The organism is Hymenobacter aranciens (assembly GCF_030580865.1).
Taxonomy (GTDB): Bacteria; Bacteroidota; Bacteroidia; order Cytophagales; family Hymenobacteraceae; genus Hymenobacter; species Hymenobacter aranciens.
In genome coordinates, this window is sequence record NZ_JAUQSY010000027.1 from 1 (window position 1) to 42,027 (window position 42,027).

Below are 42,027 nucleotides of genomic sequence, written 5' to 3' on the forward strand. Positions count from 1 at the left end.
GTGTCGAAGCTGCGGCTGAGGGTGTTGCTGGCGGTGTTGCCGTTGCTGGCCCCGTCCACCACCTGGTTGGCGGGCAGCGTCACGCTCACGGTGCTGGCGGGGTTGCCGCTGCCGCTGGCCGTGAGGGTAAAGCTATAGCTGGCGCCGCTGCCCGTCAGGGCGCTGGCCGTGCCGCCGCTCACGCTCAGGTCAGTCAGGGCGAAGCCCGTCACGGGCTCCGCAAACAGCACCGTCACGGTAAAGGCGGCCGTGCCGGAGTTGGCGGGCGCGGTGGTGCTCAGCGTCACGGTGGGCGCCTGGGTGTCGAAGCTGCGGCTGAGGGTGTTGCTGGCGGTGTTGCCGTTGCTGGCCCCGTCCACCACCTGGTTGGCGGGCAGGCTCACGCTCACGGTGCTGGCGGGGGTGCCGCTGCCGCTGGCCGTGAGGGTGAAGCTGTAGCTGGCGCCGCTGCCCGCCAGGGCGCTGGCCGTGCCGCCGCTCACGCTCAGGTCGCTCAGCGAGAAGCCCGTCACGGCCTGCGAGAACGTGGCTGTGACGGTGAAGGCCGCCACGTTGCTGCTGCTGCCGGCCGGGCCGCTCAGCGTCACGGTGGGGCCCTGGTTGTCGAAGGTGCGGCTCAGGGTAGCGCTGGCGGTGTTGTCGTTGCCGGCCTCGTCCTGGGCGGCGCCGGCGTTCACCTGCACGCTCACCGCGCCGTTGGCGGCGGGCGTGATGCTGAAGGTGTAGGTGGTGCCGCTGCCGCTCAGGCTGCCGGCCGTGCCGTTGGTCACGGTCACGTCGGCCAGCGAGAAGTTCACCACTACTTCCGAGAAGGTCACCGTCACCGGAATCGGGGCCGCGTTGGTGGGGTTGGGGGCGGTGCTGCTCAGGGTAGCCGTGGGCACCTGGGTGTCGTAGCGCACCACCACCGAGTTGCTGGCCACGTTGTTGTTGCCGGCCGCATCCGTCACCCGGTTGCCGGCCAGGCTCACGGTCACGGTGCTGGGCAGGTTGCCGCTGCCGCTGGGCGCGATGGTGAAGGTGTAGCTGGCGCCGCTGCCCGTCAGGTTGCCGGCCGTGCCGCCGCTCACCGTCAGGTCGTTGAGCGCGAAGCCCGTCACGGCCTCCGGGAAGGTGAGCGTGAAGGCAAAGGGCGTGCTGTTGGTGGCGCTGCCGGCCGTGGTGGCCAGCGTGGGCACGGGCCCCTGGTTGTCGTAGATGCGGCTGATGGTGTTGCTCACGGCGTTGGCGTTGCCGGCCGCGTCGGTCACGGCGCTGGCCTCCAGCTGCACCGTCACCGGGCCGTTGGCCGTGGGCGTGATGCTGAAGCTGTACACGTTGCCGCTCACCGAGAGGCTGCCGGCCGTGCCGTTGGTCACCGTCAGGTCGCTCAGGGCAAAGCCCGTCACGGCCTCCGAAAAGGTCACGTTGTAGGGAATGGGCGCGGTGCGCGTGGGGCTGGGGGCGCCGCTGCCCACCGTGCCCACGGGGGCAGTGCGGTCCACGGTGAGCGGGGTGCCGCTGGTGTAGGGCGCGTTGCTCACGGTGGGCGCAATGCCCGCGCCGTTGCTCAGGTCGAGGCGCAGGGTGCCGTCGCCGCTGCCGGTGTTCACGGTCACGGTGCGGCTGCTGCCGCTGCCAGTCACGCCGGCAATGGTGGCGCCGCTGATGCCGCTGGGCGTGAGTGAGAAGCTGCCGGCCGTGACGCCCGTCACGCTGCCCGAGAACGTGACCGTGAACGTAGCGGTGCCGTCGTTGGTGGGCGTGGCCGTGGGGGTGATGCCCGTTACCGTCACGGGCGGGGCGTAGGTGACGCTGTAGCTGTTGCTGGCGGCGCTGTTGTTGGCGGCCAAATCCTGGGCCGCACCCGCCGCCGCGCTCACCGTCACGATGCCCGCGCTGCTGGGCGTCACGTCGAAGGTGTAGGTGGTGCCGCTGCCGCTCAGGTTGCTGGCCGTGCCGCGGGTCAGCGTCAGGTCGCTGAGCTGGAAGCCCAACACGGCCTCCGAGAAGGTGGCCGTCAGGCTCAGGGGCGAGGTGCTAGTGGTGCCGCCGGGCCCGCTGATAACCAGCGTGGGTGCCTGGGTGTCGAAGGTGCGGCTGACGGACGTGGCGGCCACGTTATTGTTGCCGGCCGCGTCCACCACCTTGTTAGCGCCCAGCGCCACCGTGATGGTGACGGGCGGGTTGCCGCTGGCCGTGGGCGTCACGCTAAAGCTGTAAAGGCTGCCGTTGCCGCTTAGGTTGCTGGCCGTGCCGCCGGTCACGGTGAGGTCGCTGAGCGCAAAGCCGGTCACGGTTTCCCCAAAGTTCACCGTGAACGGGATGGGCGAGGTGCGGGTGCTGCCCGTGGCAAAGCTACCCAGCGTGGGCACGGGCGCCTGGGTGTCGATGGTGAAGGCGTAAGTGGCCGGGCTCTGGTCGCTGAGGCCAGTGCTGGTGTTGCGGGCGGCCACGCTCAGGGTGTAGGTGCCGTCGGGGATGGGGCCGAAGGTGGGGGTGGCGCCGTTGTTGGTGTAGGTGGCGTTGGGGGCGCCGCTGGTGGCGTACTCCACCGGGCTTTGGTCGGAGCTGAACTGGAAGCTCACCGTGCTGTTGTTGCCGATGGCCGGCGGACCGCTCACGATGGTGGTGTTGGGGGCCGGCTGCACCACCGTAAACGTGCCGCTGCTGGTGGCGGTGCCGTCGGCGTTCTGCACCGAGATGGTGCCGGTGGTGGCGCCGCTGGGCACGGGCACGGTCAACTGGCTGTTGCTGCTCACGCTCACGCCCGAAGCCGTCGTGCCGTTAAACTTCACCGTCACAGCCCCGGCGTTCTGAAACTGGCTGCCGTTGATGGTGACGCTGGTGCCCACCGTCCCACTCGTGGGAGAGAAGCTCGTGATGCTGGGCGTCTCCACTACGTTGTTGATGCTGACGGTGAAGGCCTTTTCATACCACAGCCCGCCCGAGTCCGTCGTGCGCACCCGCACGGCGTAGCTGTTCTTCACCTCGTAGTTGGGCGAGGTGGTCAGGCTCAGGTTGCCGCCGCTGATGCTGAAGCTGGCGTTGTCGGTGCTGCCGGTGCCCGTTACCAGCGTGTAGGTGAAGGTGCCGCCCTGCGCGTCGGTGGTCGTGAGCACGCCCACTACCCCCGCCATGTTCTCGTTGATATTCCCCGGGCTCAGGAGCAGGTTGGTGGGCGCGGTGTTGGCCGTCCCCACCGTGAAGACGCCGCTGCTGGTAATCGCGCCGCCGGGCGAGGTCACGCCGATGGAGCCCGTGCTGCTGCCGCTGCCCACCGTGAAGGTGAAGCTGGTCGTCGTGGGCATGCCGATGAGGGTGCCCGGCGTGCCGTACACCTGGGCCGCCGTCACGGCACCCAGGTTGGTGCCCGTCACCGTGACGGCAGTGCCCACCGGCCCGCTCGTGGGCGTGAAGCCCGTGATGGTGGGCGCGGGCGGCGTACCGCTCTGCTCGTAGCGGTAGATGGTGCCGTCGGCCCGGCCCACCAGCAAATCCAGCAGCCCGTCGCCGTCGATGTCCGTCACGCAGGGCTTGGCGTTGGTGCCCGCCGAGATGCTGTTGAAGCTGCTGGAGAGCTGGCTGACGGTGTAGCTGCCGGTCGCGTTCTGCTCGTAGCGGTAGATGCTGCCGGTATTCACGCCCATCAGGATGTCGAGCAGCCCGTCGCCGTCCAGGTCCACGCAGAAGGGCGCGGCGTTGCCACTTAGCTGCAGGTAGTTGAAGTTGGTATCGATGCGGTAGAGGTTGTCGGTGTTGACGAAGCTCTGCGCCGAGTGGCTGATGATGCCGTCGCCCTTGCCCGTCAGCAGCTCCAGGTAGCCGTCGCCGTCGAGGTCGGTCATGCCGGGGACGACGTTGCTGGTGGTCGAGATGCCCGACAGGTTGTCGGTCACCAGGTCGAAGGTGCCCGCGCCCACGCTCGTCTGCTCGTACTCGCTCACCGTGCCGTCGCCGCGGCCCAGCACCAGGTTGAAGCGCCCGTTGCCCTCAAAGTCCACGATGGCCACCGCGGCCTGGGTGCCCACGTCGATGATGGCGTTGCCGCTGGTGCGCAGGCTGCCCAGCGCCGTAAAGGCCGTGCCGTTGACGCTCGTTTGCTCGTAGCGGCTGATGGTGCCGTCGCCCAGGCCCACCAGCAAATCCAGCAGCCCGTCGCCGTCGATATCGGCCACGGCGGGGGCGGCGTTGGTGCCGCCGCTCACCCCGGCAAAGCTGCTGCTCACCTGCCCGTACGTCACGCTGCTGCTGCGTGTCACCGTAAACTTGGCGCTCGAAAACGAGTACCCGGCGCTGGTCGTCACGTTGATGAGCTGCGTGGAGGCCGCCCGGGGCACCACCGCCGTAATCTGGCTGGCCGAGTTCACCGTGAACACCGCCGACAGCTCGCCAAAGCGCACGCTGGTAGCGCCCGTGAAGCCACTGCCGGTAATAACCACGTTGCTGCCCGCCGCCCCACTCGTGGGCGAGAAGCTGCTGATGCCGGGCTGCGCCAGCGCCGGCAGGGCCGTCAGCAGCAGGAGCAGCAGGCCCAGCCAGCGGCGGCCGGGTAATAAGAAGAGGAGTACGGAGCGTTGCATATGGGACAGAAGTTGAGTCTGCCCGCAAAGGTCGAGGGGGAGGGAAGCGTCTTCCGCACCGGTCTTGTACCCTAAACAGGGTACAAGACCGGGCGGCGCTTACTCCACCGTGAGGCGCTGCACCTGGGCGCCACTCCTGACGATATACACCCCGGCCGCCAGCCCGCTGGACAATGCCAACTGCGCGGTGCCGCCGGCATCGGCGGTAGCGTGGGCCACGGCGCGGCCCAGGGCGTCGAGCACTTCCACCGACGCGCCGGCGCGGAGCCCGGCCACGGCCACGCTGGTGCGGGCGGGGTTGGGGTAGAGCACGAGGCCGGCTTTGCTGTCAATGATGACGGCCCGCACGGGCGAGTAGCTGGCCGTACCGTCGCGGTCCACGTGCCGCAGGCGGTAGTAGGTGGGCTGGGAAGTGGAAGGAATGGTGGAGTCCAGGAAAGTGTAGGCCGTGGGGCTGGCTTTGCTGCCCTGGGCTTTCACGTCGCCAATTTGCTCAAACTGCCTGCCGTCGCGGCTGCGCTCGATGTCGAAGCGGGCGCTGTTCTTTTCGCTGGCCGTGCGCCAGCGCAGGCGGGCAGCGCGGCCTTCGGCCTGGGCCGTGAAAGCCAGCAGCTCCACGGGCAGCGGTGTGCTGCTGCCCGTCAGGTAGAACTCCGAGAAGTGGTCGGCCACCGTGAGCTCGCTCACAAACCAGCTCACGCCGCCCGCGGGCGTGCTGGCCGTGGCGGGCAGCACGCGGAAGTCGCCAGCGGCGAAGTCGTTGTTGCCGAGCTGGCAGTCCTCGTTAGCGCCGCTGTACTGGGTGGTCTTGAGGGCGGCTTGCAGGCGGGCCAGCTCGGCAGTGAGGCCGAAAAGACGCAGGCCAATGCTCTGGCCGGGGAAGGCGTTGCCGCCGCTGGCCGCGAGGTGGAAGTTGCGGTCGAGGTATTTGCGGCCGCGGCCATCCTGGCGCACGGCGCCGGCCGGGCCGGTGGCCTGGAAGCTGACCGTGACGCTGCCCAGGGCGGCGCGGGTGTCGTGCAGGCGGTGGTGCCGTCGTACAACTTGAGCACCTCGAAGGCCGGGGCGCTGCTGGTGCTGCCCGCGCACAGCGTCACGCTCATGGGGCTGCTGCCGCTGGCCGCGCCGGCCGGCACCACAGCCGTGATAGATGTGGCGGAGTTCACCACCACGCTGCTGGCTGCCACTCCACCAAAGCTGACCGTGGCCCCGCTGGCGAAGCCCGTGCCGGTGAGCACCACGGCCATGCCCGGCAGCTCGGCTGCAGGATTAGAAAGAAATAGCGGGCTGCGGCCCATCGGGGCCTAATCGGCCTGCGTCACGGTGTAGTTCACCGTGACGCCGGAAATACTCAGCGTGCTGCTACTTGCGCCGAAGGTGGCCCGCAGGCTATACAGGAACGTGGCATTGTCGATGGCCACAGCCGCCGACGGCGTAATCGTAACCGGCGTCTGGAGGGTGTAAGCGCCCGCCGAGGTAAAGGTGGCCAGCTTGGTGACCGCGCCCCGGCTACCCATCCGGTTGGCCACCAGCTCCAGGGTAATGTAGCTGGCGGCGTTGGCCGTCGATTGGTTGTAGTACAGCAGCAGGCTGGTGACCACGGCGCCCTGCGGCAGGTGCAGGGCCGCGCGCACAGTGCCGGCCTGGTCCACGTACATCTGCTCAAACGTGCCCCCGGGCGCGTTCAGTATCTTGTTGGTGGGCACCGAAACCCCCACCTGCGCCGTCTGGAAGTCGGACGGACCGTAGGAGGCGGTGTAGGCCTTGGCGGCGGCGTAGGTGTAGGCGCGGGCGGCGGGCAGCTGGGCGTTGCCGGCCGCATCCACGCTCAGGCCGGTGGTGCCGCCGTTGCCCACCAAGGCGTTGGTGCCCAGGTCGAGGGCCTGGGTGGCGGTGTGGTTGCCGAGGTTGTCGCCGCTGGCGGTGGGCAGCGTCACGCTGCCGCCGTTGGTCAGGGCCAGGGTGCTGCCGCTGAGGCTGAGCTGCTGGGCATCGGTATCGACGGGCAGGGCCTGGGTAGCCAGCGTGCCGGCGGCATCGGCCGTGACTACGCGGGTGCCGGTGCCGGCCAGGCCGGGGGCCTGCACCTGCCCGGTGCTGCTCACCGAGAAGGTGGGCGTGAAGCTGCCCGTGGGGATGCCGCCCTCGGTGCTGGTGCCGCCCATACGCCCCACCACAAACTTGTCATTGGCGTCGGGCACGTCGCCCACCACCACGCGCAGCTCGCTCTGGTCGGCGGCCGGGTTCAGGCGGTAGATGCCCACCGGGTCGGAAGTCACGCCCGGCCCCACCCACTCGATGGCCTGGCCCGCGCCCGCGCCGGAGCCGTCGTCGCCCAGGCGCAGGTTGCCGCGCACGTCGAGCGCCTGGGTGGGCGTGGTGGTGCCGATGCCCACCCGGCCGGTCACGCTGGCGCTGCCCGCCGTGAGCAGGCCGCCCACGGTGCCGGTGCCGGCCACGTTGAAGTCGGCACTGGCCTGCGGCGTGGCCTGGTTCTGCACGAAGCCATTGGCGGGGGCCGACACGGCGGCCGTGGTTTGCACGGTGTTGTCGGGAAAGCGGAAGCCGCCCGCGCTGCTGTACACCGTGCCTACCACCTGGAGCTTCTCGGCCGGGGCGCTGGTGCCGATGCCCACGCTGGCATTGTTGCCCAGCACCACGGTGTTGCTCTCGGTCAGGCTGACGTCGGCGCCCACGGCGGTGGCGTTGGTCAGGCTGTCTGCCCCGGCCAGGAAGCTGGGGCCGCTGTTGGCGCCCAGCGCCGTGAGGCGGCTGCCGGCCCGGTTGAAGAGGCCGCTACCGTAGCCCACGAACAGGTTGTGGTCGCCGGTAACGGACTGGGCGCCGGCGTTGAAGCCCAGGTACTGGTTGTTGAAGCCGGTGGTGTTGGCAAAGCCGCTGCGCACGCCGTCGAAGTGGTTGGCGAAGCCCGTGGTGTTGGAGTAGCCGCTGTGGTAGCCCAGAAAGTGGTTGCCCTCGCCCGTGGTATTGGCGTAGCCGCTCTGGTAGCCCATGAATAGGTTGCCGGTGCCGCTGGTGTTGCTGTAGCCGCTTTGGTAGCCGCCAAACACGTTGGCCGAGCCCGTGGTGGTGGCCTGCCCGCTCTGGTAGCCGCTGAAGCTGTTGAACAAGCCTTCGCCGGCGGCCGAGTCGGGCAGCAGGCTGCGGCCGGCCTGGTAGCCCAGCAGCAGGTGGTGGCCGGGGCCGCGCTGGCCCAGGTTCAGGCCGCCGTCGGCCCGCACGCCCACGCCCAACCCGCTGATGCTGGTCCCGGTGCCGGTGAGGGCGTTGCCCTGCAGGTTCAGGGCCTGGGTGGCCAGGTGGTTGCCGAGGTTGTCGCCGGCGCCCAGCAGCTGCCAGTCGGGCGCCGCAGGCGTGCCCGCATTATAGTAGAAGCCGGCCGGCGCGTCGGTCTGAAACACGAGCAGGCCGGTGGCCGGGCTGGCAATGCCCAGGCGCTGGCTGGCCGTGAGGCGGGGCAGCAGGGCGCCCTTGGCGCTGCTCACGATGTCGAGCGCCGCCGAGGCGTCGGGCGCGGTAGTGCCGATGCCTACGCCGGGCGTCTGGACCTGGGCGAGAGTGGCCAACGGGGCGGCCAGCAGTAAGAGCAGAGCCAGCAGGTAGCGGCTGAAGGTGGAGAAGTGAGCCATAGCGAGGGAAGGCGGTACCATCCGAAACAGATTGTGAATGAACATGAAAAAGGTCGGGGCCAGCGGCAGCCCGGTTTGTCGCATGTTGATGCGACACGACCGGGTAGAGCGTCCGCCGATGCAACAACGCCCCCGACTTCAGGGCCGGAGGCGTTGCGCTTGCAGAGGAAAAGGACGGATTACTTCCGGGCCTGCTCGCCGCCGGCCTCCAGCGCCCGCAGCCGGGCCTCGAAGGTTTCCAGGGTGGCGGTGGCCTGGGCCGCTTTCGCTTCGGCCGTGGCGGCGCGGGCTTTCAGCTCGGCCAGCTGGCGGGCCAGCTCCTGGGTGGCGCTCACGTTGAGCATGCTCAGGGCCTCGTAGTCCACGGCGCGCACGTCGGCGTGCTCCAGGCCGTACACGAACACCGCGCCGCCGGCCAGGGCCTGGGCCCGGCGCACCACCAGCGCCCGGCTGCCGGCGGCAGCTGGGCGCGCCACGGCGGCCTGCACCTGCTTGGTTTCGCCGATGAGCTTGAGGCGCTGGCCGGCGCGGGCGCCGCCCTCGGGCAGGCCGGCGGGCAGCGTGAGCACCAGCAGCGAGTCGCCGGGCAGGGCCTGCACGGCCGTGGCCGTGGCGTACACGTCGGGCAGGAAGCCGGTTTGCTTGGTCACGGCCTGGGGCAGCACTTCCTCCACTTCCTGGGCAATGACTTTCTTAAAGGCGCGGTCGCCGAAGGCTGCCCGGTCGCGCATGGTGTAGTCGGTCACGCGCAGGCGGTTGAGCAGGGCCAGGTCGGTGGCGTTGTCGCTGCGGCCCACCACGGTTTTGAGGCGGCGGTCAGAGTTGGCGTAGAACTCGGCCGCCATGATGGGGCCGCTGGCCCGGATGCTCACGTCGTTGTTGCTGTTGCCAGTCGCGCCGTTCGGCGGGTTGGAGTTGCGGTAGTAAAAGAAGCTGTTGACGCCCACGTCGCCGGTGCCCTGCACGTCGAGGATAGCGCCGGGCGCGGTGGTGCCGATGCCCATCTTGCCGTTGCCGTCGAAGCGCGCCCACTCGGTCACGTTGTTGTTCACGTCCGACTTGCCGAAGAAGATGCCGCCCGGCCCCAGCCCCTGCTGGTTAATCAGCCAGGTTTCGCCCAGGCCGCCCACGCGGTTCCACTGCAGGTGCGCGCCCTGGGTGTTGATGTAGCCGTTGCCCCGGGCCACAATGGCCCCGTCCACGTCGAGCTTCTGGGTGGGTGAGTTGGTGCCGATGCCCACCTGGCCACTGGTGTTCCAGAACAAGGCGGTGCGGTTGCCGCCGTCTTTGGTGGCCAGCATGCCCCCGTTATAACCGTAGAGCACGGGCCCGTCGAAGCCGGTGATGGGCGTGAAGACCTTGCCGGTGCCGTTGCTGCCGTACCAGCCCAGGCCGGCATTCGCATCGCGCAGCAGCAGGTCGTAGTTGGTGTTGATGCCCACGATGCCGTTCACTTCCAGCTTGTAGCCGGGCGAACTGGTACCGATGCCCACGTTGCCGTTGTTGAGCAGCGCAAACTGGCTGGTGCTGGTGCTGCTGGCGCTTAGGAATAGGTTGCCGGCGGTGGTGTACAGTCCCACGTCGTTGCCGCCGCTGTACCCGCGCTTCAGGCCGTGGTTGGCGTTGCCGAAGTACAGGGCCCCCACGCCCCCGCCAAGGCTCCCCACCGTGATGGCGGCCGAGTTGTCGGCCGTGCGCACGTCGAGGGTGGTGGCCGGACTGGTGCCGATGCCCAGCTTGCCGCTGCCGTCGAAGCGGGCCCACTCGGTCACGACGTTGGCCGTGGTGGCCGCGCCGAAGTAGATGCCGCCTAAGCCGCCGCCCTGCTGGTTGATAAGCCACGTCTCGCCGCCGCCGCCGCTGCGGTTCCACTGCAGGTAGGCGCCCTGCTGGCTGATGGCATTAGTGCTGCGGGCCAGGATGCCGCCTTGTACATCGAGCGCCTGGCTGGCGGTGCCGACGCCGATGCCCAGCCGGCCGCCAATGATGCCCGTGCCGCCAATGTTGAAGCTGGCCCCGGCCTGGGTGCCCGTGCCGTTGAGAATAAAGCCCGTGCCGCCGGGGGCCGTGGTCAGAAAGGAGCCATCGGGGAATATGAGGCGGCTACCGCTGTCCCGGAGGCGGATGTTGCCGCCCCCCACGTCCAGCTTCTCGCCGGGGGTGAGGGTGCCCACGCCCACGTTCTGGGCGTGGGCCGCAAGCGGAACAGAACCAAGCAGCGCCAGCAGCAGGCGGAAAGACGTAACAGATTTCATATTTAAGCAGGGGAAATGAGAGGACAATCAGAAAGAAGCGCGGCAGGGCTTACTCCACCACGCAGCGGGTGACGAAGCGCCCGGCCGGGCCGGTGTAGCGCAGCAGGTAGGTGCCGGTGGGCAGGCCCGCCAGCGGCACCGGGCCGCTGGCCCGGCCATCGAGGGCCGCCGTGCGCAGCACCTGGCCCAGCACGTTGAGCACCTCCAACTGGCCGGCCCCGGCCGGGCCGCTGTAGAGGTAGGTGGCATCCTGCCCCCCGGCCAGCCGCGTGGGGTACACCCCGAAGCCGGGGGCCGCCGCCGCAAAGGCCACCGGGCGCACCGGCGAGTAGGCGAAGTCGCCGTTCAGGTCGGTCTGGCGCAGGCGGTAGTAGAGCAGCGTGGCCCCGCCGGGCAGTTGGTCGTCGAGCAGCGTGTAGTCGTGGCGGGTGGTGCTGGTGCCCGCCCCGGCCACCGTGCCGATGGCGGCAAACGTGCGCCCGTCGGGGCTGCGCTCCACCACGAAGCCGGCGTTGTTCAGCTCCTGGGCCGTGGCCCAGCGCAGGCGGGCAGCGGCGGGGCCCTCGGCCTGGGCCGTAAAGTCGAGCAGCGTCACCGGCAGCGGGTTGGCGGTATTGCTCACCGTGAAGCGGCCCAGGGTGCTGGCGCTGAACGTGAGGCTGCGGGCGTTAGCGTTGGTGGGCAGGCTGCGGGCCACCCAGGGCTGGCCGGCGGCCGTCTGCTGCCAAGCGCGGGCCTGACTGAAGTCGCTCAGGCCGTTGTCGTTGTCGGTCAGCCAGGCCAGGGTGAGCTGCACGGCGGCGCTGGGGGGCGTGTCGGCGCTCACGGTGTAGATGCGGTCGATGCCCTGGTTGGCGCTGGCACCCAGGCTCACGCCCCGGCTCACGTCGTTGGTCAGCAGCCCGGCCGTGCGGGTGATGGTGACGGCGCCCAGGCTGTTGGTGCCGGGGTCGAGCGTGGCGCCGTGGCCGAAGTTCACGGCCGCGCCGCTGCCCACCGGGCGCGTCACGGCCAGGCTGCCCTGCACGTAGCGGCCGCTGGCCTCGCCGCTCAGGGTGGCGGTGGCGGGCAGGCGCAGGGTGCTCAGGGTGGTGCCGTCGTGGGTGTTCACCAGGCCGTCGGTCAGGGTGAGGTTGTTGCTCACGGTCAGGTCGCCGCCCAGGCGCAGGGTGTTGGCCCCGGCCGTGGCCTTGCTCACCAGCACCTGGTAGAGGGTGGCCCCGCCGGGCGTCAGCAGCTGGTCGGCGGCCCCGCTGAAGGTGACGGCGCTGCTGCCGGGCCGCAGGGTGCCCGCGTTGAGCAGGTCGCCGCGGGCTTCGAGGGTGCCCGCGCCTAGGTCAAGGGTGCCGGCGGCGGGGTTGGTGAGGGCGCCGGCCACGCGCAGGGTGCCGGCGTTGGTGAGGGTGCCGTCCTGGTTGCCCAGCCCGCCGGTGCCCACCACCAGGATGGCCCCGGCCTGCACGGCCAGCTGCGCGCCGGCGTTGAGGAGGTCGGCCACCGGCGGCGGCCCGTCGTAGGCCACGCTGATGGTGTTGCTGGCCGGGCTGGGGTTGCCGGCCCCGTCCTGCACCGCGCCGGCGCGCACGCTCACGCGCACCACCGTGCGGTAGCTGGCGGGCGTCACGGTGAAGGTGTAGCTGCCGCCGCTGCCGCTCACCGAGCCGCTGGTCACGCTGCCGTTGCTCACGACGATGTCGCTGTCGGCGAAGCCCGTCACGCTTTCCCCGAAGCTGATGCTGAAGGGAATGGGCGACGCGCCGGTGGGGCTGCCCGCCGTGGTGCTGAGCGTGGCCGAGGGCGGCACGTTGTCCACGGAGAGGGTGCCGGGGCTGGTGGCCGGGCCGCCCGGCGTGTTCACCACGATGGAGCCCGAGGTGGCCCCGGCCGGCACCACGAAGGTGATGGTGGTGCCGCCGCCGCCCACCGTGTAGCCCGTGATGGGCGCGCCGTTCAGCGTGAGGCCGGTGGCCCCGCCCAGGCCGCTGCCCGTGAGGGTGATGGTGGTGCCGCTGCTGACCACCGCCGGCGAGTAGCTGGCGATGTTGATAAACGTGAAGCTGGTGCTGCTGGTGGCCGTGCCGCCCGCCGTGGTGATGGCAATGGGGCCGGAGCTGATGCCGGCCGGCACGGTAAAGGAAAGCGAGGTGCCGCCGGCGCCACCCGTGAAGCTCGTGACGGGCACGCCGTTCACCGTCACGCTGCTGGCCCTAATCAGACCGCTGCCGTTCACCGTTACCTGCGTGCCCACCGGGCCGCTGGCGGGCGTGAAGCCGCTGATGACCGGCGCGGGCACTACCTCGAAGCTGAGGCTGGTGGTGGCCGTGCCGCCGGGCGCCGTCACGCTAATCGGGCCGGTGGTGGCACCCGCCGGCACCGTGAAGGTGAGGCTGGTACCCGTGGTACCGGTGAGGGGGGCGGCCGTGCCGTTCAGCGTCACGGCCGTGACGCCACCCAGGTTGGTGCCGGTCACGGTCACGGTCATGCCCGCCGAGCCGGTGCCGGGCGTGAAGCCGCTGATGGTGGGCTTCGGCTGGTTCAGGCGCACGCTGGCCGAGTTGCCGCCGTTGGCCGTCACGAAGTCCAGGTCGCCGTCGTCATCCAGGTCGGCCAGCGCTATGCTTTGCGGATTGGCGCCCACGGCCGGGTCGGTGCCGGTGGTGAAGCCCGCGAGGCCGTTGTTATTGAGGCGCACGCTCACCGTGCCGCTGCCGTTGTTGTTGGCCGTGAGCAGGTCGAGGTAGCCGTCGCCGTTTACGTCGCCCAGCGCCAGGCCGACGGGGTTGCTGCCAATGCCCGTTACCCGGCTGTTGGAGCTGATGTAGCCGCCGCCGTTGTTGACGAGGATGCTCACCGTGCCGCCGCCGCTGTCGGCCGTCAGAATATCCAGGCTGCGGTTAAGGTCGATGTCGCCCAGCACAATGGCGACGGGGTTGACCCCCACGGTGTAGTCGTTGCTGCCGTTAAACGTGTCAAACAAGCCAAAGCCGTCGTTGAAGCGGATGTTCACGATGCCGTAGGTGCTGTTGGAGTTGTTGCCCGTCGCCAGGTCGAGGTCGCCGTCGCCGTCAAGGTCGCCCACGGCCACGCACTGCGGGTAGCTGCTCACGGTCACCTCGCTGCCGCCGCTGAAGTCGCCGGTGTTGCTGCCCGTGGCATCGCCCCCGTTCAGGCGCACGCTCACCGAGCTGGAGAAGTAATTCGCCGTCAGCAGGTCGAGGTCGCCGTCGCCGTCCACGTCGCCCAGCGCCACCCCGTGGGGGTTCGAGCCCACGGTCACGGTCCGGCTCAGGGCGTAGGGGCCGGCGCCGTTGTTGAGGCGCACGCTCACGATGTTGGAGGTGGTAGCCGCCGCCACCAGGTCCAGGTTGCCGTCGCCGTTGAGGTCGCCCAGGGCCAGCACCTGCGGCCCCGGGCCCACGCCCGTCAGGCTGTAGTTGCCGGGAAAGATGCCATAGCCGGCGCCAAAGCGCATATCGACCGTGCCGTCGGCTCGGGCCACCAGCAGGTCGAGGATGTCGTCGCGGTTGAGGTCGCCCACTACCACGCTCGTGGCACTGTTGCCCACGCCGAAGTCGGAGCCGCCGGCAAAGCGCCCGCCGCCCGCGCTGCTCACACCCGTGGTAAACTGCTGCACGTCACCCCGGAGCAGCTTGCTGCCGTTGGTGCCCGTGGCGGCCGTGGTGGTGGTCACCAGCAGCGTCTCGCCGGGCTGGAAGTCGCTGGCCGGGTCGAGCGTGAGGGTATTGCCGCTCACCGTGACCGTGGCCTGCTGGCCCTCGCGCAGCATGCCGCCGCGCTGCCGGCTGTGCACCACCAGGGCCCCGCGCGTGGCGGCCGTGTTCTCCAGGGCTTGGGAGAAGGTGCGGGTCACGTTGTCCGGGCGCGGCGCGGCCTTGGCGTTGCGGGCGGGGTTTTGAAAGCTGATGGTCATCTCCGGCACCACCGTGAAGGGCGTGCTGCTGGTGCCGATGCCGGCCGGCGCCGTCACGACGACGGGCCCGGTCGTGGCCCCGCCCGGCACCACAAAGGTGAGGCTGGTGCCGCCGCCGCCCACCGTGAAGCCGTATACCGGGGTGCCGTTCAGGGTCAGCTTGGTGGCCCCGGTCAGGCGCGTGCCGGTCGCCGTCACGCGGGTGCCCACCGGCGCGCTGGCCGGCACGAAGCCGCTGATGGTGGGCCCCGGCTGGTTCAGGCGCACGCGGGCCGTGCCCGCCCCCCCGTTGATGCTGGCCGTGATGATGTCCAGGCTGCCATCGTCGTTCATGTCGCCCGTGGCCACGTACCGCACGTCGGGCACCGGCGTTGCGGTGCCGGCGCTGAACCCGGCGCTGCCGTCGTTGAACCACACGTTCACCTGCTGGCCGCTCTGGGAGCCCACCAGGTCGAGGTCGCCATCGCCGTCCATGTCGCTCAGGGCCACGTTCTGCGCGCTCATGCGCACGATGAACGACGACGCAAACCCGCCGCTGCCGTTGTTCAGGCAGACGTACTGGTCGCTGTTGCCGCCGATGCCGGAGCTCACCAGGTCGAGGTCGCCGTCGCCATCCAGGTCGCCCAGCGCCAGGTTGCGGGGGGCTACCGTCACGTTGAGGCTGGCTTGCCGGGTAAACACGCCCGTGTTGCTGCCGGAGTTGTCGCCCCCGTTCAGGAGAATGCCCACCTGAATCCAGTTATCGTTGGCCGTCAGAATGTCGAGGTCGCCGTCGTTGTCCACGTCGCCCACCGTCACGTTGTAGGAGTTCACATCGGTACGGGCGTCCACCCGCACCTCGGCCCCGCCGCCGAACGTGCCATTGCCGTTGTTGAAGCGCACGCTCACAGTGTTGGCTCGCTGGGTGGCCGCCACCAGGTCGAGGTCGCCGTCGCCGTCGAAGTCGCCCAGGGCTACTTTCCGCGCCCCGGCGCCCACCCCCACTTCGGAGCCGCCGCCGAACCCACCACTGCCGTTGTTGAGGCGCACGCTCACGGTGTTGAGTATCGGGCTGGCCGTTACGAAGTCCAGGTCGCCGTCGCCGTCCACGTCGCCCAGGGCGATGCCCTGGGGGCTGTTGCCCACGCCGGGGTCCGAGCCGCCACTCAGGCCGCCGTTGCCATCGTTGAGGCGCACGCTCACCGTGCCGCCGTTGTTGGTATTGGTGTTGGTATTCACCGTGAGCAGGTCGAGGTCGCCGTCGCCGTCCACGTCGCCCACCGCCACACTGCCCGCGTAGTCGCCCACGCCCACGTCGGAGCCGCCGGCAAAGGAGCCGCCGCCCTCGCTGCTCACGGCCGTGGTAAACTGTTGCACCCGGGGCCGGGCCAGGGCGTAGCCCGCGCTGGCCGTCACCGCCGCCGTGGTGGTGGTCACCATCAGCGTCTCACCGGACTTGAAGTCAGTGGCCGGGTCGAGGGTGAGCGTGTAGGTATAGTTGTTCAGCGTGGTGGTGGCCTGCTGGCCATCGCGCAGCATCCCGCCCCGCTGCATGCTGTGCACCCGCACGGCCCCGCGGGTGGCGGCCGAGGGCTGCATCTGGTCCGAGAACCGCAATACCACGTTGGCCGGGCGCGGCACGTTCAGCGCGTTGCGGGCGGGCGTCAGGCTAGTGATGACCGGAGCCTGGGCCTGGGCCAGCCGGCCGGCCGGCAGCAGGGCCAGCAGCAGCAGCGCGGCCAGGTGGCGGCGAAGGAAACAGAAACAGGCTATAGCAGGGAAAAACATACAGTCGGAAATGGGCTCTGGGAGAGAATGACAAAGGTCGGGGCCGGGGGCAGCCCGATTTGTCGCATGTTTATGCGACACGCCTAAGCTGGCGGGCCGGCCCGCCGCCGGGGGGCTCCCGACGCTGCCGATACCCGGGTCCGGTGGGGCCGGCACAAGGCTGGCACGGCCAGCAGAGTAAGGAGGTAGTGGTGCCGCATAGCAGGAGAGATAATGAGCGAAAGCAGGTGGCGACTTCCCCCGTGCAGCGCCCCGGAGTCGAGGGCTGACCTCTGGCTCCGGGGCGCCGCCAGCCCCGGCAGCGCCGGAACCGTGGCCGAGGATATCGGACTGGCCGGGTGGTGGCCGCCCACCCAAAACCGTCGGCAAACCTCCGCCTTCCCCCGTCCGCTTTCCTAATCAGGCGCGTAGACAAAGTGTAGACAGCCCCGGCGGCGCGCAGGCCGTCAGGCAGTTAATTTCCCACAATGGTAGGGACAGCGCCCGGCCGGGCTAGCCGGCGGCGGGGGCATCGTCGGCCGGCGCGGGGCCGGTGGGGCGGCCGGCGGCCGCGTCGGCGGCCCCGATTTTCTTGTAGAGGCGGGTCTTGGCCCGGCGCACGCTGGCCGGGTCGATGTTGAGCAGGGCCGCGATTTCCTTGGTCGAAAGCTGGATGTGGAAGTAGCAGTACAGCCGCTGCTCGTGGCTGGTGAGGGCCGGATACTTGTTCTGCAACTCCTCGAAGAAGCGCGGGTGCACCTGCTCGAAGTGCAGCTTGAAGCGGCTCCAGTCCTCGTCGAGGTAGAGGTTGGATTGCAGCAGCGACTTGATGCCGGCCAGCTCCGGCGGGGCCTTGCTGCCAGCGGGGCGCTGCTGCCCCAGCTCCTGCAGCTGCTGGCGCAGCTCGGCCAGCAGGGCGTTTTTCTGCTGCACGTAGAGGCTGGTGGAGGCCAGCTCGCGCTGGTTGGCTTCGAGCTGCTGCTGCAGCTCGTGGTTGGCGGCCTGCTGCAGCTCGTGCTCGGCGCTGAGCTGGCGGGCGTGCTGCTCGCGGGCCTGGGCCTGCTGCTGCAGCCGCCCCAGCGCCGCCTGAATGTGGGCGTTCTGGAGCACGATTTCGCGGTGGCGCAGCTGCTGGGTCTGGATGTCGAGGGCCAGAGCGGCGGCCGCCCGCTCGGTGCTCAGCAGCGCCCGCTGCAGGTACTGCAGCTGGATGTTCAGGGCCCAGGAGAAGCTCAGGGCGTGGGCTACCAGGGCCAGGTGGGGCAGCAGGTTGCCGTCGTTGTCGACGGAAACGGCCACGTGGTAGCCGGCCACCAGCCCCACGCCCAGCAGCGGCAGCACGTTGGCCAGCAGGTAGGGCCGGGCCAGCGGCAGCCGGCGCCGGTCGGCCACGACGGCGGTAGCCAGCAGCAGCCCCAGCAAAGCCAGCACCAGCAGGTTGTCGAAGAGCAGCGAGTATTGGTCCAGGTAGAAGCCGCTCAGGTTCACCAGTCCCACGGCCAGCGTGAAGAGGCCGTAGCCCGCCAGCCCGGCGCGCAGGGCGGCATCGAGGCGGGGCAGGCGGGCGCGGGTGCCCAGGTAGCTGCGCGTGAGCTGCACCAGGCCCAGCAGCACCACCATTACGCTCAGGTGTATCAGGGCGCTGTTGAGGGTGTAGGCGTAGCTGCGGCCGCTGGGCAGCAGCAGCTGGCTGAACACCGGCCCCGGCCACCACTCCTTAAAGGTGCCCCGGTAGGCCGTGAGGTAGAGCGCCGCCCCCAGCTGAGTGCAGAGGTACCAGGCCGTGGGGCGGTCGGGCCGGCGCAGGTAGGCCAGGGCATTGGTAAGCAGCAGCAGCCCCAGCACGGCCAGCGCCACCAGCCAGGCCAGCAGCGAGAACTGCTCAGCCTGCCGGGCCTGGGCGGCCGGCGCCAGCTGCACCCGCAGGCGCACGGCGGCCGGCCGGGCGGCCGGCGGCCCCAGGCGCACCAGCACGTAGCAGGTGCTGGTAGCGGCGGCCGGCAGCCGCAGCGGCAGGGCGCCCTTAGTCCACTGGCTGTCGGTGGGCACGGCGGTGCCCGCCCGGCGGCTGCGCCAGCGGCCGGCGTCGTGGTCGAGGTAGTAGAGGGTGTTGTCGAGGGCGGGCCGCACCAGCAGCTGCACGTCCGCGGAGTAGCGGCTGGGGTTGGGCAGCGTGAGGCGCAGCCAGTAGCGGCCGGCCCGGGCCGGGTGCAGCGAGTCGGCCAGGGCAAAGGTCAGGGTGGTATCGCGGCGGATGCGGGCCCAGGAGTAGCCTCGGTCAGGCAGCACTGCCACGCGTAGCGGCGCGGGCAGCGGCTGGCTGGCTGCCGCCGCCCGCAGCAGCCCCGGGCACGCTAAGAGGATGAACAGGAGAAGCTGGCGCACGCTGCGAGGAAAAAGCCGCTCGGTACGGCGCAGCTAAGGTACGTCCCGACAGCGGCAAGACTACGTAGCCCGCCCCAGCTTCCTGCGCCCGGCAGGGCAACGGCCTTACTTCCGGGCCTGCCCGCCACTGCCGGCCTCCAGCGCCCGCAGCCGGGCCTCGAAGGCCTCGGTGGTGGCAGCGGCCTGGGCCTGCAGGGCGGCGTTCTCGGCTTGCAGCGCGGCTACGCTGGCGCGTTGGCGGCGGGGGCGGGGCGCGGCGGCCTGGCGCAGGCGGGCGTTGTCGGCCTCCAGGGCCTGCACCCGGCGGTAGAGGGCCTGGATAGCAATGAGGTTCACGCCGTCGAAGTCGGCCTGGTTGATGCTCGTGGCGTTGCCGCTGCGGCCCACGCCGTCGCGCCCGAAGGCGGCGTAGAAGTCCTGCGCCATCGGGCCGTAGTGGCGCATGGTGTCGGCGCTCTGGCCCTTGTAGTTCCACGAGCCCAGGCGCATGCGCCCGATGCGCTCCAGAAAGGCGTTGCCGTCGGCCCGCACCACGCGCTCCTTCAGGGTCGAGTCGGAAATCGTCACCCAGGCGTTGCCGCCAGCGTCGATGCGCACCCCCACGGGCGTCTGCATCGTGCCGTTGTTCTGGCTGTTGGTAGCCGTGGTGGTAAACAGCCGGTAGCCGCCGGCAAAACGGGCCGAGAACTGATTGCGGGCCGTGCTCACCAGCGAATCGTCGGGATAGTCGGTGCGGTAGGGCGAGAAGTCGGCCAGCACGAAGCAGCCCTCGTAGCCGCCGGTGCGGGCATAGTAGCCCAGGGCGTAGTTGCTGCCGGAACTGCTGGCGCGGGCCTGGGCCCGGTAGCCGAAGGCGAGGGAAGGTACGTATAAGGACGTAGCCGACTGCACCTTGCTCTGGTAGCCGCCCGCTAAGCCGTTGTTGCCCCGCATCACGTTGTCGCGGCCCGTCATGAAGCCGCCGTCGCAGAGCAGGCCGTAGTTATTGTAGCCGGTGAAGAGGTTGTAGGCTCCGATGCGCACCCAGTTGTTGTAGCCGAAGGCGGCCGAGTAGTCGGCCCGCACCTCGTTGTCGTAGCCAAATGCCGCCGAGTAGCGGCCCACGTGGTTGAAGTCCCAGCGGTTGCCCGACACGCCGCCGGCGAAGAACGAGCCGTAGTACGACTGCCACATCACCCGGTCGCCGGCGCCCGACACATTGAAGGGGTTAATCTGGCCCCTTAAGTTCTTGGAGGTGATGACGAAGTCCTGGTCCAGGTCGAGGAGGCGCACGCCGTAGCCGGTAGTGGAGTCGGGGTGCACCCGCGTGGCGCCCACGGTGAGCAGGCCGTTGCCATCCAGCTTGAGGCCGCCGCGGATGGCGCGGGCGGTGGTGCCGCCCACCAGCTTGCTGCCGTTGAGGTTGATATTCTGGGTGGCGGTGTGGTCGCCGAGGTTGTCGCCGGTGCTGGTGCCGGGGTCGGTGGTAGTGGGCAGCGTCACCGAGTTGCCCCCGCTGATGCTCAGCACCGAGCCCGCCAGGCTCAGGGTCTGGGCGTCGTTGTCGGTGGGGATGGCCAGCTGGCCGAGGGTGCCGTCGGCGTCGGTGGTCACCAGGCGGGTGCCGGTGCCGGCCAGCTGGTTGATGTTGACCGCGCCGGCCCCGTTCACGCTGAAGTTGGGGGTGAAGCTGCCGCCCGGGATGCCACCCTCGCTGCTGGTGCCGCCCATGCGGCCCACCACGAACTTGTCGCTGGGGTCGGGCACGTCGCCCACCACCACGCGCAGTTCACTCTGGTCCACGGTGGGGTTGAGGCGGTAGATGCCCACGGGGTCGGTGCTCACGCCGGGGCCCACCCATTCGATGGCCTGGCCCGTGCCGCCCACGTTGCCGCCGTCGTCGCCGAGGCGCAGGTTGCCGCGCACGTCGAGCTGCTGGGTAGGAGCGGTGGTGCCGATGCCCACCCGGCCCGTTACGATGGTGCTGCCGTTCACCTCCAGCCGCTGGCTGGGGGTGGTGGTGCCGATACCCACGTTGCCGAGGTTGTCGATGGCCAGGCCGCTGGTGCCGTTGCCCACCAGCTGGTTACCCGCCAGGTTGAGGTTCCGGGTGGCGGTGTGGTTGCCGAGGTTGTCATTGGCCCGGGCCTTATCGGGGATGAACAGCCAGCTGCCGCCAATGGCGTACCAGAAGCCCTGGCGGCCGTCGGTCTGAAACACCATCAGCCCGTCGGGCGGGGCGGCAATACCGGCGCGCTGGGCCGAGTCGAGCCGCGGAATAAGCAAGCCCTTGTCGGTGGCCGTAATGTCGAGGGCCGCCGCCGCAGCGGGCGTGGTGGTGCCGATGCCCACGCCGCTGGTTTGGGCCCGGGCCACGGGGGCAGCTACCAGCAGCAGCAAAGCCAGCCCGTAGCGGCCAACGAAAGAGAAAGGGTATTGCATGAGGGGCGAAGCAGGGCTAGCCGGAATAGGTTCCAGTTGCCGCAGGCAAAGGTCCGACCCAATGTGGTTCCGATTTGTCGCATCTTTATGCGACAGAGAGGCACAACCGGCACTGGTTCCAATCCCAGCCCAGCGGCTGGTGCCTTGCAGCGCATTTGCCTCACCCTTACTCGTTCCTTTGCGTACAGGCTACTACGCTACCCCCTGCTGGCCGCGGCGGCCCTGCTGCTGGGTCTGGGCCACGGGCACTTCGACCCGGCCCGGCTTGGAACCGGAAGCCGGGCTGGGTAGTGGCCCGCGACCTGCCCGGCCTGCCGTTTAGCGCGCCGCGCGTAACGGCAGGCCGGGCGGGGGGCGAATCTCCAGACTCGCGTACCGGGCGCTTTCGGCGCGGTTCCGGTTGGCCGCTTCGCGGCCGTGAGTTTGGAAACTCACCCCACTTGCCGGCGTGCCGCTACGCGCGGCGCGCTAAACGGCCGCCAGCCCTACTTGCTGGCCTGCCCGCCGCTGGCTTCCAGCATCCGCAGGCGCTGGGCCAGGCTGTCGAGCGTGGCGGTGGTCTGGGTGGCCTGGGCTTTCACGGCTTGCAGCTCGCTGGCGGCGGCGGCGGCTTGCGCATCGGCCGTGGCGGCGCGGGCCTGCAGGGCGGCCAGCTGGCGGGCCAGCTCCTGGGTAGCGCTCACGTTGAGCATGCTCAGGGCCTCGTAGTCCACGGCGCGCACGTCGGCGTGCTCCAGGCCGTACACGAATACTTCGGCCCCGGCCAGGGCCTGGGCGCGGCGCACGGTGAGCATGCGGGCGCCGGCGGCGGCGGGGCGGGCCACGGTAGCCAGCACCTGCTTCGCTTCGCCAATCAGCTTGAGGCGCTGGCCGGCGGTGGCGGCGCCGGGCAGGCCGGCGGGCAGGGTGATGACGAGCAGCGAGTCGCCCAGCGGCTGCACGGCGGTGGCCAGGGCGTACACATCGGGCAGGAAGCCGGTTTGCCTGGTCACGGCTTGGGGCAGCACGGCTTCTACTTCCTGGGCAATGACTTTCTTGAAGGTACGGTCGCCGAAGGCTGCCCGGTCGCGCATGGTGTAGTCGGTAATGCGCAGCTTATTCAGCAAAGCCAGGTCGGTGGCGTTGTTGCTGCGGCCGAGCACGGTCTTGAGGCGGCGGTCGGAGGTGGCGTAGAACTCGGCGGCCATGATGGCGCTGCTGGCGCGGATGCTCACGTCGTTGCCGTTGCCGCCGCTGAAGCCCGAGTTGGCGCTGTTGCCGAAGTTGCGGAAGAAGGCGAAGTCGTTGTTGCCCACGTCGCCGGAGCCCTGCACGTCGAGCAGGGCGCTGGGGCTGCTGGTGCCGATGCCCACCTTGCCGCTGTTGCGGTACACGTTGCTGCCGTTCTCGCTCCAGGTGCCGGCCACGTTCACGAGGTTGCCGCCGTCGAAGGCCGGGGCGGGCTGGGCCATGGCCACCAGGGTCATGGAGCCGTGGCCGGTGTTGCCGCCGGTGGTGTAGCTTACGCCGGTGGCGGCGGGGGTGGCCCAGGAGCTGCCCCCGCCGCCACCACCGTTGCCCACGCCGCCCGGGCCCAGGCCGCCGCCGCCGCCGCCGTAGTAGCCGCCGCCGCCGGCGCCGGTGCCATTGTCGGTGCTGGAGGGGCCGGTGACGGCGGCGTTGCCGCCCTGGCCCAGGGTGCCGGGGCTGCCAGTCCAGTTGCCGGTGCCGCCGGCCCCGCCGCCCGCCTGGGTGCCGCCCTGGCCGCCGCCGCCGCCATTGAAGCTGTTGCCGGCATTGCCGGGGTTGCCGCCCGCGCCGGCCCGGGCGTTGGAGCCCGAGCCGCCGCCCGCGCCGGCCACTACCAGGCGGTCGGCCAGGCTATTGCCGCGCCGGATGTCGGTGGCGCCGCCGCCGCCGGTCGAGAAGCGGGCGAAGCCCTGGCCGCCGCCGTTGTAGCCGGCCGCCGCGCCCACGCTGCCGGAGGTGTGGTCGCCGCCCTTGCCCCCCACGTAGATGCTCAGCACCTCGCCCGGCGTCACGGGGATGGTGGCCGTCACGCTGCCGCCCTGGCCGCCGGCAAAGCTGTTGCTGCTGTTGAAGCCGCCGGCGGCACCCACGGCCGTCACCCGCAGCAGGGTCATGCCGGCGGGCACGGTGTAGGTTTGCACGCCGCCGGTGTAGCTGTAGCTCACGGCTGCCAGCGGGGCGGCGGTGGTGCCGGCAATGTACTCGGTCCAGGCCGTGCCGTTCCAGGTGTTGAGGCGGTCGGTATCGAGGTTAAACACCGTCAGGCCCTCGGCGGGGCTGCCGATGTTGTCGCGCTGGGCGGCCGTCAGGCGCGGGGGCAGAAAGCCCCGGGTGGTGCTGCTGATTTCGACCTGGGCCGAGGCCACCGGGGCGGTGGTGCCCAGGCCGATTTGGCCGCTGCCATTCCACATGAGGGCGGTGCTGCGGGTGCCGCCCTGGTTGGTGCCCAGCAGGCCGCCGCTGTAGCCGTAGAGGGTGGGGCCGTCGAGGCCCGCCACGCCGTTCCAGAGCTTGCCGGTGCCGTACCAGCCCAGGCCCGCGTTGGTATCGCGCAGCAGCAGGTCGTAGGCGGTGTTGATGAGGGCGTTGCCGTTTACTTCCAGCTTGTGGCCGGGCAGGCCGGTGCCGATGCCCACGTTGCCGTTGCCCTGCACGGTGAGCTGCGGGGTGAAGGCCCCGGTGGTCAGCTGGCCCAGGCCGGCGCTGGCGGTGCCCACCACGAAGCGGTCGGCATCGGCGCCGCTGGTCGTGGCGTCATCGCCCACCACCACGCGCAGCTCGGTGCTGGCGGCGGTGGCATTGTGGCGGTAGAGGCCCACGGGGTCGGTGTTGAAGCTGGGGCCGGCCCACTCCAGGGCCGGGCCGGCAGTGTTGGCCACGAAGGTGCCGCTGGTGCCCAGGCGCAGGTGGCCGTTGTTGTCGAAGCGGCCCCATTCGGTGATGGTGTTCGAGCCCGAGCTCACGTTATCCGACGCGCCGAAGGCCAGGCCGCCTGCGCCGCCGCCGCGCTGGTTGAGCAGCCAGGTTTCGCCGCCGCCGTTGCTGCGGTTCCACTGCAGGTGGGCGCCCTGGTTGCTGATGAGGCCATTGCCCCGGGCCAGGATGCCGCCTTCCACGTCGAGCCGCTGGGTGGGGGTGCTGGTGCCGATGCCCACGTCGCCATCGGCCTCGATGCGCAGGCGCTCGGTGGCGTTGGCCCCGCCGGCGCTGGTTTTGAAGAGCAGGTGGCTGGCGTCGTCCCAGCCCGGGCTTTGGGCCAGGATGCCGGCCGAGGTGGTGCTGCGGTTGAAGCCCACGAAGCTCAGCTCGCCGAGGGCCTGGCCGGGGGTGTTGGCCTGGGCGGCGGCCTGGCCGAGGCTGAGCAGCGAGAGCGGCGTGCTGGTGCCCAGGCCCAGCCGGCCGGTGCTAGCGCTGAGCAGCAGGTTGTGGCTGCCCAGCCCGATGGTGGTGGCGCCAGTGAGGCTGCCGCCCAGGGCCACGTTCTGGCCCGTCTTGGTGAGGCCGTTGCTGGCCGTGCTGGCCGCGCCCGCCGCCGTGGCCAGCTGCTGCCAGCTAGGCGTGCCCGCCGTGCCCGCGTTGTAATAGAAGCCCGCGGGGCTCCCGGTTTGGTACACCAGCAGGCCCGCCGCCGGGCTGCTGATGGCGGCGGCCGCGGCCACCCGGGGCAGCAGCACCCCCTTGCTGCTGCTGATGATGTCGAGGGCCGCCGAGGCATCGGGCGCCGTGGTGGCGCCGATGGTGACGCCCGTCTGGGCGCGGGCCGCCAGGGGCAGCAGCAGCGCCAGGGCCGCCATGCGGGCAAAGGGTACGAGGTGTTTCATAGCATGCTATTAAGGTGGGGAGGCCAGGCCGGGGGGCTGCTGGTTGTGGCCGTAAAGGTCCGGAGATGGATAGGGCCCCACCATCGCATTTTGATGCGACACGCCCAAACGGCAACCGCCCCCGACCCAAAGGGCCGGAGGCGGTGGTTGGTGGGGCTGCCGCCCTGGGCGGCCAAGCCGTCGGGCGGGCGGCTGGCGGGCGGTGGAGCGGGCGGCAAGCGGCCCGCCGCCCGGGGCGCCCGGCCAGTTCATCAGCCCGCTATAATAAGTAGCGGCTCGGCCGTGCTGCTGAGCTGAGCCAGCTGGTCTTCGCGATTGCTGCCCCAGTTCCAGAGCGTGCCATCGGCGCGGATGGCCAGGCTGTGCGTGCCGCCCGCGCTCACGGCCAGCCAGCGGTGCCGCCCGGCCAGCAGGGTGGGGGTGTCCCGGGGATACATGTCGCCATCGCCCAGCTGGCCCTTATCGTTGTGGCCCCACACGTAAAGCTGGTTTGCCTCGCTCAGGGCCAATACGTGGTTATGGCCCACGCTGAGCTGCTGCCAGTGGGGAAACACCTCCGCCGCCCAAAGGGCGACCGGCCGGTTGGCGAGCGGCAGCCACGTCCACTTGGCAGGGTCCCAGCCCCAGGCCCAGAGGCTGCCATCGCGCCGCCGGGCCAGGCTGCCGGCGTAGCTGGTGTGCACGCTAAGCCAGTCCTTGTCGGGGCCGATTGGCACCGGCGCGGCGCGGTCGATGAGGCTGCCATCGCCCAGCTGGCCGTAGGTGTTGCTGCCCCAGGCCCAGAGGCTGCCGTCGGTGTGCAGGGCCAGCACGTGGTTGTCGCTGCTGCTCACGGCTTGCCAGGTGCTGCCGGGCATCACCGGCACGGGCTGCCGGTGGCGGCGCTTGGGGCCGGGCCCGGTGGGGGCGTCAATTCCCAGCTGCCCAAACAGATTGTGGCCCCAGGCCCAGAGCGTGCCGTCGTGGCGCAGAGCCAGGCTGTGCATGGCGCAGGCGTGCACGCTCCGCCAGTCTGTGTCGGTGCCCAGGCGCGTGGGTACCAGGTGAAAAGCATTCTTCGGGGCGGCCAGCTGCCCATCCTCATTGCAGCCCCAGGCCCACAGGCTGCCATCGTGCTGAATGCCCAGGCTGTGGGCCGTACCAGCGCTCACCTGCTGCCAGGTAGTGCCCGGCGCAATGGGCAAGGGCTCTACCTGCGCTGCATCAGTGCCGCCGCCCCGCTGGCCGTAGAAGTTCTGGCCCCAGGCCCAGAGGCTGCCGTCGAGCCGAATACCCAGGCTGTGCGTGACGCCGGCGCTCACGCTGCGCCAGTCGGTGGCGTGGCCCACCTGGCAGGGGCGGGGCACGACTTGCGTACCCAGGTCGGGGTGGCCCACCTCACCGTGCTCGTTGTTGCCCCAGGCCCAGAGGCTGCCATCGCGGCGCTGGGCCAGGGTGTGGTAGTCGCCGGTGCTCACCCAGGCCCAGTCGGTGGCCGTGCCGATTTGCACCGGCGCCCTACACTGGTTGTATTCGTCGGGCAGGCCCAGCACGTTTAGCTGGTTGTCGCCCCAGCCCCAGAGCGTACCATCGGCCCGCACGCCCAGGCTGTGCCCGTCGCCCACGCTCAGGCTCACCCAGTCGGCGGCGCCATCCAGGCGGGTGGGGACGTAGTGCCGCCACTTCTGCAAGTCGAGCCCCAGCTGGCCGCAGGTATTGTCGCCCCAGGCCCAGAGGGTGCCCTGGATTGTCAGGGCCAGGTGGTGGTCGCCACCGTTATACACGCGGGCCCACTCGTGGCCCTGGCCCAGGCACACCGGGGCGTACGAGGGCACATCGTCATCGTGGAGTAGTGGTAGCAGGTGGCTGTCGCCCCAGCTCCACAGGCAGTGGTCGGCGGTCACGGCCACGGTGTGGGCGGGGCCGGTGCTCACGCTGCGCCACTGCGTTTCGGCAAATATCTGCACCGGCACCATACTCCTGGCCCCCAGCGCGGCGCCCAGCTGTTCATACTCATTTTCGCCCCAGGCCCACAGGCTGCCATCGGCGCGCAGGGCCAGGGTGTGGGTGTTGCCGGTGCTCACGCTATGCCAGTCGCAAAAGGTGCCAATCTGCACCGGCACGGGGTGGCTGGTCATCGTGCCGTCGCCCAGCTGGCTATACGTGTTGTCACCCCAGCCCCACAAGGTGCCATCCTGCCGAATGGCCAGGCTATGTTGCATGATGGTGCTCACGCTAAGCCAGTTGCTGTCGGGGCCAATGCGCGTCGGTACGGAGCGGGGCGCGGTGTCGCCGGTGCCGAGCTGGCCGTAGTCGTTGTCGCCCCAGGCCCAGAGCGAGCCATCGGGCCGGATGCTGAGCGAGTGGCGGTGGCCGGCGGCCAGGGGCTGGGGGATAGGGGAGAGAGGGGTGGGGGGAGTGGTAGGAGTAGGCATTGCAGGGGGTGAAAGGTGGAATAAAATAATAGGAGTAGGGGCAAATGTAGAGGGCTGGGGGGAGCGGCGCGGGCGGCGCACCCCACCCCCCGGCCCCCTCCCCTTCGGGAGAGGGGGAGCCTGGCGTTAGAGGTGTGGCAACTGCAGGCGGCGCGGGCGGCGCACCCCACCCCCCGGCCCCCTCCCCTTCGGGAGAGAGGGAGCCGGTCATGCACGGCCAGGAATCGTCAGGCTCCCCCTCTCCCAAAGGGGAGGGGGCTGGGGGGTGGGGTGCCGGGACCGGGGGATAAGGCCAAGCCCTACCCCACCGTCACCTCATACTGCCCCAGCTCCGACGTGTTATTCACCACCAGCAGCACCGGCTCCAGCATGGGGTCGCCCAGCGTAGCCAGGGTGGTGCTGAGCTTGGCGCCCGGTAGCACCTCGGTGCCGGCGCCGGCCAGGGTCAGGCCATCCACGCTCAGGCCGAAGCTCAGGCGCACCAGGCCCACGTTGCAGAGCTGGATTTTCACCAGCGGGTCGGGCGTCACCGGGCTGAGCAGGGCCGCGCTGCTGCCGCCCGGCACAAAGCCCGCCAGCTCCAGGCGGCTGTGGCCGCCCTGGGGCGCGGGCAGCAGGTTAAAGTCGTAGGCCAGGCGCCGCTTGTCGAGCTGGCTCTTGCCGGGGTAGTGCTGAATGACCATCCCCGCCGCCTCAAACAGCGTCGCCGTCAGCGTTTCGTCGGCTTCGGTGCCCGTGCTGCGGCTGGTGCCCACGTTGCTCTTCTGCTCGGTTTGCTTGTTGCGGGCCTCGTCGAGAGCCTTCACCGCATCCTGAACAGCCGTAATCACGTCGGCCTTCACCACGCCCTTGGTGGCCTGCATGTTTTGCAGCAGCTTGCCCGTTTGCTTGGCATAGTTCGTCAGGGTCAGGCTGGTCGTGTAGTCGCTCAGGGTCTTGTTAAAAATGGTCTTGAGCAAAGCACTGCTCTTGCCCAGCTGGTCGCGCAGCACCCCATGTTTTCCGCTAATCACGTCGCGCAGCTTTTGCAGGGCTGCCTTCACCAGGTCGGTTTCGCCCACCTGCTGGCTCAGGGCCGAGCCGGTGGTCGCACTCGCGAGGCTCAGGGCCTCGGCCTCCCTTTCGAGGCGCGCAATGATGGCGTCGAAATAGTCGGCATCCAGGGCGCGCAGGCGGCCCGCCTGGTTCAGGGCGTACACCACCTTGCGGTCGCGCGAGAATTCTTCCCGGGCGAAGGGGTTTTCAATGTAAAACTGCGGAAAGTAAGTGGCCATGTGTAAAAAAAGTGAAGGTGAATGGTAAAAAATCAATCAATGGCTCCGCCAGTCCACCCCGTCGGGGCAGATGGCTGATAACGGGCTGGTTGAGGGCCGGGCGGCCCGGCCCCAGGCGTAGGCCTGGGGCGCACGCGCCGCACCGCTACGCCGGAGCTTGGGGAGGTCTTTATCTGGTTTAGTACCAGGCCCGCGCCCGCAGGCGGCCGGCTGGATTTGAGTAATGCAGAAGGTGAGTTGAGATGACGCGGCTAATGTAGGAGTAAAACGTCAATTCCCCGTCAATTTATTTTGCAAAACCCGTTCATAGCAGCATCCCAATGCCCCTGCCGCGCTGGAAACGCCGTTTTACCCCCGAAAAAAAAGTTGGCCCGACCTGCTGCGCAGACCGGGCCAAGCTACTGCTCATGCCATTACCCCGCCAGTGCGGGCTTGGCAACTACCTCCTTCGGGCATCATTCCGGCCCCGCCACCGGCCCAGCTATTCAGTAGCTGCCCCACTCCGGCAAAGCGAACGATACGCCCATCCAATAGCTGCCCCACTCTGATAAAGCGAGTGGCAGCACCAGCCATTAGGTAGCTCACCCCGCCAAAGCGAATGACCCAACTAATCGTTGGTTGCCCCACCCGCGCCGCCCGGGCCACCCCTCCACCGCCTACCAAATGCCGCCCGCCGGGCCGCCCTTGGCTTACTCCACCGCCACGCGCCGCACCTGCGGCCCGCAACGCAGCAGGTACAGGCCCGGGGCCAGCCCGGCGGGCAGCCCGAGCCGGGCCGTGCCTTCGGCATCGGCCGTGGTGCGGCCCACGGGGCGGCCCAGGGCATCTACCAGCACTGCGGGGGCCCGGGCGGGCAGGCCGCTCACCGTAAGGCTGCCGTGGGCGGGATTGGGGTACACCTGCCAGGTGGCCGCCCCGGTAGCGGCGCCGGTAGCCAGCGTCTGCTCCACGGTGAACGGGATGCTGGCGCTGACGCCGGCCGGCGTGCCTACGGCAATGGTGTAGGCGCCGGGCGCCAGGCCCGCCGGCACCAGCACGCTGGCAATGCTGCCGGCCGAGGGCACGAAGCCCGCCGGGGCCGGGGTGCTGGTGCCGCCGGCATCGGTGAATAGCACCGTCTGGGCCGCGCCCAGGTTGGCGCCCGTCAGCGTCAGGCTGCTGCCCACCGGTGCGCCGGGCACCGATACCGTATAGAGCACCGGCCCGGTGCCATACAGCCCGAAGCAGTTGACCACTTTCGAGTTATCGAACACGGCGCTGAAATAGCCGCCCACCGCCAGCTGACTGCCCGGCCCGGCCGCCATCGCCCACACCGGCGCATTGAGGCCCGAGCCCAGACCGGTCCAAGCCGTACCATCCCACTGGGCCAGGTTGTTGACGGTGGTGCCGCCGGCCCGCAGGAAGCCACCGCCCACGTACAAGATGCCGTTGGCCCGGGCCATCGACAAGGCCGGGCCCACGAAGCCCGTGCCCAGCGGCTGCCAGGCCGTGCCAGTCCACTGGGCCACGTAGGCGGCCGGCGCGCCGCCCGCCTGCGTGAAGTACCCGGCCGCGTACACCCCGGTAGCCGTGGCCGCCAGGGCCGTGGCGCGGCCGTTGAGGCCCGCGCCCAGCGCGCTCCAGGCCGCGCCATCCCAGCGGGCAATGCGGCTAGCGGCCGCGCCCCCGGCCGTCCCGAACGAGCCGCCCGCATACACCACCGCCCCATTGGCCGCCAACGATTCGACGGTGCCATCAACCCCCGTGCCCAGGGGCTGCCAGACGGCGCCCGTCCAGCGGGCCACGCGGCTGGCGGCCTGCCCGCCGGCCTGCGTAAAGCGCCCCCCCGCGTACACGTCCGAGCCCGCGGCGGCCAGGGCGTTTACTACATCATTAACGCCCGCGCCCAGTGCGGCCCAGGTGCTGCCATTCCAGCGGGCCACGTTGCTGGCTGGCACGCCCCCAGCCTGGCTGAAGTAGCCGCCCACGTACAGCGTGTTGCCCACTACGGCCAGCGCATTCACGAACGGAGACGCGAAGCTGCCCGACACGGGGCCGCCCACCCCGCCACCCACGGCGTGCCAGGCCGTGCCATCCCAGCGGGCCACGTAGCTGGCCGCCAGCCCGCCAATGTGGGTGAAGTTGCCGCCCACGTACACGTCGGCACCCAGCACCGCCACGGCGCTCACGGTGCCATTGAGGCCCGTGCCTAGGGCCTCCCAGCGGCTGCCGTCCCAGCGGGCCACATTGCGGGCCCCCTCGGCTCCCGCCCGGCTGAAGAGACCCCCCACGTATAGCGTACTGCCCACCAGCGCCATGGTCTGTACCTTGTCGTTGAGCTCATTGCTGACGCCAGTATCGATAAGGCTCCAAGCCGTGCCGTTCCAGCGGGCCAGGTTGTTGGCCCCCACGAGGCCGCCAGCCGTGCTAAACACCCCGCCCACGTAGAGACTACCGCCCGCCACCACCAGCGACTGCACCGAGGGTGTGAGGCCGCTCACGCCCGTGCCCAGCGTATGCCAGGCCGTGCCATCCCAGCGGGCCACCCGGTAGGCCGTCGTGCCGCTGGCCGAGGCAAAGCTGCCGCCCACGTACAGGTCGGAGCCCATCACCGCCAGGGCCGCCACCGTGTTGTTGACGCCCGTGCCCAGCGCGCTCCAGGCCGTGCCGTTCCAGCGGGCCACCCGGTTGGTGCTCACCGTGCCGGCCATCGTGAAGCCGCCGCCCACGTAGAGGTCGGGGCCCAGCATGGCCAGGGCGCCCACGTCGCCATTGAGGCCGCTGCCCAGGGCGTGCCAGGCCGTTCCGTCCCAGCGGGCCACGCGGCTGGCTGGCACGCCGCCCGCCGTGTCAAAGCTGCCCCCCGCATACAGGTCGGTGCCCAGCGCGGCCAGCACCCGCACCGTGCCCACGAAGTTGCCGCCCACCACGCTCCAGGCCGTGCCGTTCCAGCGGGCCACTTGGTTGACTGATGGGCCGCCGGTCAGGCTGAGGGTGCCGCCCACGTACACCTCGCCGCGCCACAGGGCCACGGCCAGCGGCGTGCCGCCCACCCCGGTGCCCATCGTCGTCCAGGCGGTGCCGTCCCAGCGGGCTACGTGGTTGGCCGGCAGGCCGCCCACGGCCGTGAACGCACCCACAATGAATACCTCGCCGCCGGGGCCCGCTGCCAGGGCCGTCACGGCGGCATTGGTGCCGGGCAGGTAAAAGCCGTCGTACCATAGCTCGTCGCCCACGCCCGCGCTCCGCTGCGCGCCCCGGGGCCTAAACACCGGCCGCCCATCGGGGGCCATGCTAAAGGCATAGCCCGCCGCATCGAACGAGCCGTGCAGGCCGGGGCGCAGAGTGCCATCGGGGGCCAGCGCCCCGGCCAGGCCGGTTTGGGCGGGCAGGCCGGTGGCGCGGGCGGGCCGTAGCCCCAGCGCCAGCAGCGCCACGCCCAACAGCAGCAACACACGGGCGCCGGTCAGCCAGCGCCGCCAAGCAAGTATCAAGTAAGCGTTTGTCATACCCAAAGGTAGGGGCCCGCTCCGTATTGCCCCAGCGCCCCGCGCCGCCCGCCTAGTTCAGGTTCAGCCCGAACAGCACCCCCAGCCAGGGCCGGCCCTGGTAGAGCCAGTGCGGCCCATCGGCCCCCAGCAGGTAGTCGAAGCCCAGGGCCGCGCCCACGTTCAGCGCCCGGATGTCGTAGATGGCCGCCACCCCGCCGTGCAGCACCGCCCCCTCGTAGTCGGTGATGGCGTGCTGGCGCGTCAAATCGGCCGTCACAATGGTAGAGCCCAGCCCCACGAAGCCCCCGTAGCCAAAGCCGGCGGTGCGAATCTGCGGCACGGCCTGCCCCGTGGGCAGCACCGTGCGCCGAAAGTGGTAGCGGTCGAGCCGCCGCCCCAGGTACAGGGCGGCATTGAAGGTAGTGTTGAGCTGGGCCGGCACGCCCTCGCGGCTGGCCCGCAGCTTGAAGGGCAGCGTAAAAATATCGAAGTCAAACTCGCCGTGGCGCAGCTTCAGGCCCTCGAAGTCGGCCAGGCCGTAGCGCAGCGGACGGGCCTGCGGGCCGGGGTAAAACACCAGGCTGTCGGGCGTGGGCTGCGCCAGGTACAGCCGGCGGCCGGGCGCCTGGTCGGCCACCCCGGCCAGCGCCCCCGAGCGGGTGCGGGCCACCTGGTAGTGGCCGGGTGCCAGCTGCGGCACGCGCCCCACCGTGCAGCCGGCCAGCACCGCCGGCAGCAGCAAGAGGCTAAACAGAAGCAACCGAACCATGCCGCGAAGGTAAGCGCCCCCGGCCGTCATCCCTGCATTTGGGCGTACCTTTCGTGAAACCGCGGCCACTACGGGCCCGGGTGCGCCCCCGGCCCTATGAAAACCCCCGTGCTTCCCCCTGCCGCCCTCCACATTGCCCGCGACCCGGGCACAGGCTTTCTGAGCGCCCGCTGGCAGGGGCCCGTGCCCGAGGTGCTGCTCATGCGCCACTACGTGGTGCTGCTGGCCGAGGCCCACCGCCTGCCCGGCGGCCACTTCTGGCTGCTCGACCTGCGGGGCCGCAACTGGCCCAGCCCGCGCTTCGAGCACTGGTTCAGCCACATTCTGGCCCCCCGCGTCACCGATGCCCTCGGCCACCCCGTGTTCGTGGCCTGCGTGCTCGATGCCGGCCACGCCCCCGAGGCCAACGGCCCCGCCGCCGAGGCCAGCCAGCGCGAGTGCGCCACCCACGACCTATACACCTACTTCTTCGATAGCGAAGACGCGGCCCGCGCCTGGCTGCGGCACCAGCAGCAGCACTACCACACGCCGGCCTAGCGCCCGGCCCGGCCGGCCCCTACGAAGCAGCAGCAGCATGCCCCCGTGTGCTGGCGCGCCGGCCCCGGCCCTCAGGCCAGCAGCCAGGCCAGCGCCTCCGGCTCGTGCTCAAACTCCTGCCGCCGCACCTTCTGGTCGAACCGCTGCGTCATGCTGCGCACCGCCAGCCGCCCGATGGGCGACGGCCCCTGCACCACGGCAATGCAGATGCTGAGCGGCAGCGCATTGATGCGCGGAAACCACTCCGTCACCAGCCAGTTCTGAATGGCCAGGCTGATGGGTGGCCGCTGCTGCTGCAGCGACATAATCAGACCGGTGCGGTAGCGCAGGGGCGCGGCCGCCAGGTGCTCGTACATGGCCCGCACCTCGGCTTCGTTGGTCGCCTGGGCCGTCCAGGCCAGGCGCAGGTAGCCTTCCGGCTCCAGCGTGAGGCGGGCAGCGGCATTCTGAAAGTATAGCTGGGCAGCCTTCATGGCACAAACTTACGGCCGTGGCTGTCAAATGTCATAAAGCCCGCGCCGGGGAGGGCGCGGGCTTGGTGGCGGGGCGGGCATCAGCCAGCATCAGCCAGTCCTCGCCTTACGGGGCCGACACGTACCAGTCCGTGCCGTCGGAGATGACCGTGATGAGGCGGTTCGTGGTCGTCATGGTGTAGGAGCTCGCGCCGCTGGTGCTGTCGGCGTCGTAGATGTTGCTACTGCCCGAGGTGATGACGGGCGCCGTGCCGCCGTTGAAGCGCAGGTAGTAGATGCGGCCCGGGCAGTCGCTGGCCGTGGGCAGGCGGTAGTATTGGTTGCTGGCGCCGGTGGGCGTCAGCTCGTAGAAACCGCCGACGAAGGTAGTTTGGTTGATGCGGCCCTGGTCGAGGCCGTTGGGGCTGCCGCTGCCGCCGCCGCCGAAGTTGTTGACCACACCCACGGCGAAGGTGCCGTTGACTTGCAGCGAGCTGCTGGGCGCCGAGATGCCGATGCCTACGCTCACGGCATCGTTGGTGCCGCGCGTGTTGCCGATGACCAGCGAGTTGCTCTGCGTCACGCTGGTGTTATTGCCGAAGGCGTAGGCGTCGTAGAGGCCGGCGCCGGCCTGCGTGCTGCCGCCCAGCAGGATGTTGTTGCTGTTGGTGGTCAGCGCAGCGCCGGCGCTGGTACCGATGGCAATGTTGTTGGTGCCGGTAATCGTAGTGCTGGCGTTGTAGGCCACCTGGTTCCCGATGAATACGTTGTTGGTGCCGGTGGTCAGTCTGTTCCCGGCGTAGTAGCCCATCAGGGTATTGCTGCCGCCGGTGGTGTTCTGGCCCGCGCCGTAGCCGATGAACGTGCTGGCACTCTCGTTGAGCTCCTGGCCCGCCCGTGCCCCGATGATGACGTTGTACACACCGGTACTCACGGCATAGCCCGCGTTGAAGCCCAGCAGCACCGACGCCGCGGAGGGCGTACTGTTGCCCACCGAGATGCGCCCGTTGCTGTACACCCGGAAGGCCTCGTTGCCGTTGCGCTTCACGATGACGTCCTCGTTGTTGTTGCTGCCGATGAATTGGTTGCCGTCGAGAGTGTTGCCGCTCAGGCTCCAGCCGGGGGTGCTGCCCGCGATGGTGGCCCAGGTGTTGTCGCCGCGCAGGTAGGTGCTGCTGCTGGGCGTGCCGGTGGCCGAGAGCTCGGCAATGCCCACGGCGTCGTCGGCCAGCTTGGCGTTGGTCACGGCGTTGGTGGCCAGCTCGGCGGGGCCAATGGCACTGGCGGCGATGGTGGGGTTGGGGTAGGTGCCGGTGAGGGAGCCGCCGGCCGTGCCGGTGGGCGCGCCGCCGCCGCTGGGCAGGGTCACCGAGTTGCCCCCGCTGATGCTCAGCGTCGAGCCGCTAATAGCCAGCGTTTGGGCATCGGTGTTCACGGGGATGGCCTGGGTGCTGAGGTCGCCGTCGGCATCGGCCACCACCATGCGGCTGCCGGTGCCGCCCAGGCTTTCGAGGCGGGTGTTGGAGGTGCCGGCGGTGCCGCCCACGTGGAAGGTTACGGCCGGGCTGGCCGCCGCCGTGCCGATGCCCACGCGGCCGGTGCCGCGCCAGCCCAGCACGCCGGTGCTGACGCCGCCGTTGCGGACGCCCAGCAAGCCGCCGCCCGAGCCGGTGAGCTCGGGGCCGTCGGGCGCGAGGCTCCACACCAGGCGGTGGTTGCTGTCGGTGGCGGTGCGCAGGTGCAGGGCGTTGTCGGCCAGGGCCAGGGTTTGGGTGGCGAGGTGGTCGCCGAGGTCGTCGCCGAGGGTGCTGGCGTCGACGCTGCTCAGGTTGCCGCTGGCGTTGGTGGTCACCACGCCCGGCGTGGTGAGGCCGCGCAGGCGGGTGGTGCCGTTCACGTCGAGCTGGGCGGTGGGGGTGCCGGTGCCCACGCCCACCAGCGCGTTGGTGCTGGTGTAGAGGGCCGCGTTGCCGGGGGTGGTGTAGAATACCGTAAAGGTTAGGTCGTTGACGCCAGCCGTGGTACCGTTGTAGATGGAGCCGCCCGGGTACACGTTGGCGCTGGAGCGGCTCCAGTCCGTGACGCCGGTGCTGAACGAGTAGGTGCCGGCCGCGCCCACCGTCACGGGCGTGGCCAGCACGATGTTGTTGGTGCCGGGGGTGTAGCTGGCGGGCTGGGTGGCCAGCACCGTGCCGCCGGGCGTGCCCGCGTAGAACGTAAACGTGCCCGACGTCGGGCCGGCGTTGCCCGAGGTGAGCACCACCCGCGTGACGGTGGCACTGGCCGGCAGCTGGAAGCTCTGGCCCACGTTGCCGAGGGTGACGTAGGTGGCCGTGCTGATGGGCTGGTCTACGCTGCCGGCCAGCGCCGCGCCCGCCGCGTACAGCGAGCCCGCCACTTCGAGCGTGGCGCTGGGCGTGGTGGTGCCCACGCCCACGTTGCCGGCGCTGCTGATGCTGATGCCTTTGCTGCCGCCGTTGCCCACCAGCTGGTTAGCGGCCAGGTCGAGGTTCTGGGTGGCGGTGTGGTTGCCCAGGTTGTCGCCGGTGGGCGTGGGGTTCAGAAACACCCAGGCGGCCGGCGTGCCGGCGTAGTACCAGAAGCCCGTCTGCGCGCCGCCGCTGGCCGTGCCGTCGGTCTGGTACACAATCAGGCCCTGGGGGGGCGAGGTGATGGCCAGGCGCTGGGCCTCGGTGAGGCGCGGAATGAGCAGGCCCTTGTCGGTGGCCGTGATGTCGAGGGCGGCCTTGGGGTTGGGCGTGGGGTTGCCCAGGCCCACCTGGGCGCTGGCGGCCAGCGGCAGGGCGCCTACGGCCAGGGCCAGGCCCAGAGTGCGGAGGAAGAAATGTTGCATAGCAGTGGCGAGAAAAAAAGGAGGGCTAACTAGTTAATACACTACAAAAAAAGGGGGACAAGCACGGCAAAGGTAGTGCCGGGCTTGTCCCCTGTGCTAGCTTCGTTTGTACCCTAAACAGGGTACAAGCCGCCCGGCCGCTACGGAATAGCAATCCAGTCGAGCAGCAGCGTCTGGCCCCACGAAGCGGTGTTGTCGGTGCGCTTCACGTTGAGCTCAAACTTGGTGGCCGTGATGAGCTTGGTGGTCACCGAAAACACGTCGCCGTAGCTCTGGCCGTTCTCGGTGCGCACGGTGCAGATAACCTGGCTGGGCGCGGCCGCGAAAGCCGTGGGGAAGGTGACGGTGTAGTTGTTGTAGCCGGCGCTGGCGCCGCCACTGCCCAGGGTGGCCGTGCCGCTCTGGCCGCTGAGCAGGCGGTTGAGCAGGCTGCCGCCGGTGGTGGGGGCCAGCGTGCCGCTGGCGTCGGCCGTCACGAGGCGGGTGCCGGTGCCGGCCAGGCTACCCAGGCGCACGTTGGCGGTGCCGGCGGTGCCGGGGAAGGTGGTGGTGGTGGCCGCGCGGCCGATGCTCACGGCCCCGCTGTTGGTGCCGCCGCCGATGGTGGTGCTGCCCGAGCCGCTGCCGATGGTGGTGCTGCCGCCCCCGGCATTGATGACCACCGGCCCGCCCGCGCCGATGGAGATGGTGCCGCCGCCGCCCAGGTTCACGTTGCCGCTGCCGCCCACGTTGATGTTGGTGACGCCGCCGCCGCTGGGGTTCAGGTTGAGGTTGCCGGTGATGGTGGTGGCCCCCGTGACGGTAGTGGCGCCGCTGATGGTAGCGCCGCTGCTCACGCTCAGGCCGCCGGCCACGGTGCCGCTGCCGCTCACGCTAAAGCCGCCGGGCTGGGCCGCAGTCGTTTGGTTCTGGATGAAGTCGGCGGCGGTGGGGGCCGTCGGCAGGGCCTGCGTGTCGAGGTTGCCGCTGGCATCGGCCACCACCATGCGGCTGCCGGTGCCGCCCAGGCTTTCGAGGCGCACGTTGGCCGTGCCGGCGGTGCCGGCTACGTGCAGGCGCACGGCGGGGGCGGTGGTGCCCAGGCCCAGGTCGCCGTTGGTGTTGAGGCGCATGCGCTCCACGTAGGCATTGCCCACGGTGGTCAGCCAGGTGTGGTAGCCGTCGGCGGCGTTGTTGCCGGGGCCGGCGTAGTTGAGCACGCCCCAGCCCGTGCCGTGGCCGATTTTGGAGCCGTTGGCGCCCTGGTTGGTCAGGAAGATTTTGTCGGCGTCGCCCGAGTTCATGGTCAGCGTGCCGGGCATGCTCAGGTTGTTGGCCACGCTGATGCTGCCGCTGCCTTCTATGGTTAGCGCATTCAGCAGATTGCCAGCGCTGGTGGTACGGAAAATGAGGCCGAGGTTACTGGCGGAGGTGGGGTTGGGCACGCGGGCCTGGATGAAGGCCGCGCCGGTGGCGCCGCTATAGGGTGCCAGCCACAGGTGGCCGGGCAGGTATACGCTCTGGCTGCTGCCGTTGTCGGGGTCGTCCACGAGATAAGTGTCGCCGGGGCCGTCCACGTCAAGCTTGCCACGCGGGGTGGTGGTGCCCACGCCCACCCGGCCGTCGCCGCGCACCGTGAAGCGCGGCGTGAAGGTGCCGGCGGCCAGCGTGCCCTCGGTGCTGGCCGAGGTGTTGCCCACCGAGAACTTGTCGTTGCCGTCGTTGGCATCGCCGATGACGGCGCGCAGCTCGCTCTGGTCCACGGCGGGGTTGATGCGGTAGAGGCCTACGGGGTCGGTGTTCACGCCGGGGCCCACAAATTCCAGGGTCTGGCCGGTGCCGGTCACGTTGCCGCCGTTGTCGCCCAGGCGCAGGTTGCCGCGCACATCGAGCTTCTGGCTGGGGACCAGGGTGCCCACGCCCACGTTGCCGCTGGCATCGATGCCGATGCCGGTGGTGCCGGGCGTGGTGAGGGTGCCGCCCACGAGGTAGTTGCCGTTGAGGTTCACGTTGGTAGTGGCCACGCCGTTGCCCAGGTTGTCGCCCAGGGCCGAGTTGGGCACGCTGGTGAGCTGGCCGGCGCTGTTGAAGCCCAGGCTGTTGCTCTGGGTGAGCTGCAGCACGCGCACCTGGTTGCTGGTGGTGTTGGTGAGGTAGGCGTAGTTGCCCTTCACATCAAAGCCGTAGGGGCGGCCGCCGGTGGGCGTGCTGCTCTGGTAGCTGGGCGTGGCCGGGGTGCCCAGGCCGTAGATGTAGAGCGTGTTGCTGGCGGCGTTGGTGAGGTAAAGCAGGTTGTTGGCCACGGCCAGGGCGTTGGGCTGGGTGCCGGTGGTGAGGGTGGCCGTCAGGGTGGGCGTGAGTGCGCCGGCCTGCAGGTCGAAGGCTTCGAGGCGGTTGGCCAGATAGTCGGCCACGTAGAGGTAGCGGCCGTCGGGGCTGGCGGCCAGGCCGCCCGGCCCGGCCTGGGTGGCAAAGGCCCCCAGCAGCGGCGGGCTGGTGAGCGAGCCGCCGGGGCCGCTCAGGTTAAATACCTGCACGGTATTGGTGCCGTAGCTGGCCACGAAGAGGTTATCGCCGATGACCACGGCCCCATCGGGCTGGTTGGCGGTGGCAAAGGTGCCCAGGAAGGCCGGGGCCGTGGGCGAGCCCGCCGGCGTGGTGCCGGGCAGCAGCGAATACACCCGCACGTTGCTGGCGTTGATGTCGCACACGTACACGTAGCCGTTGTGCACCGTCAGCAGGTCGAGGTTGGTGCCGCCGGCCACGGTGCCGGCGGGCACGGCCACCGGCAGGGTGGGGTTGCTGATGTCGAACACCAGCAGCTCGTTGGGCGAGTTGTGGGTGACGTACAGGTAATTGCCGCTGATGGCCGCCCCGGTGGGGCTGGTCACGGCCACGTTGCCCAGGTTGAGGGGCGAGGCCAGCACCGTGACGGGGCTGATGGGCTGGCTCACGCCCAGCGTGCCATCGGGCTGCACGATGGGCAGGCGCTGGTCGGGGCCGCTGAGGCCGCGCACGCGCAGGCTGCCGTTCACGTCGAGCGTTTGGGTGGGGGCAGTGGTGCCAATGCCCACATTCTGGGCGCGGGCGGCGGGGGCCAGGCCCAGCAGGGCCCCGGCCAATACTAGCCAGCGCAAACTCGTGTAGGTTTGTTGCATAATGGTTTAAGTAAGGAGTATACCAGCTGCAAAGGTACAATTTCGGCCACATCATGCCAACCAGCCGCCCGCCAAAAGCCCCCGCCGGCCAGGGCCAGCGGGGGCTTTTGGCGCACGCGCACGCGGCTCCGCTACTGCTACTGCACCACCCGCAACTCGGGGGCCGAGAAAACGGTATCGCCGGTGCCGTTCCAGGCGCCCATGCGGAACCAGTAGCTCTGGCCGCTGAGCAGGCCGGCTATTTCGGCCACGTTTTTGGGGCACAGGCAGTATTTCCACACCAGCTCCTGGCCCTCGGGCACTTGCAGGGCATACTCATACACGTAGGCGCGGGTGTTGCGCTGGGCATTCTGGCGGGCACACACGCTGCCTTTGAGCTTGCCGTCGCTCAGCTTCACCTTGATGGGCGCGCTCAGGGCCGGGCGGCTCTGGCGGTTGGGCTTGGTGAGCATAAAATGGGCCCCGGCCCAGGCCACGGGGTCTTTCGGCGTAGCTTCGGTGGCCTCGCTGCTCCACTGGCGCAGGGCTGCTTCGACCTGGGGGCGGAGCGAATTGCGCAGCAGCTTTACGGCTTCGCCGCCCTTCACGGCATTGGCCACGGCCGTCGTATAGTTGTCGCGCAGCGTTTCATATTCTTCCAGCCTGGCTTGCAGGCCGGGGTAATTTTTATTCCCTTTTACCCCGCTGATGACGGTGGTAAAATACGCTGCCAGCCGGGGATGACTGAGACTGGTCAGGCTGGTGCTGATGACCTGGGGTAATGCAGACATAAAAAAGTGAGGTATTGGTGGTTTAACCCAGCTAAAAGCAGCTGGTAGCCGCAAACCTACTACATCCGGGCAGCCGTGTCAAGTCTTTTTTATGCAACCAGGCCATCTTATTCTGCCATTTTAGTAAAAAACCGCCTTGGCGAGCGCCGCAGGGTGTTTTTTTATTTTTAAAAACGCAGAAAAAATGAAATCACAGCCTTAAATGCGCTAACCATCAGCAGACCGGTAATCGGATTTGACGACCAGTGAGCCGCCAAGGGCCACTTGTTGGCTGGCGTTGTCCTTCGCCGTCGTGATGTTGGTCTTTACAACCGCGTAGTTGCCCTTCACAGTCGTGATGTTGCTTTTCGCGAGCACGTGGTTGCCCTTTGCAAACGTGGCCTTGGCCTTCGCGCGGGCAAGGTTGCCCTTCGCAGGAACGTAGTTGTCCTTTGCAGGCCTAATGCTGCCCTTGACGACGGCAAGGGCTGGCCGCGCCGGCTAGTTCCCGTTTTTGATGACGGTCCAGTTCTGCCCGTCCGAGATGGCCGTGATGGTCTTGGTGAGCCCGCTGGCCGCCAGCACAAAGGCCCCGGCGGTATTCGGCACGCTGCCGCCCTCGTAGATGTAGCCCTGCACCGTGCTCAGGTAAGCCGCGTTGGTAGGGCTGTTGTTGCGGATGTAGTAGAGGCGGCCGGGGCAGCTGGTAGCGGCCGGCAGCAGGTAGTAGTCGGCGTTCGGCTCGGGGCTCAGGCCCACGTAGCCGCTGGGCGAGTTGCCGAGGCGGGTGCCCGCCGGGCTGCCCACCAGCCCCATTGCCAAGCCCACCGCGAAGGAGCCGTTGACGTGCAAGGTGCTGTGCGGGTGCTCGGTCTGGAAGCCCGCGTTGCCGGTGGTGCCCAGGATGCGCAGCCGCTCGCTGGCCGTATTATTATCGTAGATGATGTAGTCGTTGCCGTTGCCGCTCACCCCGGCAAAGTACTCGTGCAGGCTGCTCTTGCTCACGTAGCCCGCGAAGTAGGGCGTGGTGCTCACCACCTGCACCCGCGTGCCCAGCACGCTCTCTACGTGCAGCATATCGAGCGGCGCCAGCGTGCCGATGCCCACCTGTCCGGCCGCATTCACCCGCAGGCCGTTGCTGCCGCTGCTGGTGCCCGTGCCGCCCACCAGCAGCTTATCGGCCAGGTTGAGGTTGCGGGTAGCGGTGTGGTTGCCGAGGTTATCGCCGCTGCGCGTTTTGTCGGGGATGTACAGCCACGCGCCATCCACCGCGTACCAGAAGCCCCGGCGGCCGTCGGTCTGAAACACCATGAGCCCCGTGGGCGGCGCCGCAATGCGCACCCGCTGGGCCGAGTCCAGGCGCGGGATGAGCAGGCCCTTGCCGCTGCCCGCGATGTCGAGCGCCGCCGTCGGGTCGGGCGCCGCCGTGCCGATGCCCACCTGGGCCCGGGTGGCCAGGGCGAGCAAGAGCAGAAAGGGCAGAACGGTGAGCTTCATACGGCAAAAGTAGGGGCGGTATTGGGTATTGGGTATTGGGTATTGGGTATTGGGTATTGGGTATTGGGTATTGGGTATTGGGTATTGGGTATTG

General features: G+C 69.6%; 18 protein-coding genes and 1 pseudogene. 1 reads left to right on the forward strand and 18 read right to left on the reverse strand.

The annotated features are described in order from the left end of the window. From Q5H93_RS23850 to Q5H93_RS23910, 13 genes and pseudogenes are all read right to left on the reverse strand, one after another. On the reverse strand, positions 1-4,562 hold a 4,562-nt coding region (locus tag Q5H93_RS23850), incomplete at its 3' end, for a beta strand repeat-containing protein (protein WP_305009251.1). Between the two features lie 99 nt (positions 4,563-4,661). Beyond that, on the reverse strand, positions 4,662-5,651 hold the full coding sequence (locus Q5H93_RS23855; RefSeq protein WP_305009252.1) for a T9SS type A sorting domain-containing protein: 990 nt from the start codon (positions 5,649-5,651) through the stop codon (positions 4,662-4,664). A gap of 20 nt (positions 5,652-5,671) precedes the next feature. Continuing rightward, positions 5,672-5,860: pseudogene (locus tag Q5H93_RS24275) on the reverse strand (IPT/TIG domain-containing protein); the annotation flags it as partial. A 6-nt stretch (positions 5,861-5,866) separates the two neighbouring features. Continuing rightward, positions 5,867-8,212 (reverse strand): phage tail-like protein, encoded by a 2,346-nt coding sequence (locus Q5H93_RS23865; protein ID WP_305009254.1) that lies wholly within the window; start codon positions 8,210-8,212, stop codon positions 5,867-5,869. A gap of 179 nt (positions 8,213-8,391) precedes the next feature. After that, complete coding sequence (locus tag Q5H93_RS23870; protein ID WP_305009255.1) at positions 8,392-10,467, reverse strand: tail fiber domain-containing protein; 2,076 nt, start codon at positions 10,465-10,467, stop codon at positions 8,392-8,394. Between the two features lie 49 nt (positions 10,468-10,516). After that, positions 10,517-16,165 (reverse strand): beta strand repeat-containing protein, encoded by a 5,649-nt coding sequence (locus Q5H93_RS23875; RefSeq protein WP_305009256.1) that lies wholly within the window; start codon positions 16,163-16,165, stop codon positions 10,517-10,519. A gap of 492 nt (positions 16,166-16,657) precedes the next feature. Further along, positions 16,658-18,529, reverse strand: a complete 1,872-nt coding sequence (locus Q5H93_RS23880; protein ID WP_305009257.1) for a 7TM diverse intracellular signaling domain-containing protein — start codon at positions 18,527-18,529, stop codon at positions 16,658-16,660. A 105-nt stretch (positions 18,530-18,634) separates the two neighbouring features. Continuing rightward, positions 18,635-20,950 carry a phage tail-like protein gene (locus Q5H93_RS23885; protein WP_305009258.1) on the reverse strand — a complete coding sequence of 772 codons (2,316 nt, stop codon included), beginning with the start codon at positions 20,948-20,950 and terminating at the stop codon, positions 18,635-18,637. 485 nt (positions 20,951-21,435) lie between these two features. Then, positions 21,436-24,780 (reverse strand): phage tail-like protein, encoded by a 3,345-nt coding sequence (locus Q5H93_RS23890; RefSeq protein WP_305009259.1) that lies wholly within the window; start codon positions 24,778-24,780, stop codon positions 21,436-21,438. A gap of 251 nt (positions 24,781-25,031) precedes the next feature. Next, entirely contained in the window at positions 25,032-27,194 is a 2,163-nt protein-coding gene (locus tag Q5H93_RS23895) for an RCC1 domain-containing protein (RefSeq protein WP_305009260.1), read from the reverse strand. A gap of 299 nt (positions 27,195-27,493) precedes the next feature. Then, a complete protein-coding gene (locus Q5H93_RS23900) occupies positions 27,494-28,468 on the reverse strand; it encodes a hypothetical protein (RefSeq protein ID WP_305009261.1) in 975 nt (324 codons plus the stop codon). Positions 28,469-29,157: 689 nt separating this feature from the next. Next, positions 29,158-31,956 (reverse strand): beta strand repeat-containing protein, encoded by a 2,799-nt coding sequence (locus Q5H93_RS23905; protein ID WP_305009262.1) that lies wholly within the window; start codon positions 31,954-31,956, stop codon positions 29,158-29,160. A gap of 52 nt (positions 31,957-32,008) precedes the next feature. Then, positions 32,009-32,707, reverse strand: a complete 699-nt coding sequence (locus tag Q5H93_RS23910; protein ID WP_305009263.1) for a hypothetical protein — start codon at positions 32,705-32,707, stop codon at positions 32,009-32,011. A gap of 108 nt (positions 32,708-32,815) precedes the next feature. On the opposite strand from Q5H93_RS23910, the gene Q5H93_RS23915 reads away from it, so the two are divergent. Beyond that, entirely contained in the window at positions 32,816-33,244 is a 429-nt protein-coding gene (locus tag Q5H93_RS23915; RefSeq protein ID WP_305009264.1) for a hypothetical protein, read from the forward strand. 71 nt (positions 33,245-33,315) lie between these two features. Here Q5H93_RS23915 and Q5H93_RS23920 read toward each other — a convergent pair whose 3' ends face one another. The 5 genes from Q5H93_RS23920 to Q5H93_RS23940 all read right to left on the reverse strand — a co-directional run bounded on the left by Q5H93_RS23920 (position 33,316) and on the right by Q5H93_RS23940 (position 41,933). Continuing rightward, entirely contained in the window at positions 33,316-33,717 is a 402-nt protein-coding gene (locus Q5H93_RS23920) for a hypothetical protein (RefSeq protein WP_305009265.1), read from the reverse strand. 106 nt (positions 33,718-33,823) lie between these two features. After that, positions 33,824-36,550, reverse strand: coding sequence for a beta strand repeat-containing protein (locus Q5H93_RS23925; RefSeq protein ID WP_305009266.1), 2,727 nt, complete (start codon positions 36,548-36,550; stop codon positions 33,824-33,826). Between the two features lie 140 nt (positions 36,551-36,690). Then, positions 36,691-39,687: a beta-propeller fold lactonase family protein gene (locus Q5H93_RS23930; protein ID WP_305009268.1), complete on the reverse strand. Its 2,997-nt coding sequence runs from the start codon at positions 39,685-39,687 to the stop codon at positions 36,691-36,693. Between the two features lie 137 nt (positions 39,688-39,824). Continuing rightward, positions 39,825-40,457, reverse strand: a complete 633-nt coding sequence (locus tag Q5H93_RS23935; protein WP_305009269.1) for a hypothetical protein — start codon at positions 40,455-40,457, stop codon at positions 39,825-39,827. A 480-nt stretch (positions 40,458-40,937) separates the two neighbouring features. Further along, positions 40,938-41,933, reverse strand: a complete 996-nt coding sequence (locus tag Q5H93_RS23940; RefSeq protein WP_305009270.1) for a phage tail-like protein — start codon at positions 41,931-41,933, stop codon at positions 40,938-40,940. Between the last annotated feature and the right edge of the window lie 94 nt (positions 41,934-42,027).

Coding starts and splice junctions, on each gene's coding strand:
- Q5H93_RS23865 (WP_305009254.1), bottom strand. CDS start 8,212: ATGGCTCACTTCTCCACCTTCAGCCGCTACCTGCTGGCTCTGCTCTTA.
- Q5H93_RS23870 (WP_305009255.1), bottom strand. CDS start 10,467: ATGAAATCTGTTACGTCTTTCCGCCTGCTGCTGGCGCTGCTTGGTTCT.
- Q5H93_RS23875 (WP_305009256.1), bottom strand. CDS start 16,165: ATGTTTTTCCCTGCTATAGCCTGTTTCTGTTTCCTTCGCCGCCACCTG.
- Q5H93_RS23885 (WP_305009258.1), bottom strand. CDS start 20,950: ATGCAATACCCTTTCTCTTTCGTTGGCCGCTACGGGCTGGCTTTGCTG.
- Q5H93_RS23890 (WP_305009259.1), bottom strand. CDS start 24,780: ATGAAACACCTCGTACCCTTTGCCCGCATGGCGGCCCTGGCGCTGCTG.
- Q5H93_RS23895 (WP_305009260.1), bottom strand. CDS start 27,194: ATGCCTACTCCTACCACTCCCCCCACCCCTCTCTCCCCTATCCCCCAG.
- Q5H93_RS23900 (WP_305009261.1), bottom strand. CDS start 28,468: ATGGCCACTTACTTTCCGCAGTTTTACATTGAAAACCCCTTCGCCCGG.
- Q5H93_RS23905 (WP_305009262.1), bottom strand. CDS start 31,956: ATGACAAACGCTTACTTGATACTTGCTTGGCGGCGCTGGCTGACCGGC.
- Q5H93_RS23910 (WP_305009263.1), bottom strand. CDS start 32,707: ATGGTTCGGTTGCTTCTGTTTAGCCTCTTGCTGCTGCCGGCGGTGCTG.
- Q5H93_RS23920 (WP_305009265.1), bottom strand. CDS start 33,717: ATGAAGGCTGCCCAGCTATACTTTCAGAATGCCGCTGCCCGCCTCACG.
- Q5H93_RS23925 (WP_305009266.1), bottom strand. CDS start 36,550: ATGCAACATTTCTTCCTCCGCACTCTGGGCCTGGCCCTGGCCGTAGGC.
- Q5H93_RS23930 (WP_305009268.1), bottom strand. CDS start 39,687: ATGCAACAAACCTACACGAGTTTGCGCTGGCTAGTATTGGCCGGGGCC.
- Q5H93_RS23935 (WP_305009269.1), bottom strand. CDS start 40,457: ATGTCTGCATTACCCCAGGTCATCAGCACCAGCCTGACCAGTCTCAGT.
- Q5H93_RS23940 (WP_305009270.1), bottom strand. CDS start 41,933: ATGAAGCTCACCGTTCTGCCCTTTCTGCTCTTGCTCGCCCTGGCCACC.